The following is a 57,671-nucleotide window of genomic DNA, read 5'->3' as shown; positions in this document are numbered from 1 at the left end:
CGCGGAGCCGCTGCCCAACGGGCAGTACGGCTACGGCCTCACCCCCGGCAAGGCCAGCATCCCCGGCCCGCTGCTGGAGATGTGGGAGGGCGACACCCTCCAGATCGAGCTGGTGAACAACACGGACAAGCGCCTGTCGATCCACCCGCACGGTGTCGACTACAAGACCGAGTCGGACGGCAGCCCGTTCAACGACTCGTTCAACGAGCCGGGCGAGACCCGCACCTACACGTGGCGGACCCACGCGCCGCAGCAGCTGGACGACGGTCACTGGCTGCCCGGCTCCGCGGGCTACTGGCACTACCACGACCACGCGCTGGGCGGCGCCCACGGCACCGACGGACTGCGCGCGGGCCTCTACGGCGGGCTCATCGTGCGCCGCAAGGGCGACATCCTGCCCGACCGCACGTTCACCGTCGTCTTCAACGACATGACCATCAACAACAAGTCGGCACCCGACACCCCGATGTTCGAGGCGAACCTCGGCGAGACCGTCGAGTTCCTCGCGATCGGCCACGGGGACCAGCTGCACACCTTCCACGTGCACGCCCACCGCTGGGCGAACAACCGCACCGGCTACCTGACCGGTCCCGACGACCCCAGCCAGGTCGTGGACAACGCGGACCTGAACCCGGGCTCCTCGTTCGGTTTCCAGGTCAAGGCCGGGCAGAGGGTCGGCGCAGGCGCCTGGATGTACCACTGCCACGTCCAGTTCCACTCGGACGGCGGCATGGCCGGTGTGTTCCTGGTGCGCAACGCCGACGGATCCATGCCCGACGGAGCTCAGGAGGCCATCGACCGGTTCCACCAGCACGGCACCCACACGAGCACCAGTACCAGCACCACCCAGAGCGACACGGGCCACGCAGGCCACTGACCGCCGGGCACGCCGCGTCCTGACGACCGGCGGAGCAGGCGGGGACGAGACCCGGACGCATTGATCACCCGCAAAGGAGCAGTGATGGAACGGATAGGAAGACGCACGGTCCATGGGGCAGCAGCCCCGCACAGAACGGTACGCAGCACGCTCGCCGCAGTCGCGGGCGCAGCCCTCGTCGTCTCGCTGGCAGCCGTGCCGGCGCAGGCGCAGCGCAGCACCACCAGCGGCGCCGCCCCGGTGGCCGCCGCGCCCGCGGCGCTCGACGTGGCCCAGGACGCCGCGGACATCAACGTGCTGGTGTTCCACGGCGCACCGGACCAGCAGAAGGACCCGGTGGCGGCAGCCACCAGGGCCATCAAGGAGCTGGGCGCCGAGCACGGGTTCACCGTGCACACGGCCAGTGACCCGAGGGCCTTCACCGCGAAGAACCTCGCGGACTACCGCGGGGTGGTCTTCCTCTCCGCCGAGGGCGCAGAGCTCACCACAGGGCAGGAAGGCGCGCTCCAGGACTACGTGCAGGCCGGTGGCGGCTTCCTCGGGGTCCGCGACGCCGCCAGGGCACAGGACCGCTCGCAGTGGTTCACCGGTCTGATCGGCACCCGGCCGGCCGGCAACCTGCCGGACCCGCTGGCCGTGGCGAGCGCCACCGCGAGCGCGGAGAACCCGCCGAACGAGGACGCCGAGAACCTGATCGACGGCGACTCGAACACCAAGTGGCTCGCCTTCGAGCCGACGGCGACCATCAACCTCGAGATGGCAGAGCCCGTCGTGGCCTCCCGGTACGCGCTCACCTCGGCGAACGACTTCGCGGGCCGCGACCCGAAGAACTGGACGCTGGCGGGCTCCACCGACGGTGAGACGTGGACCGACCTGGACACGCAGACGGACCAGGAGTTCCCCGACCGGTACACCGCGATGGACTACCGGTTCGAGAACGAGACCGCCTACCAGCACTACCGTCTCGACATCACGGCGAACGCGGGCGACGGCCTCACCCAGCTCGCCGAGATCCAGCTCTTCGACGCGGCGGCCGACGACGTGCCGGAGCCGGAGATCAAGGTGCAGGAGGCGACGGTCAACGTCGTCGACCGCGCGCACCCGGCCAACGAAGGCCTCCCGTTGAACTGGACCCGTTCGGACCGGTGGCTGAACTGGTCGCCGAACCCGACGGGCGACGTGCACACGGTCGCGCAGGTCCAGGAGTGGGACTACGACCCCGGTGAGAGCGCCAACGGGCCCTTCCACCCGGTCTCCTGGTGCCGCGACTACGACGGCGGCCGGTCGTTCTACACCGGAATGGGCGGCACCTCCGAGAGCTACACGGAGCCGGAGTTCCGTGACCACCTGCTCGGTGGTCTGCTCTGGTCGACCGGTATGGTCCGCGGCGACTGCCAGGCGACCATCGCCGAGAACTACGACGTCCAGCGCCTGACCACGGAGAACGCCGACGGCAAGCTCGACCAGATCGGCGAGCCCCACGGCCTGACGGTCGCCCCCGACGGTGGCGTCTTCTACATCGGCAAGGCGGCGTGCGCGTCCGGCCCGATCGAGTCCTGGGACGACCCGAACGTCGGGCTCGGCTGTGGCACCGTCCACCGCTGGGACCCGGAGTCGGAGGAGACCAAGCTGCTGACCACGCTCGACGTCATGGGCAACCGTGGCAGCGGCAGCGAGCTGGTCAAGAACGAGGAGGGTCTGCTCGGGATCACCCTCGACCCGAAGTTCGACGAGAACAGCTGGATCTACCTCTACTGGATGCCGCACGAGTCGATCGACACCGAGCGGCGCGTCGGTGAGCGGACGGTGTCGCGCTTCACGTACGACGCCGAGGCGAACACCATCGACCAGTCCACCCGCAAGGACCTCCTGTCCTGGGAGACGCAGATCCACAGCTGCTGCCACGCGGGCGGCGGCATGGACTTCGACGACGAGGGCAACCTGTACATCGGTTCCGGCGACGCGAACTCCTCCGGCGGTTCCGGCGGCTACTCCGGCAACAACTGGACCCAGGAATACGCGGGCATCTCGTTCCAGGACGCGCGCCGTACCGCGGGCAACACGAACAGCCTGAACGGCAAGATCCTGCGCATCCACCCGGAGCCGGACGGCACGTTCACCGTCCCCGAAGGGAACCTGTTCCCCGAGGCCGACGACCCGGGCGACAAGACGCGCCCGGAGATCTACGTCATGGGCGTCCGCAACATCTCGCGACTCGCCTACGACACGAAGAACGACTGGCTGACCGCAGCCTGGGTGGGGCCGGACGCGAGCCGGCCGAGCCCCGAGCTCGGCCCGGCCAAGTACGAGACCGCGACCATCATCACGTCGGCCGGCAACCAGGGCTGGCCGTACTGCATGGGTAACGGGCAGCCCTACCGGGACCGCAGCAACGAGGACGCGTCGGTGCTGACCGGCTGGTACGACTGCGACAACCCGAAGAACACCTCGCCGCGCAACACCGGCCTGGTGGACCTTCCGCCGGTGCGCGACAACATGATCTGGTACTCGCCGAGCGGCGGCGGTCCGGTCTTCCCGATCGGCGAGGACGGCATCCCGTCCTACGTGGACGAAGAGGCGACCTACACCCAGCCGTACCTGCGCGGCGGCGGTCAGGCCATCATGAACGGCCCGACCTACCACCGGTCAGAGGTCGACACCGACAGCGGCGCGGCCTGGCCCGCGCACTGGGACAACAAGTGGTTCATCGGTGACCAGTCGAACTCGAACAACCGGATCGCCGTCACGGTGAACCCGGACACGGTCGAGGAGGCGGGTGCCCCGGCCTTCGCCGAGGACCTGCGCCAGATCATCCGAGGCGGCAACGGCGACGACCGCGTCGACCAGTGGATGGACGCCAAGTTCGGTCCGGACGGCGCGCTGTACCTGCTCGACTACGGCGGCGGCTTCTTCTCCCTGACCGATCGCCAGAAGCTCACCCGGATCAGCTACACGGGTGGACCGGCCACTCCGGTTCCGGCCGGCGCCGGGGCCAGCGTGCAGAGCGACCCGCTCACCGTCGCCTTCACCGGTGGCGAATCGGGCGGCGTCTCCTACGCCTGGGACTTCGGGGACGGAAACACGTCGAACGAGGCGAACCCGCGGCACACCTACGCCCGCGTCGGCAGCTACGACGCGACGCTCACGGTGACCTACGCCGACGGCAGCACGAACACGGTGGACGTTCCGGTCGAGACCACGTGCACCATCCCGGACGACCGGGACACCGTCTGGTTCGGGGAGACCGACACCAAGGTCCAGAACGACGACCTCGGCGGCTGCACGATCAACGACCTGATCAACGACGAGCGGGACTGGGACACCAACGGCCGGTTCGTCAACCACGTGACCGGCGTGGCCGAGCAGCTGCAGGCCGACGGCGTCATCACCCGCAGCGAGGAGAAGAAGCTGGTCCGGACCGCGTCGCGGTCCGACATCGGTACGGCCGGCACCACCGGGTACCGGTGGCTCTTCGACGGCACCTCGGAGTCGCTCGCCAAGTGGCGGCAGGCTCCGGGCGGCAACTTCGACCACCTGCCGAGCGGGTCCATCAAGGCCCAGGGCGGTCTGGGGATGCTCTGGTACCCCGCGGAGGAGTTCGAGGACTTCTCGCTGAAGCTGCAGTTCAAGGACGTCGCCCCCGGTGACGGCCACGCGAACAGCGGCGTCTTCACCCGGTTCCCCGACCCACGGGTCGCCAAGGACGAGCGCCCGGAGTGCGGTCAGCTGACCGACGCCGAGGCGTGGGTGGCGATCTACTGCGGCCACGAGATCCAGCTCTACGACGGCGAGAGCGGCGAGCCGCAGAAGACGGGCTCGGTGTACAACTTCGACTCGAACGGTCTGGCCGAGGCCGGGGTGACCCCCAAGGGCGAGTGGAACGAGTACGAGATCCAGGTGGTCGGCCAGCAGTACACGATCATCCGCAACGGTGTGGTGATCAACGAGTTCGAGAACTCGCCGGGCAAGGAGTCCTCGCGCGCCGGTGACCCGCCGACCGACATGCGGCAGTTCCTCAGCGGCTTCATCGGTCTGCAGAACCACAGTGACGCGGACGCCATGGAGTTCCGCAACATCCGGGTGCGGGACCTGTGACCACGTTCGAGAAGATGAGAGGCACCCCCATGTTCCGACAGAAACTCTCCCGGCTTCTCGCCGGGGCCGCGGTCAGTGCCCTCGTGGCACTGCCGCTGGCCCCGGCGGGGGCCGCCGCGGTGGAGTACCGCGGCGACACGACAGAGCAGACGGCGACCCAGGCAGCGGAGCAGGCAGCCGAGCAGGTGCTGACCTGGACCGCGAGCGCCAGCGTCACGGAGTACGCCTCGGCGCCGGCCACGGCGACCGCCGGGGCCACGACGATCGTCTTCGAGAACAGCGCGGCCACCGGTAACAACATCGGTATGTCGCACACGCTGACGTTCGACACCAGCACGCCGGGGTACAACCACGATGTCGACCTGGACATCCTGGCCAACCCGTTCGACGACAACGCCGGCCGCTACGAGGCCGAGGTCGTCCTGACCCCGGGCACGTACCGGTACTTCTGCGCGATCCCCGGGCACCCCGACATGGTGGGCGAGCTCGTGGTCACCGAGGAGGGCGGGGGCGGCGACACCACCGCACCGGTCAGCACGGCCCAGGTCACCGGCCAGCAGGACGCCGACGGCGCCTACATCGGCTCGGCCACCGTCGGCCTCACGGCCGAGGACGACAGCTCGGGCGTCGAGAGCATCGAGTACGCGCTCGACGGCGGCGAGTACGTCCCGTACACCGAGCCGGTCGTGCTCGACACGCCCGGCACGTACACGCTGGAGCACCGGGCCACGGACGTCGCCGGCAACACCTCGGCGCCCGAGACGGTGCAGGTGGTGGTGGTCGCCGCTGACGGGGAGGACACGACGGCACCTGTCGTCACCCCGGAGGTGACCGGAGAGCTCGACGACAACGGCGCCTACGTCGGGTCCGCGACCGTGAACCTCACGGCTGTGGACGCCGGCTCGGGCGTGACGAGCGTCGAGTACGACCTGGACGGCGCGGGCTACGCGGCCTACACCGACCCCGTGGTCGTCGACACACCGGGCGAGCACACGGTGACCTACCGGGCCACCGATGCCGCGGGGAACGTCTCCGAGCCCGGTTCGGCGACGTTCACCGTCGTCGAGCCGCCCGTGGTGGACACCACGCCGCCGACCGTCACCACCCAGGTGACCGGCGAGCAGGACGCCGACGGCGCCTACATCGCCTCGGCCACGGTGCAGATCCTCGCCGAGGACACCGGGTCGGGCGTGGCGAGCGTCGAGTACGACCTGGACGGCGCCGGCTACACGCCCTACACGGACCCCGTGATCGTCGACATCACCGGTTCGCACACGGTGTCCTACCGGGCCACCGACAACGACGGCAACACGTCCGAGCCGGGCACGGTGGAGCTGGTCGTCGTGGGTGGCGGGGAACCGCCGGACACCACGGCGCCGATCGCGTCGGCCCAGGTGGACGGCGACCAGGACGACACCGGCGCCTACATCAACTCGGCGACGGTGACGATCAACGCCCGGGACGGTGAGTCGGGGATCGCGTTCATCGAGTACGCGCTCGACGACTTCATCTTCCGGGCCTACACGGGCACGTTCGACGTCACCGACCCGGGGGCGCACGCGCTGCAGTACCGGGCCACCGACAACGCCGGCAACGTCACCCGGACCGGGACGCTCCGGTTCTCCGTCTCGCGGGCCGCGACGGACGCCTGCCCGGTCTCCGACGAGCGCCCGACGGTGATCATCGGCGGTGTCGACAGCGGGGTGGCGAACGTGGACACCGGTAACGGTTGCACGATCGCCGACCTCGTCGACGCGGACGGCCCGTGGGTCAGCCAGAAGGCGTTCCTGAGCCACGTCGGCCAGATCGCCGACCGGCTGGAGGCGGAGGAGCTGATCAGCAAGAAGGACAACAGGATGCTGATCAACGCCGCCCGGAAGTCCGGCATCGGCAAGTAGGCACGACCAGCAGTACGACAAGAACGAAGTGGACCGCCTGCCGTCGGCAGGCGGTCCACTTCGTTCTTCTGTCAGGGTCGTGCGATCAAGCTCTACCCCTGTGGCCTCAGGCCACGAGCGAACGCAGCACGTACTGCAGGATGCCGCCGTTGCGGTAGTAGTCCGCCTCACCCGGGGTGTCGATGCGGACCACGGCGTCGAACTCGACCTGCGCGCCGTCGCCCTTGGTCGCGGTGACCTTGACCGTCTCGGGCGTCGTGCCCTCGTTCAGCGCGGTGACGCCGGCGACGTCGAAGGTCTCCGTGCCGTCCAGGCCGAGCGACTCGGCGTTCTGGCCCGCCGGGTACTGCAGCGGCAGCACCCCCATGCCGATCAGGTTCGAGCGGTGGATGCGCTCGAAGCTCTCGGTGATGACGGCCTTGACGCCCAGCAGGGCGGTGCCCTTGGCGGCCCAGTCGCGCGACGAGCCGGAGCCGTACTCCTTGCCGCCGAGCACCACGAGCGGGATGTCCGCGGCCGCGTAGTCCTGTGCGGCGTCGTAGATCGTGTCCTGCGCGTCCTTCACGAAGTTGTACGTGAAGCCGCCCTCGACGCCCGCGCCCTCGTTCTCCGAGGCCAGGAGCTGGTTGCGCAGGCGGATGTTCGCGAACGTGCCGCGGATCATGACCTCGTGGTTGCCCCGGCGCGAGCCGTAGGAGTTGAAGTCACGACGACCCACGCCGTGCTCGGCGAGGTACGTGCCCGCCGGGCTGTCGGGCTTGATGGAGCCGGCCGGGCTGATGTGGTCGGTGGTGACCGAGTCGCCGAGCTTGGCGAGCACGCGGGCGCCCGAGAAGTCGGTGACGGGCTCGGGCGTCATGCCCATGCCGTCGAAGTACGGAGGCTTGCGCACGTAGGTCGACTCGGGGTCCCACGCGAACGTGTCGCCCTCGGGGGTCTCCAGCGCGGCCCAGCGCTCGTCGCCCTTGAAGACGTCGGCGTAGTCCGACTCGAACATCTTGCGGTCGATCGACGACGCGATCGTCTTCTCGACCTCCTCCGGCGTGGGCCAGAGGTCGCGGAGGAACACCGGCTTGCCCGCCTCGTCACGACCCAGCGGGTCGTGCTCGAAGTCGAACTCCATGGTCCCGGCCAGGGCGTACGCGATGACCAGCGGCGGGGAGGCCAGGTAGTTCATCTTGACGTCCGGGTTGATGCGGCCCTCGAAGTTCCGGTTGCCCGACAGCACGGAGACGACGGACAGGTCGTGCTCGTTGACGGCCTCGGAGACCTTCTCGTCGAGCGGGCCCGAGTTGCCGATGCACGTGGCGCAGCCGTAGCCGACCAGGTGGAAGCCCAGCTTCTCGAGGTACGGCCAGAGGCCGGCCTTCTCGTAGTAGTTGGTCACGACCTGCGAGCCCGGCGCCATGGAGGTCTTGACCCACGGCTTGGACACGAGGCCCTTCTCCACCGCGTTCTTCGCGAGGAGCGCGGCGGCCATCATGACCGACGGGTTCGAGGTGTTGGTGCAGGACGTGATCGAGGCGATCGCGACCGCGCCGTGGAACAGCTCGAACTCCTTGCCCTCGCTGTTCGTGACGTGCACGTGCTTGCGGCCGTTCGGCGTGATGGCCGGCGAGTCGGACGCGGGGAACGACTCCTTCTCGGCCTCGTCCACCCGGTCCATGACCTCGGGCGCATACGTGGGCAGGTCGCGCATGAACGCGCTCTTCGCGTTCGTCAGCTCGATGCGGTCCTGCGGGCGCTTCGGCCCGGCGATCGAGGGGACCACGGTCGACAGGTCCAGCTCGAGGTACTCCGAGTACACCGGCTCCGGCGTGTCGGCGTCGAGCCAGAGGCCCTGCTCCTTGGCGTACGCCTCTACCAGCGCGAGCTGGTCCGCGGAGCGGCCGGTCAGGCGCAGGTAGTCGACGGTGACGGAGTCGATCGGGAAGATCGCCGCCGTCGAGCCGAACTCCGGCGACATGTTGCCGATGGTGGCGCGGTTCGCGAGCGGCACCTGGGCCACGCCGTCGCCGTAGAACTCGACGAACTTGCCGACGACGCCGTGCTGGCGCAGCATCTGCGTGATCGTGAGCACGACGTCGGTGGCGGTCACCGCGGCGGGGATGGAGCCGCTCAGCTTGAAGCCGACGACGCGCGGGATGAGCATCGAGACCGGCTGGCCGAGCATCGCGGCCTCGGCCTCGATGCCACCGACGCCCCAGCCCAGCACGCCCAGGCCGTTGACCATGGTGGTGTGCGAGTCGGTGCCCACGCAGGTGTCGGGGTAGGCCCGCAGCGCGCCGTCCACCTCGCGGGTCATGACCGTGCGGGCCAGGTACTCGATGTTGACCTGGTGCACGATGCCGGTGCCCGGCGGGACGACCTTGAAGTCGTCGAACGCCGTCTGGCCCCAGCGCAGGAACTGGTAGCGCTCGTGGTTGCGCTGGTACTCGAACTCGACGTTGCGCTGGAAGGCGTCGGCCCGGCCGGCGACGTCGATCTGCACGGAGTGGTCGATGACCATCTCGGCAGGGGCCAGCGGGTTGACCTTGGTCGCGTCGCCGCCGAGCGCGGCGACCGCCTCGCGCATGGTGGCGAGGTCCACGACGCAGGGCACGCCGGTGAAGTCCTGCATGATCACGCGCGCCGGCGTGAACTGGATCTCGGTGTCGGGCTGTGCGTCGGGGTCCCAGGACGCGAGGGCGCGCACGTGGTCGGCGGTGATGTTGGCGCCGTCCTCGGTGCGCAGGAGGTTCTCGGCGAGGATCTTCAGGGAGTACGGGAGGCGCTCGACTCCCTCGACCGCGTTGAGCCGGAAGATCTCGTAGGACGTGCCCGAGACCTCCAGCGTTCCCTTCGATCCGAACGTGTCCACGGTGCTCACTGTGGCTCCTTCTGCGGGGCTGACGGTGCGTCGGCTCTCACAGGCGCGGTCATCGCGCAATGGAGCCTTCGCATGGGTTCCAGGGGGCTTCACCCAGCCTAAGCCGGGCTGCTCAGGCCAGCATAACGCATATATCTTGACGTCAAGATATCTGCGAGACCACCCGGTCCGCGATGGCCCGGTAGCCCTGGTCGCCGACATGGACCCCGTCCGCGTCGACGTGCCGGTCCAGCACCACGTCAGGGTCGACCATCGAGACGTACGTCGCGTCGTGCCGCTCGGCCGCCGCACGCACGGCACTGTCCAGGGCGCGGACCTCCAGCCCGACCTCCCACGGCGTGGACGGCCCGACCGCGATGATCTGCGCCTCCGGGAAGCGCCGCGCGGCCAGCGCGTACGTGTCACCGACCGCCCGGAAGACCTCGGCGGGCGTCTCGCGCAGCTCCGGGAAGTCGTTCTGCCCTCCGGCGATCACGACGAGGTCGATCTCCCCGGGTCGGCGCACGGAGCGCAGCTGCTCCGCGTAGGACAGCAGGTCCCGGTCCGGCTTCCTGCTCACGAACCCGGTCCCGCCGTCGGCGACGTTGCGCTCGGTCCAGCCCAGCTCGCGGGCGACCCGGGTGCTCCACCGCCGCTCCGGCGACGACGCACGCTGGCCGACCGTGTAGGAGTCGCCGACGAACAGCGCGACGACCGGCTCCGTCTCGCCGGCCACCACGGACGGCGACGACGACGGCGACGGGGACGGGGACGGGGACGGGGCGGACGTCACCGGGCTGGGTGTCGGTGTCGGAGCCGGCAGGAGCGTGGGCGTGGGCACGGACGTCCGGGACAGCGTCATCGTCCCGCCGTCGACCGAGAGCCCCCCGGCACCGACCAGCATGCCTACCGCGACCGCCAGGACGAAGGCCGTCGTCACACCCGCCACAACCCCACCACGCACCAGCCATCGCTTCACGAGGCGCATCCTATGCGTCCCGTGATGTGGCGTTCGTCCATCGTGGCGGTCAGGCCGTGCGGTCCAGCACGGCGACCGCCTCGAGGTGGTGGGTGTGCGGGAACAGGTCGAACCCGCGCACCCGCGAGAGCGTGTAACCGTGTGCGGCGAGATAGCCGACGTCGCGGGCGAGCGCCGCCGGGTCGCACGCCACGTACACGATCCGGCGCGGGGCACGCGCGGCGATCGCGTCGACCACGGCGCGCCCGGCACCCGACCGCGGCGGGTCCAGCACCACGACGTCGGCGGTCGGCACGGTGTCCGACGCGAGCACCTTGTCCACGGCCCCCACCTCCAGCGTCACCTGATCCGACGCGTGCGCGTTGCGGCGGGCGTCCTTGGCCGCCTGCTCGTCGCCCTCCACGGCCACGACCCGCCCCTCGGGTCCGACGGCGTCCGCGAGCGGGAGCGTGAACAGCCCCGCGCCGGAGTACAGGTCCAGCACGGTCGCACCGGCCAGCTCGCCCGAGGTGGCGCCGGTGGCCTCCAGCACGGCGGCGGTCAGTACGGACGGCGCCTCACGGTGCACCTGCCAGAACCCGCCGGCGGCGACGCGGTAGCGGTGCGTGCCCCACGGCCCGGTCACGGTCTCGGTCACGGCTCGCCGGGCGTTGGGCCGGGTGTCCGGCTTCCCGCGGCGCCACGGCTCGCCGTCGACCAGCAGCACCGGATCCCCCTCGGAGGGGGCCACCAGCGTGAGCTGCGCCCCCGGCGTCCAGCTGCGCGTGAACACGTCCTCGGCCACGGCGAACGCCGCGACCTCCGCGGTGCCGAGCGGCATCTTCTTCAGGGCGACGACGTCGTGCGAGCGGTGCTTGCGCATGCCCGCGTGCCCCTCGGCGTCGGCCACCAGGTCGATGCGGGTGCGGTAGTGCAGGCCGCGGCGCTCGTCGTCGCCCGGTGCGGCCTCGACGGTGACCTCGTGGGCCAGCCGTTCCGGATCGATGCGGGCCAGGCGCTGCAGCTGCTCGACCAGCACGTCGGTCTTCCAGCGCCGCTGTGCGGGCAGCGCGACGTGCGAGAGCTCACCGCCACCCACCCCGTCGGGGCCCGCGGCGGGCCAGGCGGGCTCCACCCGGTCCGGCGAGGCCTGCAGCACCTCGATGGCGTCGGCCCGCCAGAAGCTCGGTCCGCCCTCCGTGACGCGGGCACGGATCCGCTCGCCCGGCAGCGTGTGCCGCACGAAGACGACGCGGCCGTCCAGGCGGGCCACGCAGTGCCCGCCGTGCGCGACGGGGCCGACCTCCAGCTCGATCTCGAGGCCCACCTCGGGGGCGGGGACGTCGCTCACGCGACGGCCGCGGTCCGGCCGCGGTGAGCGCTGCGGACGACGGCGCGGGCGGCCGCCCGAGGAGGAGTCGGCGGGCGCGGAGCGACGGTCGGGGTTACGGGGCATACGTCAAGTATCCCCTCCTCAGAGCCGCCTGCCGTGCAGGAAGGTGTCTTCCTCGAGGCCGGTGTGCCCCCGCGAGGAGGCGAGCTGCCACGGTACGGACGCCACCACGACCCCCGGTGTGAACAGCAGGCTGCCCTTGAGCCGCAGCGCCGACTGGTTGTGCAGCAGCTGTTCCCACCAGTGGCCCACCACGTACTCGGGGATGTACACCATCACGAGGTCACGCGGCGACTCCCGCCGCACGGAGCGCACGTACTTGAGCACGGGCCGGGTGATCTCCCGGTACGGCGAGTCCAGGATGCGCAGGGGAACGGGCAGGTCAAGGGCCTCCCACTCGGCGACGAGGCCGTCGATGTCCTCCCGGTCCACGCCGACGGTGACCGCCTCGATGACGTTCGGCCGGGCGGCGCGCGCGTAGGCCAGGGCCCGCATGGTCGGCTTGTGCACCTTGGAGACCAGCACGACGGCGTGCACGCGGCTCGGCAGCGCCCGGGCCGCCGAGACGTCGTCGAGCGCGAGCTCGTCCCGCACCCGGTCGTAGTGCTTGCGGATGGCCCGCATCAGGATGAACAGCACGCCCATCGCCAGGAACGTGATCCAGGCACCATGCGTGAACTTGGTCACCAGGACGATGATCAGGACGGTGCCGGTGAGCCCGAAACCGATGCCGTTGACCACCCGCGAGCGCTTCATCCGGCCGCGGACCGTGGGGTTCGGCTCCGTGCGCAGCTCGCGGGTCCAGTGCCGCAGCATGCCGAGCTGGGACAGCGTGAACGACACGAACACACCCACGATGTAGAGCTGGATCAGGCGCGTGATCGAGGCGTCGAACGCGACGACGAGCACGATCGCGGCCACCGCGAGGGTCACGATGCCGTTGGAGAACGCCAGGCGGTCGCCGCGCGTGTGCAGCTGGCGCGGCAGGTAGCCGTCGCGGCCGAGGATCGATCCCAGCACGGGGAACCCGTTGAACGCCGTGTTCGCGGCGAGCACCAGGATCAGACCGGTGACCGCGGACACCGCGTAGAAGGCCGGGGGGAAGCCGGCGAACACGGACTCGGCGAGCTGACCGATCACGGGGATCTGCACGTAGTCGGCGGGGACGGGCTCGCCGTCGACCTGCATCTGGGTGTGGGGGTCCTCGGCGAAGCGGACGCCGGTGGCCTGCGCCAGCAGGAGGATCGAGATGATCATCGTCGACGAGATGACGCCGAGCAGCAGCAGCGTGGTGGCCGCGTTGCGCGACTTGGGCTTGCGGAACGCGGGCACGCCGTTGCTGATCGCCTGGACCCCGGTGAGCGCCGCACAGCCGGACGCGAACGCACGGGCCAGGAGGAACGCGCCGCCGATGCCGACCAGCCCCTGGTCGAACGCCGCCTCCCCCACCAGCTCGTAGTCCGAGCTGGCGGCCCGCGGCAGGGTGCCGGCGAAGTAGCGGATGGCACCGGTGACGACCAGGGCGCCCATGACCGCCATGTAGCAGTACGTCGGGATCGCGAACGTCCGGCCCGACTCCCGCACGCCGCGCAGGTTGGTCAGGGTCAGCACCGCGATCGCCACGACCGCCACGACCGCCTCGTACCCCTGGATCCCTGGGATGGCCGCGGATGCGTAGTGGGCCGCCGCCGAGATCGACACCGCCACGGTGAGCACGTAGTCGACGAGGAGCGCGGAGGCCACGCCGATGCCCGCCGTGCGGCCCAGGTTGGTGCTGGCGACCTCGTAGTCGCCGCCACCGGACGGGTAGGCACGCACGTTCTGCCGGTAGGACGCCACCACGATGAGCAGCACCGCGACCACGGCCAGACCGACCCAGGGTGAGAACATCATGGCCGCGACACCGGCCAGCGACAAGGTCAGGAGGATCTCGTCGGGCGCGTACGCCACGGACGACAGGGCGTCCGAGGCGAACACGGGCAGAGCGATCCGTTTGGGCAGCAGCGTGCGCCCCAGGTTCTCGCTACGTTTGGGGCGGCCGACGAGTAGTCGCTTGGCCGCATCGACGATGTCCGACACGTTGGAAGACTCTATGCCCGTCGATGGTCGGCAGCGCACCGGCGCGCGCACCGGACATGACCGGCGCCCCGCGGCCGCCCGCATCGGGGTAGCGTTCCGTTCGTGCACTTCGTGATCATGGGCTGCGGCCGCGTGGGGTCCAGCCTCGCCCAGGAGATCGAGGGCCGTGGACACTCCGTGGCCGTCATCGACCAGAACCCCGACGCGTTCCGGCGTCTGCCCGCCGACTTCTCGGGCAAGAAGGTGACCGGCGTGGGTTTCGACCGGGACACGCTCGTCCAGGCGGGGATCGAGGACGCGTACGCGTTCGCCGCGGTGTCCGACGGCGACAACTCCAACATCCTGTCGGCCCGGGTGGTGCGCGAGACCTACGGCGTCGACAACGTCGTGGCCCGCATCTACGACCCGCACCGCGCGGAGATCTACCAGCGGCTGGGGATTCCCACGGTCGCCACCGTGCGATGGACGGCCGACCAGGTGCTGCGCCGCATGCTGCCGCTGGGCTCCACCGACGAGTACCGCGACCCGTCGGGCACCGTCCGGCTGGCCCAGATCGACTACCACCGGCGGTGGGTCGGCAAGCCCGTGCTCCACGTCGAGGCCGCCACCGGCGCACGGGTCGCGTTCGTGACCCGGTACACCTCAGCGGTGCTGCCCACGCCCGACCTCGTGCTCCAGGAGAACGACGTGCTGCACCTGCTCATGACGGCGGACGCCTCCGCCGACGTCGAGCGGATCCTCACCGCCGCCCCGACCGCCGAGGAGGACTGATGCGCGTCGTCATCGCCGGAGCCGGGTCCGTGGGCCGCTCGATCGCCCGCGAGCTGCTGAGCCACGAGCACGAGGTCACCCTCATCGACAAGAACGCGTCGGCCATGCGGGTCTCGCAGGTCCCCGAGGCGGAGTGGGTGCTCGCCGACGCGTGCGAGCTCCCCGCGCTCGAGGCCTCCGAGATGGAGCAGGCCGACGTCGTGGTGGGCGCCACCGGGGACGACAAGGTCAACCTCGTCTTCTCCCTGCTGGGCAAGACGGAGTTCGGCGTGCCGCGCACCGTCGCCCGCGTGAACAACCCGAAGAACGAGTGGATGTTCGACCAGTCCTGGGGCGTGGACGTGGCGGTCTCGACACCGCGCATCATGACGGCGATGGTCGAGGAGGCCGTCGCGGTGGGCGACCTGGTGCGGATCTTCAGCTTCCGCCAGTCGCACGCCGACCTGCTCGAGCTCACGCTGCCGGCCGACTCCCGCGCCGCCGGGACGCGCCTGGGCCGGGTGGTCTGGCCGTCGGACGTCACGCTCGCGACGATCGTGCGCGACGGCCGGCCGCTGGTGCCCAGCCCGGACGACACCCTGGAGGCCGGCGACGAGCTGCTCCTGGTCGCCGGCGCGGACGCGGACACCGACGCCCTGCAGGAGCTGCTGGTACCGAAGGGCTGAACCCGCCGCGGGCGGTCGGCTACGCGGCCGGCGCCGCCTTCGGTCGGCGCACCACGTACCAGGTCAGGTACAGCACGAGGGCCCACAGCGGCACGCCGAGCAGCAGGTGGAACGTGCCGAGCCACGCGATGTCGTCCGCGAAGTACAGCGGCGTCTTCACCGCGAGGCGCAGGGCGAACAGGCCCACCCAGAGCCACGTGGCGATGGCATAGGTACGCATCTTGGCGGGATCGTCGCGCCAGGCGGTCAGGGCGGCGAACGGCGACGGCTCGGCGTCCTTCGTCTCGCCGTCGCTCGTCTCGTCGTCGTGCGGCTCGGCGGTCCGGTTCGCCTCGGCCTTCACGGCCTCCGGCGTCAGGCCGGCGCGCAGCGCCTCCACGACGTAGCCGACGACGGGCCGGCGCACGGCGATGGAGACCAGCAGCACCACGAGATAGCCGGCGTTGACCAGCAGACCGCCCGCGTAGTAGTTCGCCGCCTCGCCCGACGTCCACGCCCAGAGCACGCCCACGGCGATGCCCAGCAGGCCGCCGAGGGCCTGCGTGACGGGCGTCCGCTGCACCAGGCGTGCCACGACGAGCACCAGCGCCGCGACCACCGACGCGACGAGCGGGATCGTCAGGTCGGTGAAGATCACGAACGCGACCACGAACACCAGGCCGGGCAGCACCGCCTCGACCAGGCCGCGGACACCACCGATCGCCTGGGCGGCGGAGAACTCCTCGCCGGCGAGGGCGCGCACGCCGCGCGCGGGGGCTTCTGCGGGCTCCGGAGGCATGTCGGGACGTGCGGGTTCACTCATGGAGTTCATTGTGCCGTGCTCGGCCGGATGCTCATCCACCCGGTCCCCGTGCCATCACTCACCCGGCCGCGGCCGGAGCTCGTAGCGCGGGTTGAACATGGTGCGGCGCCCGTCGGCGTCGCACACCATGCCCTCGACGCGGATCCGCCGCCCCGGTTCGATACCGTCGATGGTCCGCCGCCCGAGCCACACGAGGTCCAGCGCACCGGAGCCGTCGAACAGCTCCGCCTCCACCGTGGGCACGCCCTCGCGGGGCCGCAGGACGACCGAGCGCAGCACGCCGGCCACCTTGCCGCGGGAGCGGACCGGCACGGTGGCGACGGCCATACAACCCAGGTTGCGCGAGGCGTCGGCGCGCTCCTCGGTGTCCCGGACCTCCTCGTTGGAGGCCAGCGACTCCGCGATGCGGGACGCGAGGCTCGAGCGGAGCGACATCAGCGGTTCACCTCGTCAGCCGATCTGAGTGATCTCGGGGCCGCGGCGCTGCGGGTCGATGTCGGACATCTTCGGTGCGGCGCCCTCGGGGCCGGCGGCTTCCGCTGCCGGCTGTGCACCATCCTTGCGCGCCGACTTCGGCAGCGCCAGGGGCAGCAGGTCGCGGGGCGGGCGCGGGCTCTGGTCGCGCACCACGACGATGTTCGCGAACACCGACTCCAGCGCCTTCGCCGCCTCGTTGTCCAGCGCCGCCTTGCCGGCGAGGACACCGCGGATGAACCAGCGCGGGCCGTCCACCCCGATGAACCGCGCCGGGCGCTGCCCGGCCTGCCCGTCCGGGCCCTTCACCGGCATGCGGACGAGCAGCTCGCGGCCGAACACGCCGGGCACGTCGTCGACGATCCCGCCCTGCCCGCCCACCGACTGCGCGATCTCGTGGCGGATCTCGTCCCAGATCCCTTCGGTGCGCGGCGCGGCGAAAGCCTGGATCTGCAGGTTCGACCCCTCCAGCGCGGCCGTCACCCCGGTCACCTTCTGCGTCTTCTTGTCGATCTCCATGCGAAGCTCGAGACCGGGCATCACCGGCAGCCAGATCGCACCGAGGTCGACGCGGGGACCCATCTCCCCCACCTGCGACCGGTCGAAGGGTCCGTGCTGCCGCTTCTCCTGCTCGGCCTCCACCGACGGCCACTCGACCGGTGCGGGCTCATTCGCCGTGCCTCGTCGGCTGAACAGACCCACAGCCACGCTCCTTACGTCGTTCGTCAGTGCTGCGCGCACGCGAAGGCGTAGCACGACAGCGTTATCCACTCGTTATTCCCAGACTAGACCCGTCCGGGGTCCGATCGGGACGGTCGGCGCACCACGGTGCACGCCGTTCAGCGCCCGGCGAAACCGCCGCTGGAGCCGAACCCGCCGTCCCCCCGGGACGAGCCGGGCAGGGTCTCGGCGGGCAGGAACCGTGCCCGCTCGACCCGCTGGATCACGAGCTGGGCGACCCGGTCGCCGCGCACGAGCTTGACCGGCTCGGCGACGTCGGTGTTGAGCAGCGTCACCTTGATCTCGCCGCGGTAGCCCGCGTCGACCGTGCCGGGGGCGTTCACGATGGTGACACCGTGCTTCGCCGCGAGCCCGGACCGCGGGTGCACGAACGCCGCGTAGCCGTCCGGCAGGGCTATCGACACCCCCGTCGGCACCATCACCCGGCCCTGCGGCGGGATCTCGACGTCGACCGTGGTCACCAGGTCGGCGCCGGCATCGCCGGGATGCGCGTAGGAGGGGACGGGGACGTCGTCGAGGAGGCGGATGAGCACGTCGACCGTGCTGCCGTCGCCGGTTGCGGGGGTGGGCACGCCGGAAGAGTACGCCACCTCGGCCCGCGACGCCGCAAGAGTGGTCGGGCCGGCGCGTGGGCCTGGGATGATGTGTGCATGACGGCGACCACCCTCACCTTCCACGAGCGTCTTCTGCCCGGTCCCGGCGGCTGGCTCGGGACGGTCGGTCTGGGCGTCATCGCGGCGATCGCGCTCTGGCCGGTGCACGTGCCGGCCGCCCTCGTCACCGGGCTGCTGGTCTGCGTCGGGTCGGCGGTCGCCCTGGCGGCCACCTCCCCCGTCGTCGAGGTGTCCGACGGCGTCCTGCGGGCCGGGCGTGCCCGTGTGCCGGTCGCTCTGCTCGGCCCCGCGCAGGCCCTCGACGTCGCCGCCATGCGACACGAGCTGGGACCCGGGCTCGACGCGCGCGCGTACGTCTGCCTGCGTGCGTGGGCGCGGACCGGGGTGCGGGTCGCGCTCGACGACCCGGCCGACCCCACCCCCTACTGGCTCGTCTCCACCCGTCGCCCGCAGCTGCTGGTGGAGGCGTTGGGCGGCTGAGGCCCTGGCATGCCTGTCCCCGGACACGACGAAGGCTGCCACGCAACGCATGACAGCCCGGTCGTGTCGTCAGTGCCGAACGCCTGGTGGATCAGGCGGCGCACTCCGTGCAGATCATCTGGCCGGCCTTCTCGTAGGCCAGCTGGCTGCGGTGGTGCACGAGGAAGCAGCTGGAGCACGTGAACTCGTCCGCCTGTCGCGGCAGCACGCGTACCGCGAGCTCCTCGCCGGACAGGTCGGCGCCGGGGAGCTCGAAGCCCTCGGCCGCCTCGGTCTCGTCCTCGTCCACAACGCCCGAGGACTTGTCAGATCGACGTGCCTGCAGCTCCTGGATCGAGTCCTGCTCGACATCCTCATCGGTCTTGCGTGGGGCGTCGTAGTCAGTCGCCATGTGGTGTTCTCCGTCGGTAGGTGGTCGCGCCGGAACGTTTCGGGTGTCCGGGATTCGACGCCGCCCCGGCCGGGTCACCGTAGGCGCCGTCGAACGGCGTCCGTTACGGGTGTACGCGCAGATAATGCACACGGCCCCGGATTTGTTCCCGAGTCGGCCCACGGATTGTGCACCATTTCTGTCAGGCGCGCTACATCTGTCGGTGTAACCCCCGTCACGTACGCTCTGACCTGCATCGACGTATCGTTATCGACCTCTCGGCCGGCCGTGACGGTGATATCTCCCCTACCGCCGTGTCAGAAAAATATTCACCGGATCTCAGGCGATCCGGCTCCGTCCGCGTCCGCCGCCTCGAGGATCTCGGCGAGCTGCGCGACCAGGTCGGGCGGACCTGCCACGGTCATCGCGTTCCCCGCCGGTCCCCCGCGCAGACCCGTCACCACGGCACCCGCCTCGGTGGCCACCACGGCACCCGCCGCCATGTCCCACGGGTTGAGCCCGCGCTCGTAGTACAGATCGATCGAACCGTCCGCGAGCAGGCACAGGTCGATCGCGGCCGAGCCGAGCCGGCGGATGTCCCGGATCTTCGGCAGCACCTGGGTCAGTACCTGGGCCTGGTGCGCGCGACGACCGGCGTCGTACCCGAAACCCGTGCCCACCAGGGAGGAGCCGAGCGACGCGGCGTTCCCCACGCGCACCGGTGCGCCGTCCCGGGTGGCGCCCTCGCCGAGCCCGGCGGACCAGGTCCGGCCGTCGGCCACGCTGTGCACGCACCCGGCCAGGACGGTCCACGTGGCGGGCTCCGGCGTCCCGGCCACCACCGCCACCGACACGGCCCACGACGCGACCCCGTACAGGTAGTTCACCGTGCCGTCGATCGGGTCGAGCACCCAGGTGAGCCCGCTGGTGCCCGCGACGTCGTCGCCCTCCTCGCCCAGGATCGCGTCGTCCGGGCGCTCCGCGGCGATCATCTCCCGCAACAGGTCCTCCGAGGCACGGTCCATGACCGTGACGGGGTCGACCTCGCTCGACTTCGTGGCCGCGACCACCACGCGATCCGGTCTACCCTCACGCACCAGGGCCCCGGCAGCTGTCGCGAGGCGGACGGCGAGGTCGCGGAGGGCGGTGACGGTGACGCCGTCGGGCAGCTCGGGCAGTGCGGGTGAGATCACGCACCCATCCTGCCGCACGTGCCGACGAGCGACTATCCGGCGGCACACCGACGAGCCTGCGCCGCACGACCGCCCCGCGGTGGCAGGCTCGGCCCACAGGACTACCCCGGGAGGACTGGCATGGACGAGCTGGAGCTGGTACGGCTGCACGAGGACGGTGAACGACTCGTCCTTGCTGCGCGCGACGGCGCCCAGAGCACCCTGCCCATCACCGATGCCCTGCGTGCCGCCATCCGAGGTGACCGCCCCCGCATGGAGTCGATCCGTGCCCAGGAGGAGTCGACGCTGCGCCCCCGCGAGATCCAGGCGCGCCTGCGCGCGGGCGAGACCTGCGAGGCGCTCGCCGAGGCCTCGGGCCTGCCGATCGACCACGTGCGGCGCTTCGAGTACCCGGTGATCTCCGAGCGGGAGCACTCGATCGCCCGGGTACGGGCCAAGGCGGTCCTGACGGACGACGACGGGTCCACCACGCTCGGCGAGGTCGCCGACGAACGCCTCCGCTCGCGCGGCGTGCGCCCCGCCGACGCCCGGTGGTCCGCCACCCGGGAGGGCACCCATCCGTGGCTGGTACAGGTGGAGTTCGAGGCCGCGGAGCGGCCCCGCGTGGCGCGCTGGTCCCTGGAACCGCGCGGCGGCTTCGTGACGGCGCTCGACGACGAGGCCCGCTGGCTCGGGCTCCCGGAGGACGACGGCGGTCCGGCGATCGCCGGGGTCTCGACCCTGCCCCCGCACCGCGGCAACCAGCACCCGGCGGCCCGGTCGGCACCTCCGGAGCGGGACGACACCGACCTGCTCCTCGACAACCTCTCGGAGCGGCGAGGTCAGCGGCCCTCCCGGCGCCCGTCGCCGGACGCCGACCTGCCGGACATGATGGAGCTCGACCCCGACCACGCCGCGCAGGCGGCGCAGGACGAGCCCGAACCCTCCGCCGCGGTCGTCGACATCGGTGCGCGGCGCGGTGGGTCCCGCCCGCGGATGCCCTCGGTCCACGTGCCCGACTCCCCCGCCGACCTCGAGTGGGAGGCGCCGAGCCGGTGGCAGATCTCCGCCCCGGACGTCGCCACCGCCCAGTCGAACACCGCGCAGTCGAACACCGAGCACCTGGACACCGCGCAGCCGGACGCCGAGCAGGAGCAGAACCCCCCGCCGGCCGAGCAGCCGGAGCGGGACCAGGTCCCGGAGCCCGTGCCGGAGAAGGTGCCGGAGAAGCCGCCGGCCGATCCGGCGCCGCCCAAGCGGCCGGCGGCCAAGCGTGGCCGCAAGTCCCGCGCGCAGGTGCCGAGCTGGGACGAGATCGTGTTCGGTTCGCGCCCCGAGGTGTAGCCGGCTAGCCCCAGAGCGACTCGTCGGCCGAACGGCGGCGCGCGGTCAGCGCCGTCATGCGGCGCATGTGGTGCCGGCGGCACAGCACCTCGTAGGCGACCTCGCCGCGGCCGACGTCGCCGATCACCACCTGCTCCCCCTCGGTGACCATGACGCCGTCGACGGTGCGGGCGTTGAGCGTGGCGCGCGCACCGCACCAGCAGAGCGACTGCACCTGGAGCACGTCGATCCGGTCGGCGAGCTCGATGAGGCGGGCCGAGCCGGGAAAGAGCCGGGTGCGGAAGTCGGTGGTGATACCGAACGCGAAGATGTCGATCTCCATCTCGTCCACCAGCCGGGCGAGCTGCTCCACCTGCTCGGGCGAGTAGAACTGCGCCTCGTCGCACACGAGGTAGTCGACGGCCTCGCCGCTGGAGCGCCGGGCGCTGATCTCTGCCCAGAAGTCGGTGCCGTCGGTCACCTCGTGGGCGGCCACCTCCAGGCCCAGCCGGCTGGAGACCTTGGCCTCCCCCGCTCGGTCACCGCGGCTGAAGATGAGCCCCTCGCGCCCCCGTGCGCGATAGTTGTGGTCGGTCTGGAGGGCGAGGGTGGACTTTCCGGAGTCCATGGTCCCGGAGAAGAAGACGAGCTCGGCCACGGAAGCACCTTACGTGTCTGGCGGCTCAGGCGACGGCCGTGAGCAGCGGCACGAGCATCTCGTGCGGGGTCAGGGAGCCGTGCACGCCGGGCAGTGCGCGGGCGGCCGCGGAGTGCACCCGCGAGTCGACGACGGTCGCGGCGCCGGTCATGGCGACCACCACGTCCCCGATCGTGGCACGCACGTGCTCGGCGACCGGTCCGAACCAGCCGCTCTCCACCGCCTGCTCCCGCCCGAGGACCACGGCGTGGTCACCCAGCCGCTCGGCCCACCGGTGCGCGACGTCGGCCGGGTCGGCCGCCCGGTCCGCGTAGACGTGCAGGGCGCGGGGCTCTCCCCCGACCAGCGCGACGCCGGGCTTCAGCGCCGCGTCGGCGGCCACGTCCCACTGGAGGGCCGGGTCGGCCGTGATCTGGCCGTGGTCCGCCGTGATCACGACGAGGGTGCCTCGCGGCACGCTGCGCAGCAGCCGGTGCAGCTCACGGTCGGTGGACTCCAGCGCGTCGCCCCACTGCCACGAGTCCCAGCCGTGGCCGTGGCCCGTCTTGTCGACGTCGCCCTGGTACAGGTAGACCAGGCGCTGGGCCTCTCCGGGCTGGCGGAGCGCCGTGACGGTGGCGTCCACCCGCCGCTCGAACGTCTCTGCGGCGACGTAGGCGGGTCCACGCAGCGCGGCCTGGGTCATGCCGGAACCGGCGAACTTCCCGGGACCGGGCGCCGTGACGCGCGTGCCCGCGGCCGCGAGCGTCTCGAACACCGTGGGTTCGCGCTGCAGGTCGGCCGGGTCGCCGAGCTCCCGCCACTGCACCAGGGACGCCAGCCGGCCGGTCTCCGGGTTGCGCTGGGTGTAGCCGAGCATGCCGGTGCGACCGGGGGCGGTGCCCGTGCCGAAGGTGCTCAGACCCGAGGCCGTGGTGGACGGAAAGCTCGACGTGAGCGTCGCGGCGTCCGCGTCCCGTTCGCGCAGGAGCCCGCGGAGGAACGGGGCGTGACCGCCGCGTTCGGCGAGGTTGCGGATGCCGAGCCCGTCCACCAGGACGACCACCACGCGGTCGGCGTCGGGCAGGCCGAGGGCGGCCCGGCAGCCGGACGCGGTGAGGCCGGTGGCGGTGGTGAGCTCGTGGCCGAGGGCGCCGGCCGCGGCGGGCAGCACCGCGGCGAGGCTCGTGGTGTCGTAGGACGGCGCGATCAGGCCGTCGGGCAGGGTTGGTGCCGTCACGCAGACGTGGCCCGCGACAGTGCGCCCGCGAAGCTGACCGCCGCGCGGACCGCCGCGTCGCCCTCGGCCTCGCTGGAGACCCGTACCACCACGTCGTCGGGCGTGACCTGGCCGGTCAGGCCGTGGTCGGCGGTGCAGTTCGGGTCCACGCACGTGGCGGGCTCCAGGTCGACGCGGGACACGGCACCCCAGCCGATCGCCAGGGTCACCTCGCGCGTCGCGCCACGCCGCGGGTACTGCTCCGGGTCCGCGATCACGTGCGTGAGCGCCACGGAGCGGATCTCGCGCACCGGCACGACCTCCGTGGTGGCCGATGCCGAACCGGGCCGGGCGGGGTCCTCCCCGGAGTGGTCGTCCACGTGGGCGGTGACCAGGCGGGTCGGCGTCAGTACCAGGACCGTGAGGTGGCGGCGCACCTCCGAGTCGAAGGTGGTCTCGGCCTGCACGAGGTGGGCCAGGACCTCCTCGTCGGCCAGCGCAACGGAGAGCACGTCCGCGACGAGCTCCGGGTAGTAGCCGGCCCGGTGCAGGTGGGCGGTCAGGTCATCACGGGCATCGGTAGGGGCATGGGACACGGTTGGCATCATCCCATGAGAGCGGCCCTCGCCGTTAGCCCGGGAGTGCTCTCCGTAGCGCGTCCGTCCGACGTTCCGCCGGCCGCAGGCGGATCGAGGCGTGCAGCACGGACGCGCCGCGCTCCGCGACCGCCACGGGGTACAGCTCGAGGGACGCCAGCTCCGGCAGGTCCTCCGCCATGACCGACACCCGCGCGAGCACGTCCTCGAGGGCCGCGACGTCGGCGGCGGGCGCGCCCTGGTAGCCGAAGAGCCGCGGTGCCGCGCGGACGCCGCGCACCATGCGCGCCACGTCGACGTCGGTCAGGGGCGGCACGCCGTGCGTCACGTCGTCGAGCAGGTCGACGGCGTCGCCCGCCAGCCCGAACGACACCACCGGCCCGAACAGCTCGTCCTCGACCGACCGCACGACGCACGCGACGCCGGTGGGCGCCATCGCCTGCACCTCCAGGACCGGGTCGGGCGCCGGCAGCAGGGACGACGCCGCCGCGAGCATCCGTTCGGCGTCCTCCCGGAGGTCCTCCGCGTCGGCGATGTCGAGGCGCACACCGCCCAGGTCCGTCCGGTGGCGCAGGGCGGGCGCGGCGATCTTGAGCGCCACCGGCCAGCCCAGCTCCTCGGCGGCGGCCACCGCGTCGTCCGCCGTACGCACGCTCCGGGAGCTCCACAGGGTCAGGCCGTAGCAGGCCAGCAGCTCGGAGGCCGCGTCCTGGTCCAGGACCATGCCGTCGTCCGGCCACTCCGCGCGGCGGAGCAGAGCCTCGACGAGCGTGCGCGCCTGGGCCCGCGCGACGCCGTCGGACACGCCCTCGCGCAGCGCCGGGCGCACCGGCGAACCGTGGTCCTGGGTGCGCCACTGCGCGTAGCGGACCACCTCCCCGAGGGCCCAGACCGCGTCCTCGGGCGTGGAGAACGCCGGGATCCGGACGTCGCCGGACGCGAGCTCGTCGGGCATGCCGTGCAGGCCCAGCGCGCTGACGACGGTGGTGCGGCCGGTCCGCGCGGCGGCGTCGGCGACGGCGCGGGCCACCGCGTCGGTGCGCGGCAGCACCACCGGCACGGAGACCACGACCACCGCGTCGCACGCACCGGGCGCGTACAGGGCGTCGACGGCGGCGGCGATCTCCTCGTCCGGTGCAGCGGCGGACAGCGGCTCCAGCGGCCCGGCGACGGTCAGACCGGCCGCGGCGACGGCGTCGGCGACGAGCGCCGCGAGCGACGGCGAGCTCGCGAGGATCCCCACCCGGCCGCCCGCCGGCAGCGGCTGGTGCGCCAGGACCTGCGCCACGTCCATGAGCTGGTGCGTGTTCTCCGCGCGGATCACGCCGGACTGCCGCAGCACCTCGTCGAGCATCCGCCGCGGGGCCCGCGTGGCGCGCACGGTGTGCCCCGGCGGGACGACGCTCCCGTGGCGGCCCGCCACGACCACGACCACGGGCTTGACCAGCGCCAGGCGCCGGGCGATCCGCGAGAACTTGCGGGGGTTGCCGAGCGTCTCCAGGTACAGGCAGACGACGTCGGTGTGCGGGTCGTCCTGCCAGTACTGCATGACGTCATTGCCCGACACGTCGGCCCGGTGGCCCGCCGACACGAGCGTGGACAGGCCCAGCCCGCGGCGCTTGACCGTCTCGGAGGCCGTGACAGCGACCGGCGAGCTCTGGCTGAACAGGCCCACGCGGCCCGGACGCGGTGCCGTGAGCGCGAGGCTCGCGCGCAGGCTCGCGCCCGGCACGTTCGTGAGCAGGCCGTAGCTGGCCGGGCCCACGACGCGCATGCCCTCGGTGTGCGCGGTGCGCAGCAGCTCCCGGCGGCGGGCGACGCCGTCGGGCCCCGCCTCGGCCCACCCCGCGGACAGCACCACGACGCCGCGAGCGCCCGTGCCGCGCAGGCGCCGGACGGCGTCGAGCACCTCGTCCGGGGGCGCGGCGACCACCGCCAGGTCGACCTCGCCGAGGTCGGCCCAGGTCACGTCGTGGCCGAGCACCATCAGCGCGGTGTCGCCCGGGTCGGCGGCGTGCGCCGCGCGGACCCGGTCGGCGAGCAGCTCGTCGACGGTGCCGCCCCGCGCGGGGCCGACCAGGAGGACGCGGGTCGCGGAGAGCAGCGCCTGCATGGAGCGGGCCTCGGTGCGGTGCTCGCGGTCGGCCATGACCTCGCGGGACCGGTCGGTGGGGTCGAGGTCGATCGAGACGGTGACCACGCCGTCGTCCAGGTGCTGCTCGACGGCGTAGCCGGCCTCGCGGAACACGCCGAGCATGGCCCGGTTCTGGGGCAGCACCTCGGCGATGAAGCGGTGCACGCCCCGTTCGCGCGCCGCGGCGGCGATGTGTTCCAGCAGCACCGACCCGAGGCCCTGGCCCTGGAGGTCGTCGGCGATGTTGAACGCGACCTCGGCGGTGCGGCGGCCGGGCTGGTCGTCGGTCACGTCGTAGCGGGCGACGCCGACGATGTCCTCGGTCTGGCCCGGGCTGTCGGTGCCCGTTTCGGTGCCGGGGCGCACCGCCACGAGCGCCGTCCTGCGCACGTGGTCCACGGTGACGAGCTGGGTGAGCATCCGGTCGGGGATGCGCTGCAGCGCCGCGAAGAACCTCAGGTACGTGGAGCGCTCCGACTGGGCCATCTGGAAGCGCTGGATCGCGTCGGCGTCCTCGGGGCGGATGGGACGCACGTGAGTGGTGGACCCGTCGCGCAGCACCACGTCCGCCTCCCACTCGACCGGGTACTGCGTCGAGTAGGGCAGGCGCACGCTGCCGACCCGTTCTGGCTGGTCCACGTGACCAAGGCTAACCAGACGACGTCAGCGCACCAGCACCATGCCGGCGAGCAGCATCACGCCGAAGCCCACGAGCACGAGCCGCTGGCGGCGGTTCGGGCCGGAGGCGGTGAGGATGGCGGCGACCGCGGGACCGGCCGCGAGCAGGAGCCAGGCACCGAGCGCCGGTGCCACGTTCGCCGAGACGGCGGCGACCGCCACGACCACGAGCCCGTGCACGACGCCGAGGCCGAACCGCATCGAGACGACGATGTGGAGCACGGCGGCGAGCACCGACAGGCCGGCCCAGGTGGTGATGCCCTCCTCGAGGCAGCCCCACTCCTGCTGGGCGCACTGCCAGGACTGCATCCACCAGGTCACCAGGGCGCCGAGCACGAGGACGGGCACGACGCTGATCCCGACGACGCCGTAGGCGAGCCCGATCCGCACGAGCCACCCCGGCAGGGCGGTCGACCGGCTGACCATCGGCATGTCGGGCATAGGCGAATAGTGCCAGGTGAGGGCTCGAAAGTGCATATGTCTCAGCCTGTGACCTCCTGCGATGTCAGCGAGGCACCACAGGAGTGTCGGCGACGCGCGGTACGGTTTGCCTGTCCCAGACCACCTCTGATTCCAGGAGCCCCACGAACCATGGCGCGCAAGCCGTCGCAGCCGCTCGACGAGAGCGAGATCCACGAGAAGGTCGTGGACATCGACGTCGCCTCGGAGATGGAGGCCTCGTTCCTCGAGTACGCGTACTCCGTCATCTACTCGCGGGCTCTCCCGGACGCGCGCGACGGCCTTAAGCCGGTCCAGCGCCGCATCCTCTACATGATGTCGGACATGGGGCTGCGACCCGACCGCGCGCACGTGAAGTCGTCGCGCGTGGTGGGCGAGGTGATGGGAAAGCTCCACCCGCACGGTGACGCCCCCATCTACGACGCCCTCGTGCGTCTGGCCCAGAGCTTCTCGCTGCGCCTGCCGCTCGTGGACGGGCACGGCAACTTCGGTTCGCTCGACGACGGCCCTGCGGCGCCCCGGTACACGGAGGCGCGCCTGGCGGCGCCGTCGATGGCGATGACCACGGGTCTCGACGAGAACGTCGTGAACTTCGTGCCCAACTACGACAACAAGCTCACCCAGCCCGAGGTGCTGCCGGCCGCCATCCCGAACCTCCTGGTCAACGGCGCCTCCGGCATCGCGGTCGGGATGGCCACGAACATGGCGCCGCACAACCTCGTCGAGGTCGTCTCCGCGGCGCAGCACCTGATCAAGAACCCGGAGGCCACGCTCGAGGACCTGCAGCGGTTCGTGCCCGGCCCGGACCTGCCGACGGGCGGCAAGATCGTGGGCCTGGACGGCGTGCGCGACGCGTACCGCAGCGGCCGCGGCAGCTTCCGCACCCGCGCCACCGCCCGGATCGAGAACGTGACCCCGCGCCGCAAGGGCATCGTCGTCACCGAGCTCCCCTACCTGGTGGGGCCGGAGAAGGTGATCGAGAAGATCGCGGACGGCGTCAAGGCCAAGCGCATCCAGGGCGTCACGAACGTGCAGGACCTCACCGACCGCACGCACGGGATGCGCCTGGTCATCGAGGTGAAGACGGGGTTCGACCCGGACGCCGTGCTGGAGCAGCTGTACCGCGTGACGCCGCTCGAGGACTCGTTCGGCATCAACAACGTGGCGCTCGTCGACGGCCAGCCGCGCACCCTGGGTCTGCTCGAGATGCTGCGGGTCTGGGTGGACCACCGCATCTCCGTGGTCCGGCGCCGGTCGCAGCACCGCCTGGACAAGCGCCTCGAGCGGCTGCACCTGGTGGACGGCCTGCTCGTGGCGATCGTCGACATCGACGAGGTCATCCAGGTGATCCGTTCGTCCGACGACGCGGGGATCGCCCGGGACCGGCTGCGGGAGATCTTCGACCTGTCCGAGCCGCAGGCTTCCTACATCCTGGACCTGCAGCTGCGCCGCCTGACCAAGTTCTCCCGCGTCGAGCTGGAGAAGGAGGCCGAGGAGCTGCGGCGCGAGATCGCGGAGCTCGAGCAGATCCTCGGCGACGAGAAGCTGCTGCGGCGCGTGGTCAGCACCGAGATGGGCGAGGTCGCCCGGACGTACGGCACGCCGCGCCGCACCGTGCTGCTCGACGCGGCGGGCGGGTCCGTCGGCTCGGTCGCCGTCGCCCCCACCAACGGGCGCAAGAAGGCCGTCGAACCCATCGACCTGCAGATCAAGGATCTCCCCACCCGCGTGGTCCTGTCGGCGACGGGGCTGCTGGCCCGGCTCCCGGACGACGTCCCGGTACCCCGGACCGGCAACCGCGCGGCGCACGACGCCCTGCGGGGCGACGCCGCCGCGACCACCCGTGGTCAGGTGGGGCTCGTGACGTCGGCCGGACGCATGCTGCGCATCTCCGTGCTGGACCTGCCGTCGCTGCCGCCCACGGACGGCGCGCCGTCGCTGTCCGGTGGTATCCCGGTCAGCGAGCTCGTCGAGCTGGAGCACGGCGAGACCGTGCGGACGGTCACCGCGCTCGGCCCGGACGCCCCGACCATCGCCGTCGGCACGGAGCAGGGCATCGTCAAGCGTGTGGCGCCGGCCGACGCGCCCGCCAAGGGCGACGAGTGGCCGGTGATCGCCCTGAAGGACGGGGACACCGTGGTGGGCGCCGCCGTCGTGTCCGACGACGACGAGCTGGTGTTCCTGGCCGACGACTCGTCGCTGCTGCACTTCCCCGCCTCCGCGGTGCGGCCGCAGGGCCGCGCGGCGGGCGGGATGACGGGCATCAAGCTCGCCGCCGACCGGCGGGTCGTGTTCTTCGGCGCGGTTCCGGCCGGTGTCGACGCCACCGTGGTGACCATCGCCGGTGCTGCCGACTCGCTGCCGGGGGTGGAGCCGGGCGCGGGCAAGGTGACGCCGTTCGCGCTGTACCCGGGCAAGGGCCGCGCGACGGGTGGTGTGCGGTCCCAGCGGCTGCTGAAGGGCGAGGACGGCCTCGTCCTGGGCTGGGTCGGGGCCACTCCCCCACGTGCGCTCGGCGCCGGCGGCCAGCCGGTCGAGCTGCCCGAGGTGGACGAGCGACGTGACGGCTCGGGTACCCCGGTCGCGGCACCGGTCGCGGTGATCGGCTGATCCGGCCGAACTAGTTTGTCGAGACTGTCGATTCTGGCGTCGCTCGCCCGTCCAAGGCGTGTCAACATTCCAGGAACGAGGAGCTCGACATGACTGACAACTGGGTATTCCTGATCCGCGAGACCGACTGGGACTCGGACGCCTATCTGCCCGAGAACGTGCAGGGCCGGGAACTCGGCGAGGACGAGGACATGGCCGCCCACGGCCGTTTCGAGCAGGCCGTCGCCGATCTCGGTCTCACGATCACCGGCGCCGCTGCCCTCCAGAACGCGAAGTACGGCGGGTGGGTGGCGACCGGCGGGGGCGGGACCGAACCGGTCTATACGGACGCGCCGTTCACCGACACCAACGAGGTGATCACCGGCTTCTACCAGGTCGAGTGCGACGAGGCCACGGCGCGCAAGATCGCCGCGCTCGTACCCAGCGGCAACGTGGTCGAGTGGCGCAAGGTCCTGAACTTCGGTTCCTGACCGGGACCACTTCGTGCCGATCGACCCCGCGGCGTTCCGCACCGCCTGGCCTCAGGTGGTGCGGTCGCTCGCCGTGACCACGCGGAGCCTGGACAGCGGTGAGGAGTACGCGGCGGAGGCGTTCGCGCGGGCCGCGGCGCAGCCCGACGGCACCATCGACGACCTCGTCGGCTGGTGCGTCCAGGTCGGGCGCCGGACGTGGCTCGACGCGATGCGGCACGAAGCGGTGTTCACACGGCTCCAGCCCCAGATCGCTCGCCCGGAGGTGGCCGCCGTGGACGTGCCGACCGACCCTGGCGTGCCCGGTGGCGACCTCGACGACCGGCTCGCGCTGCTCTTCGTCGCCTGCGACGACGCCCTCGCCCCCGGCGCACAGCTGGTCCTCGCGATGCGGGTGGTCTGCGGACTCACGATCCGCCAGATCGCGGGCCACCTCGGCATCGCGGAAGCCACGGCGGCCGCGCGGCTCACGCGGGCCAAGGCGGCCCTGGCCCGCGCGCGTGGCGAGTTCGTGGTGCCCGACGGCGACGCCCGGGCCGCCCGGCTGCCCGTCATGCTGACCTGCGTCGCGGGCCTGTTCACCGTGGGGCAACGGGACATGCCGCTGCCGCCCGACGCCACCCAGGATCCCGCCCGCGACGCGCTGACGCTGGCCGAGGCGCTCGTCGCCCAGTACCCCGACGACCCCGAGGTGCTCGGTCTGCGCGCCGTGTGCCGGCTCGGTCTGGCCCGGCGGCCGGGCCGGGTGCGCGACGGCGTCGCGCTGCCCCTCGACGAGGCGGACCGGTCGGTGTGGGACCACCGGCTCCTGTCGGCGGGCCTGGACGACGCCACGGCGGCGATCGCCCGCGCGGGCCCACCGGACCGCGCTCCGGGCCGCTTCGCGCTCGAGGCAGCGATCTCGGGCGTGCACGCCACGGCGCCGGACGCGGCCGCCACGGACTGGTCGCGGCTGGCCCAGCTCTACGACGCGCTGCTGCGCGCCTGGCCGTCGCCCGCGACGCGGGTGGCACGCCTCGTCGTGCTGGGCCGGCTCGCGATGCGCGACCACCGCGACCTTGCGCCCATCGAACGCGAGCTCGAGGACCTGGTCGCCGACGGGCCGCCGTACGCGGCCCGGGACGCGAGCCTCGCCCTGGCGGACCTCGCCCGGCGCACCGGTCGCAGCGACGAGGCGGCAGGCCGCTATCGCGAGCTGCTGGACGTGATCCCGGCCGGCCCGCTGCGCGAGTTCTGCCGTCGGCACTCCGGCTAGCCACCCTGCTGCTGCTGCGGCGGCGATGCGCCGACGCTCCGCCACGGCCGACGTGGCCCTCCGGTCAGAACGGTGGTGCACCCGGGTCAGCGGGGTCCGGATAGCCGGGCGCGGCGGGCGATCCGGTGGTGGCGTAGCTGCGGGGCAGGCGTTGGCCGGTGAGCGCACGGAGGGTGAGGTCGCCGCTGGTGTCCGGATCGACGTCCTCGAGCACGGCGTGGGGATCCAGCACGGTCGGCGGACGTTCGTGCTGACGTCCGGTGGGCGTGGTCCAGGTCGTGATCCCGGTGTCGGGATCACGAACGACGCCCCAGCCCGCATGAGTCTTCAGGAGGTGGTGCTTGCGGCACAGGGGTTGGAGATTGGCGGCCCGGGTCTGCCCTGGAGTACCGGGTGGCGAGGTCGCCGGGTCGAGGTCATGGTCGAACGGGACGATGTGGTCCAGGTCGTCCCATGCGGCAGGACTGTCGCACCCGAAGGGGAACGTGCAGGTCTCGTCGCGGGCCTGCACGGCGGCGCTCAACACCTTGCCCGGTCGGTAGGTGGTGGTGGAGTAGTCGGTCAGGACCCCGGTGCTCGGGTCCGTGAGCAGCCGCTGCCAGGTCGCATCGGTGGCGATGACCCGGGCGACGTCCGCGGGGATCGGTCCGAAGCCGCGCAGCTCGCCGGGCGCGTCGTCCAGGCCGAGCAGTGCGCTGGCCGGGACGGTGACCCGGACCACGGGGCGGGTCGGCGTGACCCGTACCGGCTGCACCACTTCCTGGACGACCTGCTCCACGACAGGCGCCCGTCCACCACACGTGCACACCGGCTGGTCCGCGGGGTCGGCGTCGCCGGTACCCGGGACGTCCAGACCCTCCGGGTGAGCGTCGCCGCCGGCTCCGAGCCCAGGTTCGGTGTCCGTGCTCGTGCTCGTGTCCGTGTCCGTGTCCGTGCTCGTGTCCGTGCTCGTGTCCGTGTAACGGTCGGCGGGCAGGAGACGGCCGGTGACGATGCCGGTCAGGGAGTCGGCGCGGAGCTGTCCCAGCGTGCGCTCCTCGCCCGTGACGTGTCGCAGCTGGTGGGCCATGTCGTCCACGACGCCCCAGACCGCTGCCGCGTCGACAGCGGGCAGGTAGGCCGACAGCCAGCCCATGTCGTTCTCCGCCCGGTCGAGCTGCACGCAGCGCCCCTGGGCCGCCGTCCTGGCGGTCTCCGCCGCACCGTGGCGGGCCTTGGCGAACTCGAGCATCCGGGCCTGGAGCCACCGCCACGTGCGGCGCGGCGCACGGGGAAGGAACCGGGCGATCGCCTCGGCGCGCTCGGCCACGGTCAGCTGGGCGGCGCTACGCAGCAGGGTCTGTGCCTTACGGACGTCGATCCGCCCCGCCTCCAGAGCCGCGATCACGGTGGGGTGCCGGGCGCCGGACTCGCCACGGACCACGACCTCGGTCGCCTCCGGTTCGGTCACCACCAGCTCGCTGGTGACCTGCCCGACCAGGGAGCCGTGCGCCAACGGGTGCGTCTCGCGCGCGGCGCGGTGCGCTACGGCTCGGGCCTGCACACCGGCCGCCCAGGCCTGCAGCCGCCCGCATGCGCTCACCAGGTCGCCGAGCGCGTCGTCGGACAGGTCGGCGAGCCGGTCAGCCTCCGTCGCGGAGACCTCGGCCACCACCCGCGCCAGCCCTGCACCCGGTACTCCTGACAATGCCTGCTGCAGCAGCCCGACCGGCCACAGGGCCACCGGCACCGTATCCGGCGGCCAGTCCGGCACCTCGCCGGGACCTGGCGTCACATCATCGAGCACCAGGTGCACCTGGACGCCGTCCCGCTCGACCACCGCACCCAGAGAGCGGTCGTCCGGGAAGGGGTCCACGGGCAGCACGTCGTCCAGCAGCACACCGGTCTCCACATCGGTCGGTCCACCGCGCATCCCACACCCCCTCGTGATCGTATCCGTCCGCAGAGCGGTGACAACACATCATCCCTGCGGACGTTTGTTCGATCATAGGGCGAGCCTCCGACATCCGCCCGTTCTTCTGCTGCCCGCGTCCGAGCGCGGCAGCGGTTGGCTCATTCACGGCGTGCGGCTCAGCACCCAGGCGGCGAACCCCTCGATCCGGTCCGCGACGACACGCGCCCGCACGGAGGCGAAGTAGTCGAAGGTGTGCTGCCCGTCGGCGATCTCCGACCACACCACCGGCTGGTCCGAGACCGCAGCCAGCCGGTCCTTGAACTCGCGTGCCCACTCGATGGGCGCGACGGTGTCCCGGGTGCCGTGGGTCAGGTACGCCGGCGGCGCGCCCGCGTGGACGCTGGCAGCGGGACTGCTGCCGGGGTCCTCGGTCACGGGGCCGTAGTAGCCGTACATGCCGACCACTCCGGCGACCGACGTGTCTGCCTCCTCGAAACCCGGCTGCAGGGCCGGGTCCCCGGCCGTCAGCGCCGTGCAGGTGGCGATGTGCGCGCCCGCCGAGCTGCCGCCCACGAACACAGGGCCGGCGCCGAGGCCGCGCTCGGGGCCCTGGGTCCGCACCCAGTGCAGCACCCGCTTGGCGTCGACGACGTGGTCGGGGAACGCCGCCCGTGGCGCCAGCCGGTAGTTGGCGCTCACACAGGTCCACCCGTGCGCCGCGAGCTGGTACAGCAGGTGGAGGGACTCGCGGTCCTTCGCCCCTGAGACGAAGTGCCCGCCGTGGAAGTGCACGAACACCGGACCGGACGGCGCCGTGCCGCGCGGAACGTAGACGTCGAGGGTGTTCCGCCGGCCGTGCTCGCCGTAGCTCAGGCCCCGCAGGTGCCGCACGCCATGGTGCCGCCGGAGCAGCGGCAGCAGCAGCCCTCGCCAGGTGTCCGGCGCGACCCGCAGGTGCGCGGCGTGCTCGGGCGCGATCCGGTCCCGCCATCCGCGTCCCAGAGCCTCCTCCAGGGCGTGCTCCGGCTCGTGCCGCGCCCGGACCGCTCGCCAGGCGACCAGGACGATACCGATGACGACCACCAGCATGACCACGGCGGCCGCCAGCCCACCCGGTGAGGAGAGGTCACCCTGTGCGAGCGCCAGCACCGTCGGAGCCAGCGCGAGCACCAGCGCGACCACAGGTAGCTCGTTGAACGTCATGCCCACGACGTACACCACCGTGCCGAACAGCGAGTGCCCCGGCCAGGGGCGCAGCGCAGCGAGCACGCACAGGCCGAGAATCACGGCCGAGGCCAGGTAGCCGAAGGGCACGAGCACTCCTCCTGTTCGATGCGGTCGCCGCCCGGACCCTATCCGGCCGCCCCCGTGTTCGGGCGATGTCAGTGACCAGTGGTTGACTCCAGCACATGAACGACGACTCGACCTACGAGTTCTCCACCGACCCCGACCGCATCGACCGCGCACGCGTGCACGAGCTCGTGTCCCAGCACACGTACTGGGCCAAGGACCGTCCCCGCGAGATCATGGATGCCGCCATCGCAGGGTCCCGGCCCTACGGCGTCTTCCGTCGCGGCACGGGCGAGCAGGTGGCGTTCGCCCGCGTGGTCACGGACGGTGCGACGTTCGCCTGGCTCGCCGACGTCATCGTCGAACCGAAGACGGGTACCGGTGGATGGAACGCCGGAGCCCACGAACCGGCACGAAGGGAGCTGGCACATGAGCATGTCCGTCCAGATCGGTGACCTCACCCGCATCGAGGCCGACGCCGTCGTGAACGCCGCGAACTCCATGCTCCTGGGTGGTGGCGGTGTCGACGGCGCGATCCACGCCGCGGCCGGTCCGCGTCTGCTCGAGGCGTGCCGTCGGCTGCGGAACACCACCCACCGGGACGGCCTGGACGTCGGCGACGCCGTCGCCACCCCCGCGTTCGACCTGCCCGCGTCCTGGGTGATCCACACGGTCGGACCGAACCTGCACCGCGGCCAGGACGATCCGGTCCAGCTCGCGTCGTGCTTCGCCCGGTCGCTCGACGTCGCCGCGGGACTGGACGTGCGGTCGGTCGCCTTCCCGGCCGTGAGCGCCGGCGCCTACGGCTGGCCGGTGGACGACGTCGCCCGCATCGCGGTCATGACCTGCCGTGCCTGGCTTGCCGGTCATCCCGAGGCGCGCCCGCGAGACATCCGCTTCGTGGTCCTCGACGAGCGAGGCCGGGACGTGTTCGACGCCGCGCTCCGCGCGGGCTGAACCCCGCCGTCCAGCCCGGGTCAGTCCCGCCGCGTCCGGGGCGAGACGAGCCCGGACTGGTAGGCGAGCACGACGAGCTGAGCACGGTCCCGGGCGTGCAGCTTGGTCATCGCACGGCTGACGTGGGTCTTCGCGGTGGTCGGGCTGAGCACCATGTGCGCGGCGATCTCGTCGTTGCTGAGCCCGTGCGCGACGAGGGCCACCACCTCCCGCTCGCGGTGGGTGAGCCGGTCGAGGTCCGGCGAGGACAGCACGTCGGGCGGGCGGGCCACGAACTCGCTGATCAGCTGACGCGTGACCGACGGCGACAGCAGGGCGTCCCCGCGCGTGACCACCCGCAGCGCCTGCAGCAGGCTCGCCGGGTCGGTGTCCTTGAGCAGGAAACCTGCGGCCCCGGCGCGCAGCGCCCGGAACACGTGCTCGTCCAGGCCGTAGTTGGTGAGCATCACCACCCGCACGTCCCCCAGCCGGTCGTCCTGGACGATGCGGCGGGTCGCCTCGATGCCGTCCAGCACCGGCATCTGCACGTCCATCAGCACGATGTCGGGCCGGTGCGCCAGGGTGGCCGCGATGCCCTCCTCGCCGTCGCCCGCCTCGGCGAGCACGCTCAGGTCGTCCTCGCTGTCCAGCAGCGCGCGGATACCCGACCGGATCAGGTGCTGGTCGTCCACGAGGACCACCGAGATCATGGCCGCCCCTCGAGCGGCGGCTCGTCCGGCCCCTCGAGCGGCGGCTCGCCCCGCGACGCCGCCGACGACCCGCCCGTCGGCGGCTTCGTCGGCAGCTCCGCGACCACGGAGAACCCGGTCGTCGGCCCCGGGCCCGCCCGGAGGTGCCCGCCCAGCGCGGCGACCCGCTCCCGCATGCCGATCAGCCCGTGGCCGGGCACCGGCGGCGTCCGGGGAGCCGACCCGTCGTCGTCGACCTGCACCTTCAGCCGGCCGGCGTCGTACCGGAGGCATACGGTCGCCGTCGCCGCACCGGCATGCCGGCCGACGTTGGTCAGCGACTCCTGGACCACGCGATAGACCGTCTGGTCGACGTCGGGTGGGAGCGGTCGGGGCGTCCCCTCGACGCTGACGGTGATCGGCAGCCCGGACGAGCGCGCCCGGTCGACCAGGGCAGGCAGCCGGTCGAGGCCCGCGCCGCCACCGTCGTCGTCGCGCCGCAGGGTGTCGAGGGTGGAGCGGAGCTCCCGGGCGGCGTCGGTGCTCGCCTCCTGGATCGCGAGGAGCGCGGCGGCGGGCTCCTCTCCGCGCTTGCGCGCGAGGTGCGCCGCGACCCCGACCTGGACGTTGATCACCGAGATGCTGTGGGTCAGCGAGTCGTGGAGCTCGCGGGCGATGTGCAGCCGCTCCTCGACCGCGCGCCGACGGGCGACCTCGTCCCGCGTCCGCTCCGCCTCGTCCGCTCGCTGCTCCACCTCGCGCACGTGCGCACGCCACAGCAGGAAGGTGACGGTCGCGACGCCCGCCGTGGCGAGCCAGCCCGCGGCGTAGAAGCGTCGCCAGCCCAGATCGGTGCGCATGGTCGTCGAGCCTATGGCGCGGCGGCCACCGCACGCATCCCCCGGTGGGAGTACTTCGGCGCTGCTCCGGGGGGAGCAGTCCGGACGGTTCCGTGCGACCGGACCGGCAGCCGCAGGTGTCACCCGTCGGACGACGAGAACGTGCGGCGATCGGCGCAGGATCGGGATCGAACCGACCGACGACCGAGGAGTGACCGGTGACCCACGAGCACCTGCGGAACCAGCTGCGCGGCGACATCCTGCTGCCCGACGACGACGGCTATGCCGCCGCGGCGACCACCTTCTTCGCGAGCGGGAAACCGGCGCTCGTCGTCCGGCCGCGAGACGCCGACGACGTCGCGGCCGCGGTCGCGCACGTGCGACGGGAGGGTCTGGCCCTGTCGGTCCGGTCCGGGGGCCATGGCCTCCTCGGGTCCGCCACGAACGACGGCGGCATGGTCCTGGACCTGACACGTCTCGACTCGGTCGAGCTCGTCGGCCCGCCCGGCGGCGACCCCGACGACCGCCTGGTGCGGGTGGGCGCCGGTGCGTGCTGGGGCCACGTACTGCGGACGCTCGCTCCCCACGGGCTCGGTCTCACCGCCGGCGACACGGCGAGCGTCGGCGTCGGCGGGCTGACGCTCGGCGGCGGGATCGGCTGGATGGTCCGCAAGCACGGCCTCGCGATCGACCACCTCGTGGCGGTCCGGGTCGTCACCGCGGACGGACGGGTCCTGGACGCCGACGCGGACGAGCACGCCGACCTGTTCTGGGCGATCCGCGGCGGCGGCGGCAACGTCGGGGTGGTCGTCAGCTTCGACTTCGTCGCCGAGCGGGTGCCCCTGGTGCACTTCGGCACCCTCACCTACCGCGTCGACGACCCGGTACGGCTGGTCACGGCCTGGCGCGACCACATGCGCGCCGCGCCCGAGTCCCTCACCAGCACCCTGGCCCTGCTGCCCCCGATGTTCGGCGGTCCGCCCACGGCCATGGTGACGCTCTGCTACGCGGACGACGCCGCGGGACCCCTGCGCGCCGTCGGCCCGCTGCGGGCCATCGGTGAGGTGCTGACGGACGACGTGCGGGTGATGCGCTACGCCGATGTCCTCGCGGACGCCCATCAGCCGCCGGGCGGGCGGCTGCTGTCCCGCAACGTGCTGGTCCGCACCCTGGACGACGACGTGGTCGACGCCGCCGTCGCCGCCTACCGGGGCGGGCTCTCCATCGTGCTGCGCAGCCTCGGCGGCGCGTTCGGCCGGGTACCGGCCGAGGCCACCGCGTTCGCGCACCGCGACGCCGAGGCCATGATCGTCGGCGCGGCCTTCCTCCCGCCCGACGCCACCGAGTCCGACGCCGACGCCGCGCTGGCCCCGTGGGCCGCCGTCGCCCGTCACGGGACCGGCGTCTACCTCAACTTTCAGGGCTCGGACACGCCCGACGACGTGGCTGCGGCCTATCCGCCCCGGACCTACGCCCGCCTGGCGGCCGTCAAGCGCCGGTACGACCCCACGGACCTGTTCGCCGGCGTCCACGGCGTCGCGCCGAGCACCGGCACCGGCACCGGCACCGGCACCGGCACGGAAGGAGCGCACCAGTGAGCTACGCGTTCGAGGCCGAGGGCCTGGTGAAGCGGTACGGGCGCACGACGGCGCTGGGCGGCATCGACCTGCACGCCCGCCGCGGGACGGTCCTGGGCGTGCTCGGGCCCAACGGCGCCGGCAAGACGACCGCCATCCAGATCCTCACGACCCTGCTTCGACCCGACGCGGGCCGGGCCGTCGTCGGCGGGCTCGACGTGGTCCGGGACGCCGCGCGGGTACGCCGCATGATCGGGCTCACCGGCCAGTACGCCACGGTCGACGAGGACCTGACCGGCACCGAGAACCTCGTGCTCCTCGGCCGGCTGCTCGACCTGTCGCGCACCGCCGCCCGCAGCCGCGCGACGGCGCTCCTGGCGCAGCTCGGGCTGACCGACGCGGGTGGCCAGCGGGTCTCGACGTACTCCGGGGGCATGCGGCGCCGGCTCGACCTCGCGGCGGGCCTCATCGGCCGCCCCGAGATCGTGTTCCTCGACGAGCCCACCACCGGCCTCGACCCGGGCAAGCGTGAGGATCTCTGGGCCACGATCCGCTCGCTGGCGGACGACGGCGCCACCGTGCTGCTCACCACGCAGTACCTCGAGGAGGCCGACGCCCTCGCCGACGAGATCACCGTGATCGACCACGGCCGGGTGATCGCGCACGACACCCCCGCGGGCCTCAAGCAGCTGGTCGGAGGCCGGACCATCGTCGTGCGTCCCTCGGACCCGGACCGGCTCGGCGCCGCCGCCCGCGTGGTGGAGCGGGTGACCGGACGGCCCGCCGACCACCTGCACGGCGGGGCCCTCACCACGCCGGCTGACACCGCGCAGGCCTTCACCGACGTCGTGGGCGCCCTGGGCGTCGCCGGGATCGACGTCGCCGAGCTCGCGCTCCGGCTGCCGAGCCTCGACGAGGTGTTCTTCAGCCTCACCGGGACGACCGGCCACGACGTGACCGAGACGAGGGAGACAGCATGACCGAGACAACCACCCGACCGACGACCGCCCCCCGGGCCGTCCCGGCCGAGCCGCGGCCGTGGCCCCTGCTCCGGCACGGCTTCGCCCTCGCGGGGCGCAGCCTCACCAAGACCCGGCGCAACCCGGGCGTGCTCCTGGACGCCCTGATCATGCCGGTCATCTTCCTGCTGATGTTCGTCTACCTCTTCGGGGGCGCCGTCAGCGGGTCGTCCCAGGAGTACCTCCAGTACGTCTTCCCGGGGGTGCTGGTGCTCACCACGATCCTGACCGGGCAGGTCTCGACCGGCCTGAGCATCGTGCTCGACATGAAGAAGGGGGTCTTCGACCGCTTCCGCAGCATGCCGATCGCGCGCTCGGCGCCGCTGCTCGGCTCGGTGCTGGGCGATGCCGTCCGGTACCCGCTGGCCGTGGCCATGCTGTTCGGCCTCGGCTACCTGCTGGGCTTCCGGGTCGAGACGGACCTGCCGTCCGCCCTGGGGGCGATCGCCCTGACCATCGGGTTCGGCTTCGCGCTCAGCTGGCTCACGGTGCTGGTGGCCGTGCTGCTGCGCAACGAGAGCATGGTCAGCACCGTGGCGTTCCTGCTGCCGTTCCCGCTCGTGTTCGGCACGAGCATGGCCGCGCCCGCCGAGACGATGCCCGGCTGGCTGCAGGCCTGGACCGAGATCAACCCGGTGAGCCATGCGATCGACGCGAGCCGCGGCCTGCTGCTCGGCGGACCGGTCTCCGAGCCGGTGACGATGACCCTGCTGTGGGGCGGTATCGCCCTGGTGGTCCTGGCCCCGCTCGCCGCCTGGGCCTACCGGCGGCGCATGTGAGTCAGCTCGTGAGGAGCTTGCGCAGCTCCGCCGGCGTCGTGGCGATCGCCGCGGCGCCGGCGGCCTCCAGCTCGCCGGGCGCCGCGTAGCCCCAGGTCACCCCGATGGTGGGCACGTCATGGTGGGCGGCAGCGTGCACGTCGTGCTCGCGGTCGCCCACCATGACGACCTGGCCGGGATCGGCGCCGAGCTCCACCGCGTGCGCGAGCGCCCGCTCGACCACCACCTCCTTGCCCTCCACCACGCCGGCGGCCTCGCCCGCGGCGCCGTGGACGCCGTCAAGGCCGCCGGTCAGATAGCCGTCGAGCCCGAAGTGCTCCACGATCTGCCGCGCGTAGTGCTCCGGCTTGGCCGTGGCGACCAGGAGCGTCACCCCCGCCGCGCGCAGCTCCGCGAGCGCCTCGGGGAATCCGGGGACCACGGAGTTGTCGAACATGCCGTGCCGCTCGAAGTCGCGCCGGTAGGCGGCGATCGTGGTGGCGGCGTCGGCGTCGGACAGGCCGATGCCGGTCATGCTCGCCCCGAGCGGCGGGCCGACGAAGGTGCGCAGTACCGCGTCGGTCGGGACGTCGAAGCCGGCGTCGGCGAACCCGACGCGCAGGGACGCGATGATCCCGGGGGCGGAGTCGGTGAGGGTGCCGTCGAGGTCGAGCAGGACGTGCGTGATGCGGGCGGGTAGCGAGAGGGTCACCGGACGAGCGTGCCACAGGTTCAGTGGTGGTCCTGGTGCGCGTCCGCGTCGTCGCTCCTGCCCGCGCCGCGTCCGTGGCTGGGTGGCGTTCCCGCCTCCTGCCCCGGTTCGACGACGACGAACTGGCCCATCATCCCGTCGTCCTCGTGCATGAGCATGTGGCAGTGGTACATGTAGGGCACGTCCGGGTCGGCGTAGTCGTCGAACCGCATGAGGAGCCGGTAGGTGGTGCTCGGTTCGAGGTACACGGTGTCCTTGGGCCCGGCCAGCTCGGGCGGTGGCGGGTCGCCGTCGATCGACAGGATGCGGAACTGCACGTCGTGCACGTGGAAGCTGTGAGGCATGGGCACGGTGCTGCGCACCTCCCAGATCTCGGTGCTGCCCACCTCCGCCACCTCGTCGATGCGGCCCACGTCCATGCTCCGGCCGTTGATCTTGCGGTCGTCGAGCTCGAACGTGCGCGTCACGGTCGCGTCGTCCTCGTGCAGCGCGTCCTGCTCCGCGTGGACCGACTTCTCCCAGGCGGGCTCGGGTGCTGGTGCGAGCTGGTCGGCGGCGCGCAGCTCGAGCACGTCGAACGCGTCGTTGCCACCCATCGCGAACGGGACGACGACGCCGCCCAGGTCGGCCTCGAACGAGTGCAGGCGCGTGGTCTCCCCCGGCTCCATCCGCACGATCACCTCGGCGCGCTCGCCGGGTGCGAGCCGCACGTGCTCGAGCCGGACCGGTGCGTCCAGCAGCCCGCCGTCGGTGGCGACGAGGTCCATCTCGCGGTCGGCGAAACCGAGCTGGAACGTGCGGGCCGTCGACCCGTTGAGCAGGCGCAGCCGCACGCGTTCGGTGGTGACCTCCTGGTAGGCGCCGATGGTGCCGTTGGTCATGACGACGTCGCCGAGCGTGCCCGGCTCGCCGGTGTCGTCCTCGAGCTCGAGCTGCCCGTCGTCGTCGATGACCTTGTCCTGCACGATCACCGGGATGTCGTCGACGCCATAGGTGTCGGGCAGGTCGGCGGCGCGCGAGGCGTCGTCGTCCAGGAGGAACATGCCCGCCAGGCCGCGGTAGACGTGCTTCTCCGTGGCGCCGTGCGGGTGCGGGTGGTACCAGAGGGTGGCGGCGGGCTGGTCGATCTCCCAAGTCGGGCGCCAGGTGCCGCCCGGGTCGACCTCCTGGTGCGGCCCGCCGTCCATCTCCGGGGGCAGGTGCATGCCGTGCCAGTGCACGCTGGTCGGCTCGTCGAGGTCGTTCGCGACCTCGACGGCCACCCGTTCGCCGCGTTCGGCGCGGAGCGTGGGGCCGAGGTGGGTGCCGTTGAAGCCCCACGTCCGCGTCTTGACGCCGGGGCGGAACTCGGTGACGCCCTCCTGCGCCGTGAGGGAGAAGACGCGCGTGCCGTCCACGACCTTCGAGGGCGCCAGGGGCGGGATGGCGAGCTCGTTCGTGAACTCCGCCTCGTCGACGGAGCTGACCGAGCCGGGGACCAGGGCACAGCCGGCGAGGGCGAGCGCCGTGGCGCCCGCGGCGATCGCGGCGGTGAGGGCGCGCCTCATCGGCCCGCCTCCCGCAGCCGCTGCACGCCGGCCGCGGCCAGGCCGGCGAGCGCGCCCCAGAGCGCGTTCATGATCAGCTCGGGGATCATGGTCCACGCGGCCCCGCTGGGGCCGCCGAACCCGCCGAGCGCGGGCACGAGCAGCCCGAGCAGGACGGTGACGAGGCCGTAGGCCACGCCGGTCAGGGTGAGGGTGAGCACGGGCCGCGGTACGCGGCCGAGGCCGACCACCGCGATCCACACGACGGCGGTGATGCCGACGATGGTGAGCGCGCGGGGTGCGCCGGTGCCGAAGAGGCCGGTGAGGCCGCTCAGCGGCCAGAGGAGGGCCATGGCGGCAAGGCCGGCGATCACTGCCCAGGGGACGGGGATGGTCGGGCCGGCGGGTGGGGGCTGGTCGGTGAACCGTGGTGATGTCATGCCTCGACGGTGCCCGCTGACCACGGGGCGCCACATCGGCCCTGGATCGTCTCCTGGTGTCGCCTGGAGGCGACACCGACCCTGATGCCCTGGGCCCCCGCGGTCCGTAGGGTGTCCGTGTGCCAGAGCAGAGCGCGGTCCCGCGAACGGTCGACCCACGTGTCACCGACATCGCCCTGGGGCTTGCCATGGCGCTGGTGGTCGCGGTGGTCATCGCGGCGGATCCGGACGCCGTAGGGCACGCCGGGCCCGGGGCGTACCTGTTCGCGGTGGGTTTCGGGGCGCTGGTGCTGCTGCGCCGTCATGCGCCGCGCACCGTCCTCGTGGTCACGGTGCTGGCCGTGTTCGGGTATTACACGTTCCAGTTCGCGCCCATCGGCATGGCGCTGCCCGCGGTCGCGGCGCTGTACTCGGCGGCCGAGATGCGGCGTACCGGCTGGGCAGTCGGTGCGGGCACCGCGCTGATCGCCGTCTCGACCTACTACCGAACAGTGGGCAACACACCCGAGGAGGCTCTGACGCCGTACGAGCTCGTCACCGACGTGGCGCTGGTCGCGGCCGCGATCGCGCTCGGCGTGGCGGTCCGGCTCACCCGGGAGGCGCGCGTGCACGAGGCCCGCGCCGCCGAGCAACGTCTGCAGGCCGAACGCCTGCGCATCGCGCGCGACCTGCACGACGTGGTGGGACACAACCTGTCCGTGATCGCCCTGCACTCCGGGGTGGCCACCGAGGCGGTGGGCCGGGACGACGACGCCGCCAGGGGCGCCCTGGAGCACGTGCGGGAGGCGACGTCGGGCACGCTGCACGAGCTGCGCTCGACCGTGCGGGTGCTGCGCGGGCCGGCCGGCGCACCCGCGCAGGACGCCGTCGCGCCGACCGGTCTGGCGGGCGTCGACGCCCTGGCGCGTTCGGCGCGCGCGACCGGTCTCGTCGTCGACGTCGCCCTCGACGTGCCGGACGACGCCCTCGACGGCGCCATCGGCGCCGCCGCGTACCGCGTCGTGCAGGAGTCCCTGACGAACGTGCTGCGGCACGCGGCGGCCACCCGCGTCACGGTGTCGGCCCGGGCCGCCGACGACCGTCTCGTGGTGGTGGTGTCCGACGACGGCCGGGGCGCCGGCTCCGCTCTCGTGCCCGGGTCCGGGCTCTCGGGCATGCGGGAACGGGTGACCCTGCTCGGCGGCAGCGTCACCGCGCACGACGCCCCCGGCGGCGGGTTCCGCGTCGCCGCAGACCTGCCCCTCCGTCTGGAGACGTGACACCCATGATCAACATCGTGCTCGTGGACGACCAGGAGCTCGTGCGTACGGGGCTGCGTGCCCTGGCGGAGAGCGACGGCGACATCACCGTCGTCGGCGAGGCTGCCGACGGCCGCTCCGGCGTGTCCCGGGTACGGGAGCTCCGGCCCGACGTCGTGCTCATGGACATCCGCATGCCGGGCCTGGACGGGCTCGCCGCCACCCGGGAGATCGTCGCCGACCCCGCGCTGGCCGACGTGCGGGTGCTGATCCTGACCACGTTCGACGAGGACGAGCACGTGTTCGACGCGATCCGCGCCGGGGCGGCCGGCTACCTGCTCAAGGACATCGCGCCGGTCGAGCTGCGCCGCGCCGTCCGCGTGGTCGCGGCGGGCGAGGCGCTGCTCGACCCCGGCGTGACGGCCACCGTGCTGCGCGCGGTCGCCGAGAGCCCGGCGCCCCGGCCCGCCGCGGACCGGATCGCCGGGCTCACCGAACGCGAGCGCGAGGTGCTGCAGCAGCTGGGCCGGGGGCTCACGAACGACGAGATCGCCCGCGAGCTCTACCTCAGCCCGGCCACCGCACGCACCTACGTGAGCAGGCTGCTCGCCAAGCTCGGCGCGCGGGACCGCGCAGCGCTGGTCATCCTCGCGTACGAGACGGGGGTCGTGCGGCCGTGAGGCACCCGGACGGGCAGGTCAGAGCTCCTTGAGCCGCGGCAGCACGTCCTCGCTGAACTGCGTGAGGAACCGCTCCTGGTCGTGGCCGGGGCCGTGGACCACGAGGTGGTTCAGGCCGGCGTCGACGTAGGGCTTGATCATCTCGACGGCCTGCTCCGGATCGGACGCGACGATCCACCGCTTCGCGACCTGCTCGATCGGCAGCTCGTCGGCCAGCTGCTCCATCTCGGTGGCCGAGGTGACGCTGTGCTTCTGCTCGGGCGTCAGGGAGAGCGGCGCCCAGAACCGGGTGTTCTCGAGTGCGACGGCGGCGTCGCGGTCGTAGGAGATCTTGATCTCGATCATCTTGTCGATGCCGTCCGCGGAGCGCTCCGCCTTGGCCGCGCCCTCGGCGACGGCGGGCAGCAGCTTCTCCGTGTAGAGGTCCATGCCCTTGCCCGACGTGCAGATGAAACCGTCGCCCGCACGCCCCGCGTACTTCGCCACGAGCGGTCCGCCCGCCGCGACGTAGACCGGCACCGGGTTCTCCGGCCGGTCGTAGATCTGGGCGCCGACCAGCTCGTAGTAGTCGCCCTTGAAGTCCACGGAGTCCTCGGTCCAGAGGGCCCGCATGAGCTGCACGGCCTCGCGCAGGCGAGCGAACCGCTCCTTGAACTCGGGCCACTCGCGGCCCGAGACCGCCGTCTCGTTCAGGGCCTCGCCCGTGCCGACACCGAGGAGCACGCGGTTCTCGGTGAGCAGCGCGAGGCTCGCGAACGTCTGCGCGATCACGGCCGGGTTGTAGCGGAACGTCGGGGTCAGCACGCTCGTGCCGAGCTGGATCCGGGAGGTGCGCTCCCCCGCCGCAGCGAGCCACGCCAGCGCCGACGGCGCATGGCCGCCCTCGTGGCGCCACGGCAGGAAGTGGTCGGAGACCATGGCGCTGTCCAGTCCCACCTCCTCGGCGCGTACTGCGAGCTCAACCAGCTCGCGCGGCCCGAACTGCTCGGCGGACGCCTTGTAGCCAATCTTCAGAGTCACATCTGAGACCCTACGCTCGATCTCCGCCGGGCGAACCCCGTCGTCGCGCACATCACATCCACCCAGGTCAGCCCTGCGATCGGCCACGGCTCGCGACCGCGCGCTACGGCTGCAGCGCCCGCAGCACCCGGCTCGGTGAGGGCCGCCCCAGGTGGCCCTCCAACCAGCCGCCGGTCTCCACCAGGCGCGGCATGGAAACCCCCGTGGCGATCCCCAGCCCGTCCAGCATCCAGAGCAGGTCCTCCGTGGCGAGGTTGCCGGTGGCCGACTCCGCGTACGGGCAGCCGCCCAGCCCGCCCGCCGACGTGTCGAACGTGGTCACCCCGTGCCGCAGCGCGGCGGCGACGTTGCCGAGCGCCTGCCCGTAGGTGTCGTGGGCGTGCAGCGCCAGCACGTCGTCGCTCAGGCCGGCCTCGTTCAGCGCGTCCAGGAGCGCGACGACGTGCCCCGGCGTGCCGACACCGATCGTGTCGCCGAGCGAGAGCTGCTCCGCCCCGAGGTCCATGAGCCGCTTGCCCGCCGCGACCACCTGCGCGATCGGCACGTCGCCCTCCCACGGGTCGCCGAAGCACATCGAGACGTACGCCCGTACCCGCGTCCCCGCCGCACGGGCGCGCGTCATGACCGGCTCGAACATGGCGTACTGCTCGTCGAGGGTCCGGTTCAGATTGCGGCGCGCGAACGAGTCGGTGGCGCTGGCGAAGACCGCGACGTGCCGCAGGCCGAGGTCGAGGGCGCGGTCCAGGCCGCGCTCGTTCGGCACGAGCACCGGCAGGTCGCGGGCCCGGTCGCCGAGCCGGTCCACCAGTGCGCCGAGCACCTCCTCGGCGTCGGCGAGCTGGGGTACCCAGCGCGGGTGCACCAGGCTGGTGGCCTCGACGAGAGGTAGGCCGGCGTCGAGCAGCCGCTCGACCAGGTCCACCTTGACCGTGGTGGGCACCACCGCCTTCTCGTTCTGCAGGCCGTCGCGCGGTCCCACCTCGTAGATCGTCACGCGGTCGGGCAGGCTCGGGTCGGGTACCACCTGGGGGCGACGGAGCTCAGTCATCGGTCGCCTCCGGTCCGTCCACGACCGGTTCCACCACTGCCGGTTCCACCTCGAAGAGCACCTGCCGCGCCGCGACCTGCTCCCCCGCCGCCGCGCGGACGCGCACCACACCGGCAGCGGGCGCCGCGAGCGCCACCTCCATCTTCATCGCCTCCAGCACACCGAGCGACTGCCCGGTGGTCACCTCGTCGCCGTCGTGCACCTCGACCCGCGCCAGCACACCGGGCATCGCGGCGAGCACCACGCCGTCGGACAGCTCTGCCCGTGCCGCACGCGTGGCACCCGGCCGGACGAACCGGAACGTGTGCCCGCGCGTGCTCACCTCCACCGACCGTGGGCCCACGTCGACGGCGAACCGTACGGTCGCCCCGCCCAGCTCCAGCAGCCCGTCGCCCACCGCCCGGCACGACGTCGGCGGCTCGCCCTCGCGGCGCACCTCGCCGCGGGCAGTACTCACGCGCAGCACGGTGTCGTCCAGCTCGACCCAGGTGTCGGCGGGCGGGCCGCCGAGGCGCCATCCGCCACCGTTCGGCACCGCGGCCGCCGCCACCGACCAGGCCGCCGCCACCAGCGCCGGCCCCGGGTCGGGCGCCGGTAGCGGGTGGGTGTCGAGCCACGCGGTGTGCACGTCGCCGTCGCGGAAGGCGTCGGAGTCGGCGAGCGCCCGCACGAACCCGGTGTTGGTGACCAGGCCGCCGATCGCCGTCGCGTCGAGCGCGTCGACCAGCCCTCGCCGGGCGGTCTCCCGGTCGGGGCCCATGGCCACGACCTTGCCGATCATGGGGTCGTACGCGGCGGGCACGACGGTGCCGTCCTCGATGCCCGCCTCGACCCGCACCGCGGCGGTGGCACCGGGCCAGCGCACGTGGGTGGCGGTCCCCGCCTGCGGCAGGAATCCGTTGAAGGCGTCCTCGGCGTAGACGCGCGCCTCGATCGCGTGGCCGACGACGGCGACGTCGTCCTGCGTGAAGCCGAGCTCGGCGCCGGCCGCGACGCGGAGCTGCTGCTCGACGAGGTCGATGCGCTCGCCGCGCACGGTGACCACTTCTTCGGTGACGGGGTGCTCGACCTGGAGTCGGGTGTTCATCTCGAGGAACCAGGCGCCGCCGGGGCCTGCGCCCACGTCCACGAGGAACTCGGCGGTTCCCACACCGGTGTATCCGGCCTCGCGGGCCAGGGCCACGGCCCAACCGTGCAGCGCGTCGCGCAGGGTCGGGTCGAGGTCGGGCGCCGGCGCCTCCTCCAGGACCTTCTGGTGGCGGCGCTGGGCGGAGCAGTCGCGCTCGTGCAGGTGCAGCACGTTGCCGTGCTCGTCGGCGAGGATCTGCACCTCGACGTGCCTGCCGCGCTCGATGTAGCGCTCCAGCAGCACGGTGTCGTCGCCGAACGCGGCTGCGGCCTCGCGGCGGGCGGCGGCGACGGACGGGCCGAGCTCGTGCTCCTCGTGGACGATGCGCATTCCCTTGCCGCCACCGCCGGCGGCGGCCTTGACCAGCAGGGGGAAGGTGAGGTCGGCTCCGTCGGCGTCCGCCTGCTGCTGCAGCGGGATCGCTCGCAGCACGGGAACGCCTGCCTGGTCGGCGATCTCGCGCGCCGTGTCCTTGCGGCCCAGGGCGTCCATCGCGTCGGGCGGTGGGCCGACCCAGGTGAGTCCGGCGCCGAGGACGGCACGCGCGAAGTCCGCCTGCTCCGACAGGAACCCGTAGCCGGGGTGCACGGCGTCGGCCGCGCTCTCCTTGGCGGCGGCGAGCAGGGCGGGGATCGACAGGTAGGACTCGGCGGCCGGGGTCGGGCCGATCCGTACCGCCACGTCGGCGGCACGGACGTGGGGGGCGGCGCGGTCGGCGTCGGAGTAGACAGCGACGGTGCGCAGTCCGAGGCGGCGCGCGGTGCGGATGATCCGCAGGGCGATCTCGCCGCGGTTGGCGATCAGGAGGGTTCGGATCACTGGGTGCTCACATCCGGAAGATGCCGTAGGACGGCTCGGCGATCGGGGCGTTGGCGGCAGCGGCGAGGCCGAGGGCCAGCACGCGGCGGGTGTCGGCGGGGTCGATCACGCCGTCGTCCCAGAGGCGGGCGGTGGCGTAGTAGGGGTTGCCCTGGGCCTCGTACTGGGCACGGATCGGGTCCTTGAACGCTTCGACCTCCGCGGCGGGGGCGTCGGCGAGGTCGCGGCGCACGGTCGCGAGGACGGACGCCGCCTGCTCGCCGCCCATGACGGAGATGCGGGCCCCGGGCCACATCCACAGGAACCGGGGATCGTAGGCGCGGCCGCTCATGCCGTAGTTGCCGGCACCGAACGAGCCGCCGAGCACCACGGTGAACCGTGGCACCGAGGTGCAGGCCACGGCGGTGACCAGCTTGGCGCCGTCCTTGGCGATGCCGCGGTGCTCGTACTCCTTGCCGACCATGAAGCCGGCGATGTTCTGCAGGAAGATCAGCGGGATGCGCCGCTGGTCGCACAGCTGGACGAAGTGGGCGCCCTTGAGCGCCGACTCCGAGAAGAGGATGCCGTTGTTCGCGACGATGCCCACCCGGTACCCGTCGATGCGGGCGAAGGCGCACACCAGGGTCTCGCCGTAGCGGGCCTTGAACTCGGTGAGCTCGGAGCCGTCGACGATCCGGCGGATCACGTCGCGCACGTCGTACGGGGTGCGCGGGTCGGACGGCACGTCGTAGAGGCCGTCGGGGCCCAGCTCGGGCTCCTCGGGCTCCTCGCGGTCCAGGCTCGGGGCCGGCGCCGCGCCGGTGGTGGTCGCGATGATCTCGCGGACGATGCGCAGGGCGTGCGCGTCGTCGTCGGCCAGGTGGTCCGCGACGCCCGACGTCGTGGTGTGCACCACGCCGCCGCCGAGCTCCTCCGCGGTGACGACCTCACCGGTGGCCGCCTGGACCAGGGGCGGCCCGCCCAGGAAGATGGTGCCCTCGTCGCGGACGATGACCGCCTCGTCGCTCATCGCGGGCACGTACGCGCCGCCCGCCGTGCAGGACCCCATGACGGCCGCGACCTGCGGGATGCCCCGTGCGGACAGGTTCGCCTGGTTGTAGAAGATGCGCCCGAAGTGCTCGCGGTCCGGGAACACCTCGTCCTGCATCGGCAGGTACGCGCCGCCGGAGTCGACGAGGTAGACGCAGGGCAGGTGGTTCTCGGCGGCGACCTGCTGGGCGCGCAGGTGCTTCTTGACCGTCGCCGGGTAGTAGGTGCCGCCCTTGACGGTGGCGTCGTTGGCGACGATCACGCACTCGCGGCCCGCGATGCGGCCGATGCCCGTGACGATCCCCGCGCTGGGTACCGCCCACTCACCCCCGTACATGTCGTAGGCCGCGAGGGCTCCGATCTCCAAGAACGCGGACCCGGGGTCGAGCAGGCGGTCCACGCGGTCGCGGGCGAGCAGCTTGCCGCGCGCCGTGTGTTTCTCGCGAGCGGCGGGCGAGCCGCCCTCGCGGACGCGCGCCAGCCGCTCGCGCAGCTGCGCGGTGAGAGTGCGTAGATCCGGTCCAACGCCGGTGTCGGTGGCCATGTGCCGCAGCATAGTCCGCTGGTTAATGATCGTTAACCCCCTGCGGGTCGCGCGAGCGCCGCGACCTCTCCGCAGACGTGCACCTGGACGCCCAGCCCTGCGAAGAACGCCGCCTTGGCGACGAGCGCGTCGTCGGCGGTCGCCGCGTCCGGGGCGTAGGCCACGTTGAGGTGGTTGGCCTTGTGCCGCGCCATGAACTGGTCCCGGCTCACCCCGTGCAGCACGGCGTGCATGATCGGCCACTCCGGGTTGGTGGCCTGCCAGCGACGCTCGGTCTCCTCCGGGGGCAGGGTGACGGCCGTGGCGCGCCCCAGGTCGACGTGCAGGCGCCCGCCGGCGATGTAGACGCGGGACCAGACGATCTCGCCGGCCCGGGAGACGCCCTTGACGGTGGAGCCGCCGAGCGGGAAGTACACCGGGTTCTGCCGCCACCCCTGGGCGCCCGCGTAGCCGCCCTCCAGGTGCGACGGCGGCACGGAGCCCGAGATCTCGAACACCCACACGAACCGCCCGTCGTACTCCTCGCCCCAGCGCACGTCGTGCAGGGTCGTGGCCGGGTCCAGGCCCATCGCGGTCCAGAGCCGGTTGGTCACCAGCGCGTCCACCGCCACGCCCTCGTCGGCCTCGTTGAAGTGCGGCAGCGCCTTGCCGTCCCAGAGCACGCGGGCACCGTCGCGCGAGGTGACCGGAGGGCGCACCACGTTGTTGAGCAGGCCCTCGGCCAGGTCGGAGGCGGGACTCAGGTCCTTCAGCCCCTGCTGGTACTGGATGCCGACGGCGTCCAGCCCGAAGTCGTCGGCGATGCGCAGCGCGGCGACGTACATCTTGTGCTGCCAGCGCAGCTGTGCGGCGGTGAGCTCGGTGGCCTCGTCCTGCCCGAGGCGGAACGTCATCCCCGCGCCCTCGAGCCACGCCTGCACGGCGTCGGCCTCGCCGTCGGGCACCTGCTGCATCTCGGCCCACAGCGCGGACTGGCTCAGCCGCTCCTTGTAGATGCCGATCGGGCCCAGCAGCTCGTCGTCGATGATCGCGTTGTACATGCCCATGCAGCCCTCGTCGAAGACGCCGATGATCGCCTTGTCGCGCAGCAGCTGGTCGGCGAGCGCCCGCCCGAGGTCGACCTGGGGCCCTGCGGGCAGGTCCGGTGCGTCGGTCACGTGCGACGCGTCGTGCTCGATGCGGCCGGTGTCCAGCCACTGCCGGAGGCCGTCCCGGAACCACTGGTCCGTGAAGTCCACGCTCCAGATCGTCGAGTACGGCTTGTCCATCTTGGTCAGCCCGGCGTTCAGGCCGAGCAGACCCACGAGGCCCGGCCAGTCCCCCACGAAGTTCGCGACGGTCAGGATCGGGCCCTGGTGCGTGCGCAGGCCGGCCAGCACGTGGTGGCTGTACTGCCACACCGCCTCTGCCACGATCAGCGGCGCCTCCGGCGGGACCGAGCGGAACACCTCGAGCCCCATCCGCTGCGAGCTGATGAACCCGTGGCCCGTGGCGGGGTCGACGTCGTTGGCGCGCACGACCGTCCAGCCGAGCTCGGCGAAGGCCGCCGTGAGGTCGGCCTCCATGGCGGCCTGGGTGGGCCAGCCCGCCTGGTTCGCCGACTCGCGCAGGTCGCCGCTGGCGACGAGGTACGCGGTCTGGGGCGCCACCTGCGGGCGGGGGGTGACGGCGGGAAGTTCGTAGGACATGTGGGACTCCTTCATCCGCTCATGCTGCTCCGGCACTCCGGCTCCGGACACTCTGACAGATGCCGATCGCTCGCTCCTAGACTGCTCCCGTGACCCCGCGCCGGCAGCAGATCCTGAGCACGGCAGCCGACCTGTTCGCCGCCCGTGGCTTCCACGGCGTCTCGATGGGCGACATCGGTGCGGCCGTCGGCATCTCCGGACCAGCCCTGTACAAGCACTTCGCGAGCAAGGACGACATCCTCGGGCAGTGCCTCCTGCACGCGTCGGACCAGCTCCTCGCCGGGGCACGGGAGCTGCTGTCCGCACCGGATGCCGCACCCGAGGGTGCGCTGGAGGCCCTGATCGCCCGGCACGCCGACTTCGCGCTCGACAACCCGGCGCTGATCGTCGTGCAGGAACGGGAGTGGGGCGCGCTCGGGGCCGACGCCCGCGGACAGGTCCGCGAGCGCCAGCTCGCCTACGTCGACGTGTGGTGCGACGCGCTGCGTCCACTGCGGCCGGACCTGTCGGGCCCGCAGGCTCGGGCGGCCGTCCAGGCCGCGTTCGGCCTGCTCAACTCGACCCCGCACAGCGCCCGCATCGGCCGCACCACGATGCGCGGTATCCTCACGACGATGGCCCGCGCGGCCCTGCTCCCCTGACTACTCGACGGGGAGGCCCAGGCCCCGCGCGATGAGCATGCGCTGCAGCTCGGAGGTGCCCTCGCCGATCTCCAGGACCTTCGCGTCGCGGTAGAAGCGGGCGATGGGGCCGTCCTCCATGACGCCGTAGCCGCCGAACACCTGCGCCGCGATGCGCGTGGCGGTCACGGCGGACTCCGTGGCGTAGAGCTTGGCGACGGACGAGGCGCGGCGGAACTCGTCGAGCGGCGCGCCGCCGTCCTTCAGGGCCGCTGCCCGGTAGGTGAGCGCCCGGCTGGCCTGGAGCATCACCTCGACGTCGGCGATCTGGAAGGCCACGCCCTGCTTGCGGCCGATGGGCCCGCCGAAGGTGGGGCGCACGCCCGCGTGCTCCACGCTCAGGTCGAGCATCGCCTGGATGCACCCGGTGGCCAGGGCGGCCACGGCGACCCGGCCGGTGTTGAGCGAGATCATGAGCTGCTTGAACCCGTTGCCGCGTACGCCGAGCAGGTTCGCCTCGGGGACGCGGACGTTCTCGAACCGCAGGGCGTGGGTGTCGCAGGAACGCCAGCTCATCTTGTCGTGCAGGGGTTCGACGATGAACCCGGGGGTGTCGGTGGGCACGATGATGGCGCTGAGCTCGGGCCGCCCGTCGGGCAGGGTGCCCGTGCGCGCCGCGACGGTGCAGAGGCTGGTGATGGGGGTTCCGGAGTTGGTGATGAACTGCTTGGCGCCGTTGATGACCCACTCGCCGTCGACGAGCTCCGCCGTGGTGCTCATGGCGTTGGCGTCGCTGCCCGCGCCGGGTTCGGTGAGGCCGAAGGCGCCGAGGCGGCGGCCCGCGACAAGGTCGGGCAACCAGGTCTGCTTCTGCTCCTCGGTCCCGTAGGCCAGCAGGGTTCCCACCCCGAGGCCGACGCCGGCTCCGAGCGTGATGCCGACGGACTGGTCCACGCGGCCGATCTCCTCGACGGCGATGCTGAGCCCGGTGAGCCCGAGGTCGGACCCGCCGTATTCCTCCGGGGCGGTCAGGCCGAACAGGCCCAGCTCTCCCATCTGGTGCACCACCTCGACGGGCAGGCGACTCTCCCTGTCCCATCGGGCGATGTGGGGCGCTATCTCGCGGTCGGCGAAGTCCCGGACCGCGTCCCGGAGCTTGGTGTGCTCCGGGTTCTCTGGTGAGGTATGCATGTTAGGCATGCCACTGAGGTTAACCACCATTAACCTCATCGCGCCAGGCCCCCACCCGAAGGACTTCCCATGCCGAACCAGAGTCAGGTCGCCTACGACGTCGTAGAGCCCGAGCAGGCCGACGCCCCAACCGTGCCGTACGCCCGGATCACGCTCGACGCCCCGGAGCGTCGCAACGCGCTCTCGTACGCCGTGCTCGACCAGCTCGATGCCGCCCTGGATCGTGCGGCGCACGACGACGTCCGCTCCGTGGTCCTGGCCGCGAACGGCCCGGCGTTCTGTTCCGGTGCCGATCTCACGGAGGCGCTGGCCGACGGGATGAGCCGCTCCGCACGGCGGCTCGCGGAGGTGCTGCGTACCATCCTCGCCCTGCCCAAGCCCGTCGTGGCGCGCGTGCACGGGCCGGTGCGGGCGGCGGGATCGGGCTGGTCGCCGCGTGCGACGTCGCGATCAGCGCCGACCACATCACGTACGCCTTCACCGAGGCCCGCCTCGCGCTCGCGCCCGCCGTCATCTCGCTCGCCGTGCTGCCGCGGATGACGCCGCGCGCCGCGTCCCGCACCTTCCTGACCGGTGCGCAGTTCACCGCCGCCGAGGCCGCGGCCTGGGGGCTGGTGACGCAGGCCGTGCCGTCGGCCGACCTCGACCAGGCCGTCGACGCCGTGCTGGCCGACCTCGCGGCGGGCGACCCGCAGGGCCTGACGGCGACCAAGGCGCTGCTCAACGAGGACGTGCTGACCCGCTTCGACGCCCACGTGGACGACGCCGTCACCGGGTCGGCCGAGCTGTTCGGCTCGGAGCGCGCACGGGCGGCGATGGAGCGGCTGCTGCGGCGCTGACCGGGAAACGGTGTTGGATGGGGGTGTGGCCACCCGGATCTCCCTGCGCAACGCGCGCTTCCAGCAGTTGCAGACCCTGCTCACCAACCGCAACAAGCGGCATCGCGCCGGGCAGTTCATCGTGCAGGGCGTGCGCCCCATCACGATGGCCGTCGAGCACGGCTGGGAGATCCAGGCCCTGCTGTACGACGGCGAGCGCCGCCTCTCGCAGTGGGCCAGGGACCTGCTCGCGGCCCACCCGCACACCGAGCACGTGAAGATGTCGCCCGACCTCCTCGCCGAGCTGGCCGAGAAGGACGAGGCCGAGCTGCTCGCCGTCGTCGCGATGCGGCCCGACGACCTGAACCGCATCGAGGCGGGCCAGGACCTGCTCGGGGTCGTGTTCGACCGGCCCACGCAGCCGGGCAACATCGGCGCGGTCATCCGGTCCGCCGACGCGTTCGGGGCGCACGGCGTGATCACCACGGGCCACTCGGCCGACGCCTACGACCCCAAGGCGGTGCGCGCCACCACCGGATCGTTCTTCGCGATGCCGGTGGTGCGGAGCCCCTCCCCCGCGGCGGTAGTCTCCTGGGTCGAGGAGCGCCGCGCCGCCGGCCTCCCGATAGTCGTCGTGGCCACGGACGAGGGCGGCGAGGCCGACGTGTCCGCGTTCGACCTCACCCAGCCGGTCCTGCTGCTGGTCGGCAGCGAGACCGACGGTCTGACCCGCGCGTGGCGCGACGCGGCCGACGTGACGCTGAGCATCCCGATGACCGGCTCGGCCAGCTCGCTCAACGCGGCCAACGCCGCCACCGTGGTGCTCTACGAGGCCCGGCGCCAGCGCCTCGCCGGGCGCTGACGGCGCCCGGCGCAGCGCCCCGGCTCAGAGCTCGATCGAGTACATCCGCGATCCCGACGTCTTGACGTAGCCGAGGCTCGCGTAGAGGCCGTGCGCGCCGCTCGGGTTGGCCGTGTCGACGTCGAGCGCCGCGTACTGCATGCCGTCGGCGGCGAACGCCCGCATTCCCGCGGCGAGTGCCGCGAGGGCGGCCTTGCGACCTCGGTAGGCACGGCGCGCCCCCAGGATGTCCGTGTACCCGAACGTGTAGCCACGCACGGCGAAGTCCTCCGTGTACCGCGCCGCCAGCTCGTAGCCCACCACGAGGGGCTGCCCGGCACGCAGCACGGCGGCCGTCTCCGGGTCGGTGTCCGGCGAGGCCAGCAACGCGTCGACGTCCGGCTCCGGGTCCACCACGAGGAAGGACCACTCGGGCGCGAAGCAGGCGCGCTGGGCCCACTGCTCACGAGTCTGCGGCTGGCTGCCCCAGTGGTCGCGGAAGGCGTCGTTGTGGGCGAGCCGGGTCGCCTCGTCCAGGTCCTTCGACCAGGGCACGAGCCGCAGCGAGCCCGCCAGGGGTACGTCCGGCACGGGCCCCGCGTCAGGTCCGCTCAGCGGCCGAGCCAGGTCGGAGTAGTACCGGCGCACCTCGAACCCAGCCCGCTCGTACAACCGGTGCTTGCCGGCGGGCCCGTCGTCGGTGAACACCCCGATCCGCCCGGGCACCTCCTTGCCCGACGCCGCCAGCAGCTGCCGGGCGCGGCCCGCCTCCCAGGCCAGCAGCTCACGGCCGATGCCCTCGCCGCGCCGGTCCGGGTGCACCCCACCCCAGCAGAAGGCGCGGACCTGCGTCACGTCACCGGGCGGGCACTCGACCTGGGCCCAGGCGACCAGGGCGCCGTCGTCCGCCGTACCGGTGGAGAAGCCGAGCAGGGAATCGGCGGCCATGTCCCCCCACGCGCCCTCGAACAGCTCCTCGATCTCCTCGAGGGTCTCCGCGTACGGCTCGGCGTCGGCCCGGGCGATGTGGTTGCGCAGCGCCAGCCAGGCGGGCGCGTCCTCGCGGGTCGCGGCGCGCCAGGTCAGGTTGCCCGCCGTGGGCAGGGGCAGGGCCGCCGGCGCGGCCGCGCGCTCGGCGATGGGGGCGAGGTGCGGGGTGTCCACGGTCATGATCTCTCCGGCTGCTCAGAGCTAGATGAAGTGCTGCTGGATGAGGTGCTCGATGTGACGTGCTCGACGTGAAGTCAGAGCTCGATGGTGAAGAGGGTGGAGCCGTCGCTCTTGGTGAAGCCGAGCCGTGCGTACAGACCGGTCGCGCCGGTCGGGTTGTCCGTGTCCACGTCGAGCTCGGCCTGCTGCATGCCGGCGTCCGCGAAGACGCGCATCGCGTGCGTGAGCAGCGCCACCGCGATGCGCCGGCCACGGTAGTCGCGCCGCACGCCCAGCAGGTCGGTGTACCCGGCGGTGTACCCCTGCGACTCCCAGTCGTGCTCGTACCGCGCGGCCAGGTGCAGCCCCACGACGTAGGGCGTGCCCGGCGCGACGGTCGCGTCGCCCGGCTGCTCCGCTCGGACCCCTGGTACCGCCACGACTCGTCCACCACCACGAACGACCACTCGGGGGCGAACGAGCTGCGGTACGCCCGCCACGACTCGGGCGTGCGCGGCTGGCTGCCCAGTGGTCGCGGAACGCGTCGTTGCGCGCGAGC

General features: G+C 72.5%; 49 protein-coding genes and 1 pseudogene (1 of these 50 running past the window's edge). 20 read left to right on the top strand and 30 right to left on the bottom strand.

Annotated elements, in window-relative coordinates:
• The 3 genes from ACFSL2_RS00250 to ACFSL2_RS00240 form a co-directional block, all read left to right on the top strand.
• Positions 1-877 carry the 3' portion of a multicopper oxidase domain-containing protein gene (locus ACFSL2_RS00250; RefSeq protein WP_377195944.1) on the top strand. Its footprint begins 185 nt before the window's first position, so the window shows 877 of its 1,062 coding nt (coding positions 186-1,062); the start codon falls outside the window, past its left edge; its stop codon occupies positions 875-877.
• A gap of 84 nt (positions 878-961) precedes the next feature.
• Positions 962-4,972 carry a ThuA domain-containing protein gene (locus tag ACFSL2_RS00245; RefSeq protein WP_377195943.1) on the top strand — a complete coding sequence of 1,337 codons (4,011 nt, stop codon included), beginning with the start codon at positions 962-964 and terminating at the stop codon, positions 4,970-4,972.
• 29 nt (positions 4,973-5,001) lie between these two features.
• Positions 5,002-6,870 (top strand): OmpL47-type beta-barrel domain-containing protein, encoded by a 1,869-nt coding sequence (locus ACFSL2_RS00240; RefSeq protein WP_377195942.1) that lies wholly within the window; start codon positions 5,002-5,004, stop codon positions 6,868-6,870.
• A gap of 106 nt (positions 6,871-6,976) precedes the next feature.
• Here the strand turns inward: ACFSL2_RS00240 and acnA are convergent, their stop codons facing one another.
• From acnA to ACFSL2_RS00220, 4 genes are all read right to left on the bottom strand, one after another.
• Complete coding sequence (acnA, locus tag ACFSL2_RS00235; protein WP_377195941.1) at positions 6,977-9,739, bottom strand: aconitate hydratase AcnA; 2,763 nt, start codon at positions 9,737-9,739, stop codon at positions 6,977-6,979.
• A 142-nt stretch (positions 9,740-9,881) separates the two neighbouring features.
• Positions 9,882-10,697, bottom strand: a complete 816-nt coding sequence (locus ACFSL2_RS00230) for an SGNH/GDSL hydrolase family protein (RefSeq protein WP_377195940.1) — start codon at positions 10,695-10,697, stop codon at positions 9,882-9,884.
• A 49-nt stretch (positions 10,698-10,746) separates the two neighbouring features.
• The gene (locus tag ACFSL2_RS00225) at positions 10,747-12,132 is read right to left on the bottom strand and encodes a class I SAM-dependent RNA methyltransferase (protein ID WP_377195939.1); all 1,386 of its coding nucleotides are present in this window, start codon (positions 12,130-12,132) and stop codon (positions 10,747-10,749) included.
• An 18-nt stretch (positions 12,133-12,150) separates the two neighbouring features.
• Complete coding sequence (locus tag ACFSL2_RS00220; RefSeq protein WP_377195938.1) at positions 12,151-14,148, bottom strand: APC family permease; 1,998 nt, start codon at positions 14,146-14,148, stop codon at positions 12,151-12,153.
• A 117-nt stretch (positions 14,149-14,265) separates the two neighbouring features.
• Here ACFSL2_RS00220 and ACFSL2_RS00215 point away from each other — a divergent pair, with 117 nt between their 5' ends.
• The gene (locus ACFSL2_RS00215; protein ID WP_377200746.1) at positions 14,266-14,919 is read left to right on the top strand and encodes a potassium channel family protein; all 654 of its coding nucleotides are present in this window, start codon (positions 14,266-14,268) and stop codon (positions 14,917-14,919) included.
• Positions 14,919-15,584: a potassium channel family protein gene (locus ACFSL2_RS00210; protein WP_377195937.1), complete on the top strand. Its 666-nt coding sequence runs from the start codon at positions 14,919-14,921 to the stop codon at positions 15,582-15,584. The genes ACFSL2_RS00215 and ACFSL2_RS00210 overlap by 1 nt, the downstream gene beginning before the upstream one ends.
• A 19-nt stretch (positions 15,585-15,603) precedes the next feature.
• On the opposite strand, the gene ACFSL2_RS00205 is transcribed toward ACFSL2_RS00210, so the two are convergent.
• The 4 genes from ACFSL2_RS00205 to dut all read right to left on the bottom strand — a co-directional run bounded on the left by ACFSL2_RS00205 (position 15,604) and on the right by dut (position 18,173).
• The gene (locus tag ACFSL2_RS00205) at positions 15,604-16,386 is read right to left on the bottom strand and encodes a DUF3159 domain-containing protein (protein WP_377195936.1); all 783 of its coding nucleotides are present in this window, start codon (positions 16,384-16,386) and stop codon (positions 15,604-15,606) included.
• A gap of 54 nt (positions 16,387-16,440) precedes the next feature.
• Complete coding sequence (locus ACFSL2_RS00200; protein ID WP_377195935.1) at positions 16,441-16,821, bottom strand: OB-fold nucleic acid binding domain-containing protein; 381 nt, start codon at positions 16,819-16,821, stop codon at positions 16,441-16,443.
• 15 nt (positions 16,822-16,836) lie between these two features.
• Positions 16,837-17,562, bottom strand: coding sequence for a DUF3710 domain-containing protein (locus ACFSL2_RS00195; RefSeq protein WP_377195934.1), 726 nt, complete (start codon positions 17,560-17,562; stop codon positions 16,837-16,839).
• A gap of 137 nt (positions 17,563-17,699) precedes the next feature.
• The gene (gene dut / locus ACFSL2_RS00190) at positions 17,700-18,173 is read right to left on the bottom strand and encodes a dUTP diphosphatase (protein ID WP_377195933.1); all 474 of its coding nucleotides are present in this window, start codon (positions 18,171-18,173) and stop codon (positions 17,700-17,702) included.
• Positions 18,174-18,251: 78 nt separating this feature from the next.
• On the opposite strand from dut, the gene ACFSL2_RS00185 reads away from it, so the two are divergent.
• Positions 18,252-18,695 (top strand): DUF3093 domain-containing protein, encoded by a 444-nt coding sequence (locus ACFSL2_RS00185; RefSeq protein ID WP_377195932.1) that lies wholly within the window; start codon positions 18,252-18,254, stop codon positions 18,693-18,695.
• A 91-nt stretch (positions 18,696-18,786) separates the two neighbouring features.
• Here the strand turns inward: ACFSL2_RS00185 and ACFSL2_RS00180 are convergent, their stop codons facing one another.
• Both ACFSL2_RS00180 and ACFSL2_RS00175 read right to left on the bottom strand, forming a co-directional pair.
• Positions 18,787-19,086 carry a DUF4193 domain-containing protein gene (locus ACFSL2_RS00180; RefSeq protein WP_116675819.1) on the bottom strand — a complete coding sequence of 100 codons (300 nt, stop codon included), beginning with the start codon at positions 19,084-19,086 and terminating at the stop codon, positions 18,787-18,789.
• Positions 19,087-19,394: 308 nt separating this feature from the next.
• On the bottom strand, positions 19,395-20,258 hold the full coding sequence (locus ACFSL2_RS00175; RefSeq protein WP_377195931.1) for an inositol monophosphatase family protein: 864 nt from the start codon (positions 20,256-20,258) through the stop codon (positions 19,395-19,397).
• Between the two features lie 120 nt (positions 20,259-20,378).
• Here ACFSL2_RS00175 and sepH point away from each other — a divergent pair, with 120 nt between their 5' ends.
• Positions 20,379-21,581, top strand: a complete 1,203-nt coding sequence (gene sepH, locus ACFSL2_RS00170; protein ID WP_377195930.1) for a septation protein SepH — start codon at positions 20,379-20,381, stop codon at positions 21,579-21,581.
• Between the two features lie 4 nt (positions 21,582-21,585).
• On the opposite strand, the gene ACFSL2_RS00165 is transcribed toward sepH, so the two are convergent.
• From ACFSL2_RS00165 to ACFSL2_RS00145, 5 genes are read right to left on the bottom strand one after another with little or no spacing between them, the layout of a single operon-like run.
• Complete coding sequence (locus tag ACFSL2_RS00165) at positions 21,586-22,218, bottom strand: thymidine kinase (protein ID WP_377195929.1); 633 nt, start codon at positions 22,216-22,218, stop codon at positions 21,586-21,588.
• 25 nt (positions 22,219-22,243) lie between these two features.
• On the bottom strand, positions 22,244-23,437 hold the full coding sequence (locus tag ACFSL2_RS00160) for an alkaline phosphatase family protein (RefSeq protein WP_377195928.1): 1,194 nt from the start codon (positions 23,435-23,437) through the stop codon (positions 22,244-22,246).
• Positions 23,434-24,021, bottom strand: coding sequence for a DUF5998 family protein (locus ACFSL2_RS00155; protein WP_377195927.1), 588 nt, complete (start codon positions 24,019-24,021; stop codon positions 23,434-23,436). Before ACFSL2_RS00155 ends, ACFSL2_RS00160 begins: the two co-directional genes overlap by 4 nt.
• 25 nt (positions 24,022-24,046) lie before the next feature.
• Positions 24,047-26,785, bottom strand: a complete 2,739-nt coding sequence (locus ACFSL2_RS00150) for a GNAT family N-acetyltransferase (RefSeq protein WP_377195926.1) — start codon at positions 26,783-26,785, stop codon at positions 24,047-24,049.
• A 24-nt stretch (positions 26,786-26,809) separates the two neighbouring features.
• Complete coding sequence (locus ACFSL2_RS00145) at positions 26,810-27,265, bottom strand: hypothetical protein (RefSeq protein WP_377195925.1); 456 nt, start codon at positions 27,263-27,265, stop codon at positions 26,810-26,812.
• Positions 27,266-27,415: 150 nt separating this feature from the next.
• Here ACFSL2_RS00145 and ACFSL2_RS00140 point away from each other — a divergent pair, with 150 nt between their 5' ends.
• From ACFSL2_RS00140 to ACFSL2_RS00130, 3 genes are all read left to right on the top strand, one after another.
• Complete coding sequence (locus tag ACFSL2_RS00140) at positions 27,416-29,893, top strand: DNA gyrase/topoisomerase IV subunit A (RefSeq protein WP_377195924.1); 2,478 nt, start codon at positions 27,416-27,418, stop codon at positions 29,891-29,893.
• A gap of 89 nt (positions 29,894-29,982) precedes the next feature.
• Positions 29,983-30,363 (top strand): YciI family protein, encoded by a 381-nt coding sequence (locus ACFSL2_RS00135; RefSeq protein ID WP_377195923.1) that lies wholly within the window; start codon positions 29,983-29,985, stop codon positions 30,361-30,363.
• Between the two features lie 13 nt (positions 30,364-30,376).
• Positions 30,377-31,618: a DUF6596 domain-containing protein gene (locus tag ACFSL2_RS00130; protein ID WP_377195922.1), complete on the top strand. Its 1,242-nt coding sequence runs from the start codon at positions 30,377-30,379 to the stop codon at positions 31,616-31,618.
• Between the two features lie 64 nt (positions 31,619-31,682).
• On the opposite strand, the gene ACFSL2_RS00125 is transcribed toward ACFSL2_RS00130, so the two are convergent.
• Positions 31,683-33,530: an HNH endonuclease gene (locus tag ACFSL2_RS00125; protein ID WP_377195921.1), complete on the bottom strand. Its 1,848-nt coding sequence runs from the start codon at positions 33,528-33,530 to the stop codon at positions 31,683-31,685.
• Positions 33,531-33,674: 144 nt separating this feature from the next.
• The gene (locus ACFSL2_RS00120; protein ID WP_377195920.1) at positions 33,675-34,826 is read right to left on the bottom strand and encodes an alpha/beta hydrolase; all 1,152 of its coding nucleotides are present in this window, start codon (positions 34,824-34,826) and stop codon (positions 33,675-33,677) included.
• Between the two features lie 95 nt (positions 34,827-34,921).
• Between ACFSL2_RS00120 and ACFSL2_RS00115 the strand changes: the two genes are divergently transcribed.
• On the top strand, positions 34,922-35,257 hold the full coding sequence (locus ACFSL2_RS00115) for a hypothetical protein (protein WP_377195919.1): 336 nt from the start codon (positions 34,922-34,924) through the stop codon (positions 35,255-35,257).
• Positions 35,232-35,759, top strand: a complete 528-nt coding sequence (locus ACFSL2_RS00110; RefSeq protein WP_377195918.1) for an O-acetyl-ADP-ribose deacetylase — start codon at positions 35,232-35,234, stop codon at positions 35,757-35,759. Before ACFSL2_RS00115 ends, ACFSL2_RS00110 begins: the two co-directional genes overlap by 26 nt.
• Before the next feature lie 20 nt (positions 35,760-35,779).
• Here the strand turns inward: ACFSL2_RS00110 and ACFSL2_RS00105 are convergent, their stop codons facing one another.
• The gene (locus ACFSL2_RS00105; RefSeq protein ID WP_377195917.1) at positions 35,780-36,448 is read right to left on the bottom strand and encodes a response regulator; all 669 of its coding nucleotides are present in this window, start codon (positions 36,446-36,448) and stop codon (positions 35,780-35,782) included.
• Positions 36,445-37,287, bottom strand: coding sequence for a sensor histidine kinase (locus ACFSL2_RS00100; RefSeq protein WP_377195916.1), 843 nt, complete (start codon positions 37,285-37,287; stop codon positions 36,445-36,447). The genes ACFSL2_RS00105 and ACFSL2_RS00100 overlap by 4 nt, the downstream gene beginning before the upstream one ends.
• A gap of 197 nt (positions 37,288-37,484) precedes the next feature.
• Between ACFSL2_RS00100 and ACFSL2_RS00095 the strand changes: the two genes are divergently transcribed.
• From ACFSL2_RS00095 to ACFSL2_RS00085, 3 genes are read left to right on the top strand one after another with little or no spacing between them, the layout of a single operon-like run.
• Positions 37,485-38,864 (top strand): FAD-binding oxidoreductase, encoded by a 1,380-nt coding sequence (locus ACFSL2_RS00095; protein ID WP_377195915.1) that lies wholly within the window; start codon positions 37,485-37,487, stop codon positions 38,862-38,864.
• Positions 38,861-39,823, top strand: coding sequence for an ATP-binding cassette domain-containing protein (locus ACFSL2_RS00090; RefSeq protein ID WP_377195914.1), 963 nt, complete (start codon positions 38,861-38,863; stop codon positions 39,821-39,823). The genes ACFSL2_RS00095 and ACFSL2_RS00090 overlap by 4 nt, the downstream gene beginning before the upstream one ends.
• Positions 39,820-40,641, top strand: coding sequence for an ABC transporter permease (locus ACFSL2_RS00085; protein ID WP_377195913.1), 822 nt, complete (start codon positions 39,820-39,822; stop codon positions 40,639-40,641). The genes ACFSL2_RS00090 and ACFSL2_RS00085 overlap by 4 nt, the downstream gene beginning before the upstream one ends.
• 1 nt (position 40,642) lies before the next feature.
• Here the strand turns inward: ACFSL2_RS00085 and ACFSL2_RS00080 are convergent, their stop codons facing one another.
• Genes ACFSL2_RS00080 through ACFSL2_RS00070 form a run of 3 tightly spaced genes read right to left on the bottom strand, consistent with a single transcriptional unit; the run spans position 40,643 to position 43,298 of the window.
• On the bottom strand, positions 40,643-41,332 hold the full coding sequence (locus ACFSL2_RS00080; RefSeq protein WP_377195912.1) for an HAD hydrolase-like protein: 690 nt from the start codon (positions 41,330-41,332) through the stop codon (positions 40,643-40,645).
• 20 nt (positions 41,333-41,352) lie between these two features.
• The gene (locus ACFSL2_RS00075) at positions 41,353-42,879 is read right to left on the bottom strand and encodes a multicopper oxidase family protein (protein ID WP_377195911.1); all 1,527 of its coding nucleotides are present in this window, start codon (positions 42,877-42,879) and stop codon (positions 41,353-41,355) included.
• Entirely contained in the window at positions 42,876-43,298 is a 423-nt protein-coding gene (locus ACFSL2_RS00070) for a hypothetical protein (RefSeq protein WP_377195910.1), read from the bottom strand. The genes ACFSL2_RS00075 and ACFSL2_RS00070 overlap by 4 nt, the downstream gene beginning before the upstream one ends.
• Before the next feature lie 119 nt (positions 43,299-43,417).
• Here ACFSL2_RS00070 and ACFSL2_RS00065 point away from each other — a divergent pair, with 119 nt between their 5' ends.
• Positions 43,418-44,557 (top strand): sensor histidine kinase, encoded by a 1,140-nt coding sequence (locus tag ACFSL2_RS00065; RefSeq protein ID WP_377195909.1) that lies wholly within the window; start codon positions 43,418-43,420, stop codon positions 44,555-44,557.
• A 5-nt stretch (positions 44,558-44,562) separates the two neighbouring features.
• Positions 44,563-45,216 carry a response regulator gene (locus ACFSL2_RS00060; protein ID WP_377195908.1) on the top strand — a complete coding sequence of 218 codons (654 nt, stop codon included), beginning with the start codon at positions 44,563-44,565 and terminating at the stop codon, positions 45,214-45,216.
• A gap of 18 nt (positions 45,217-45,234) precedes the next feature.
• Here the strand turns inward: ACFSL2_RS00060 and fgd are convergent, their stop codons facing one another.
• From fgd to ACFSL2_RS00035, 5 genes are all read right to left on the bottom strand, one after another.
• Positions 45,235-46,236, bottom strand: coding sequence for a glucose-6-phosphate dehydrogenase (coenzyme-F420) (gene fgd / locus ACFSL2_RS00055; protein WP_377195907.1), 1,002 nt, complete (start codon positions 46,234-46,236; stop codon positions 45,235-45,237).
• 103 nt (positions 46,237-46,339) lie between these two features.
• Positions 46,340-47,284 (bottom strand): hydroxymethylglutaryl-CoA lyase, encoded by a 945-nt coding sequence (locus ACFSL2_RS00050; protein WP_377195906.1) that lies wholly within the window; start codon positions 47,282-47,284, stop codon positions 46,340-46,342.
• Positions 47,277-49,232: an ATP-binding protein gene (locus ACFSL2_RS00045; RefSeq protein WP_377195905.1), complete on the bottom strand. Its 1,956-nt coding sequence runs from the start codon at positions 49,230-49,232 to the stop codon at positions 47,277-47,279. Before ACFSL2_RS00045 ends, ACFSL2_RS00050 begins: the two co-directional genes overlap by 8 nt.
• Positions 49,233-49,239: 7 nt before the next feature.
• Positions 49,240-50,805, bottom strand: coding sequence for a carboxyl transferase domain-containing protein (locus ACFSL2_RS00040; protein ID WP_377195904.1), 1,566 nt, complete (start codon positions 50,803-50,805; stop codon positions 49,240-49,242).
• A gap of 32 nt (positions 50,806-50,837) precedes the next feature.
• Entirely contained in the window at positions 50,838-52,493 is a 1,656-nt protein-coding gene (locus ACFSL2_RS00035; RefSeq protein ID WP_377195903.1) for a fucose isomerase, read from the bottom strand.
• Between the two features lie 89 nt (positions 52,494-52,582).
• On the opposite strand from ACFSL2_RS00035, the gene ACFSL2_RS00030 reads away from it, so the two are divergent.
• Positions 52,583-53,134, top strand: a complete 552-nt coding sequence (locus tag ACFSL2_RS00030) for a TetR/AcrR family transcriptional regulator (RefSeq protein ID WP_377195902.1) — start codon at positions 52,583-52,585, stop codon at positions 53,132-53,134.
• On the opposite strand, the gene ACFSL2_RS00025 is transcribed toward ACFSL2_RS00030, so the two are convergent.
• Positions 53,135-54,304, bottom strand: coding sequence for an acyl-CoA dehydrogenase family protein (locus tag ACFSL2_RS00025; protein ID WP_377200745.1), 1,170 nt, complete (start codon positions 54,302-54,304; stop codon positions 53,135-53,137).
• Between the two features lie 69 nt (positions 54,305-54,373).
• Here ACFSL2_RS00025 and ACFSL2_RS00020 point away from each other — a divergent pair.
• Together ACFSL2_RS00020 and ACFSL2_RS00015 are read left to right on the top strand one after the other, a co-directional pair.
• Positions 54,374-55,143 (top strand): annotated as a pseudogene (locus ACFSL2_RS00020) (enoyl-CoA hydratase-related protein).
• A 25-nt stretch (positions 55,144-55,168) separates the two neighbouring features.
• Entirely contained in the window at positions 55,169-55,984 is an 816-nt protein-coding gene (locus ACFSL2_RS00015; protein WP_377195901.1) for a TrmH family RNA methyltransferase, read from the top strand.
• Between the two features lie 24 nt (positions 55,985-56,008).
• Here the strand turns inward: ACFSL2_RS00015 and ACFSL2_RS00010 are convergent, their stop codons facing one another.
• Both ACFSL2_RS00010 and ACFSL2_RS00005 read right to left on the bottom strand, forming a co-directional pair.
• Positions 56,009-57,133 carry a GNAT family N-acetyltransferase gene (locus ACFSL2_RS00010; RefSeq protein ID WP_377195900.1) on the bottom strand — a complete coding sequence of 375 codons (1,125 nt, stop codon included), beginning with the start codon at positions 57,131-57,133 and terminating at the stop codon, positions 56,009-56,011.
• 74 nt (positions 57,134-57,207) lie between these two features.
• Positions 57,208-57,552 (bottom strand): GNAT family N-acetyltransferase, encoded by a 345-nt coding sequence (locus tag ACFSL2_RS00005; protein WP_377195899.1) that lies wholly within the window; start codon positions 57,550-57,552, stop codon positions 57,208-57,210.
• Positions 57,553-57,671 lie beyond the last annotated feature (119 nt).

Source organism: Promicromonospora aerolata (assembly GCF_042682255.1).
Taxonomy (GTDB): domain Bacteria; phylum Actinomycetota; class Actinomycetes; order Actinomycetales; family Cellulomonadaceae; genus Promicromonospora; species Promicromonospora aerolata.
The sequence above is the reverse complement of the archived record's forward strand: the minus strand, read 5'-3'. Positions and strand labels throughout refer to the sequence as shown.

Coding starts and splice junctions, on each gene's coding strand:
- ACFSL2_RS00185 (WP_377195932.1), top strand. CDS start 18,252: ATGACGGCGACCACCCTCACCTTCCACGAGCGTCTTCTGCCCGGTCCC.
- ACFSL2_RS00010 (WP_377195900.1), bottom strand. CDS start 57,133: ATGACCGTGGACACCCCGCACCTCGCCCCCATCGCCGAGCGCGCGGCC.
- ACFSL2_RS00105 (WP_377195917.1), bottom strand. CDS start 36,448: ATGATCTCGGTGGTCCTCGTGGACGACCAGCACCTGATCCGGTCGGGT.
- ACFSL2_RS00115 (WP_377195919.1), top strand. CDS start 34,922: ATGAACGACGACTCGACCTACGAGTTCTCCACCGACCCCGACCGCATC.
- ACFSL2_RS00070 (WP_377195910.1), bottom strand. CDS start 43,298: ATGACATCACCACGGTTCACCGACCAGCCCCCACCCGCCGGCCCGACC.
- ACFSL2_RS00125 (WP_377195921.1), bottom strand. CDS start 33,530: ATGCGCGGTGGACCGACCGATGTGGAGACCGGTGTGCTGCTGGACGAC.
- ACFSL2_RS00110 (WP_377195918.1), top strand. CDS start 35,232: ATGAGCATGTCCGTCCAGATCGGTGACCTCACCCGCATCGAGGCCGAC.
- ACFSL2_RS00215 (WP_377200746.1), top strand. CDS start 14,266: ATGGGCTGCGGCCGCGTGGGGTCCAGCCTCGCCCAGGAGATCGAGGGC.
- ACFSL2_RS00145 (WP_377195925.1), bottom strand. CDS start 27,265: ATGCCCGACATGCCGATGGTCAGCCGGTCGACCGCCCTGCCGGGGTGG.
- ACFSL2_RS00225 (WP_377195939.1), bottom strand. CDS start 12,132: ATGCCCCGTAACCCCGACCGTCGCTCCGCGCCCGCCGACTCCTCCTCG.
- ACFSL2_RS00240 (WP_377195942.1), top strand. CDS start 5,002: ATGTTCCGACAGAAACTCTCCCGGCTTCTCGCCGGGGCCGCGGTCAGT.
- ACFSL2_RS00245 (WP_377195943.1), top strand. CDS start 962: ATGGAACGGATAGGAAGACGCACGGTCCATGGGGCAGCAGCCCCGCAC.
- ACFSL2_RS00060 (WP_377195908.1), top strand. CDS start 44,563: ATGATCAACATCGTGCTCGTGGACGACCAGGAGCTCGTGCGTACGGGG.
- ACFSL2_RS00200 (WP_377195935.1), bottom strand. CDS start 16,821: ATGTCGCTCCGCTCGAGCCTCGCGTCCCGCATCGCGGAGTCGCTGGCC.
- ACFSL2_RS00025 (WP_377200745.1), bottom strand. CDS start 54,304: ATGCATACCTCACCAGAGAACCCGGAGCACACCAAGCTCCGGGACGCG.
- ACFSL2_RS00155 (WP_377195927.1), bottom strand. CDS start 24,021: ATGCCAACCGTGTCCCATGCCCCTACCGATGCCCGTGATGACCTGACC.
- ACFSL2_RS00140 (WP_377195924.1), top strand. CDS start 27,416: ATGGCGCGCAAGCCGTCGCAGCCGCTCGACGAGAGCGAGATCCACGAG.
- ACFSL2_RS00085 (WP_377195913.1), top strand. CDS start 39,820: ATGACCGAGACAACCACCCGACCGACGACCGCCCCCCGGGCCGTCCCG.
- ACFSL2_RS00040 (WP_377195904.1), bottom strand. CDS start 50,805: ATGGCCACCGACACCGGCGTTGGACCGGATCTACGCACTCTCACCGCG.
- ACFSL2_RS00135 (WP_377195923.1), top strand. CDS start 29,983: ATGACTGACAACTGGGTATTCCTGATCCGCGAGACCGACTGGGACTCG.
- ACFSL2_RS00205 (WP_377195936.1), bottom strand. CDS start 16,386: ATGAGTGAACCCGCACGTCCCGACATGCCTCCGGAGCCCGCAGAAGCC.
- ACFSL2_RS00075 (WP_377195911.1), bottom strand. CDS start 42,879: ATGAGGCGCGCCCTCACCGCCGCGATCGCCGCGGGCGCCACGGCGCTC.
- ACFSL2_RS00180 (WP_116675819.1), bottom strand. CDS start 19,086: ATGGCGACTGACTACGACGCCCCACGCAAGACCGATGAGGATGTCGAG.
- ACFSL2_RS00100 (WP_377195916.1), bottom strand. CDS start 37,287: ATGCGCACCGATCTGGGCTGGCGACGCTTCTACGCCGCGGGCTGGCTC.
- ACFSL2_RS00050 (WP_377195906.1), bottom strand. CDS start 47,284: ATGACTGAGCTCCGTCGCCCCCAGGTGGTACCCGACCCGAGCCTGCCC.
- ACFSL2_RS00035 (WP_377195903.1), bottom strand. CDS start 52,493: ATGTCCTACGAACTTCCCGCCGTCACCCCCCGCCCGCAGGTGGCGCCC.
- ACFSL2_RS00210 (WP_377195937.1), top strand. CDS start 14,919: ATGCGCGTCGTCATCGCCGGAGCCGGGTCCGTGGGCCGCTCGATCGCC.
- sepH (WP_377195930.1), top strand. CDS start 20,379: ATGGACGAGCTGGAGCTGGTACGGCTGCACGAGGACGGTGAACGACTC.